Source organism: Streptomyces sp. NPDC004658 (assembly GCF_040609555.1).
In the GTDB taxonomy this organism is placed as follows: domain Bacteria; phylum Actinomycetota; class Actinomycetes; order Streptomycetales; family Streptomycetaceae; genus Streptomyces.
In genome coordinates, this window is record NZ_JBEXKG010000018.1 from 1 (window position 1) to 55,537 (window position 55,537).

Below are 55,537 nucleotides of genomic sequence, written 5' to 3' on the forward strand. Positions count from 1 at the left end.
GCGGAACAACTCCCACAACTCATCCGGCACCAACCGCTCGGCAAGACTCGTCATGCTCAACACAACGAGCCAAACCGCCAAAGGAAACGACGTCTAAGGGCCGGAGCCCGCCTACCCGCGCCACCCGGAACTCGACACGACCGGCCTGCGGGCGGACTGGCGCCTGGCGGACGGCACGTTCGTCGAGGCGCTGGGTCTCCTGACGAGGGAGGCGTACGCGGCGAAGGTCACGCGCACGGTCACGGCCGAGGACCTGCACCGCCTCCCGGAGATCTTCGCGGCCTGGATGTCACGCTGAGAGCAGGTGTTCCGGGCCGGCCGTCAGAGTCGGTAGGCGATTCTTTCGTCTCGGAGCGCTTTCAGTATCACCTGGAGCTCCTGCTTTCGCGCGAGGGAGCAGTCCGGGCTATTGATTTCCGCTTCGACCGTCGCGATGGCCTTGGCGTTCTGATTGCGAATCTCACGCTGCTCCAGCTTGGCGAATATCCAGCTCATCACGACGGTGAAGGCGATGGCGACAACCGGGGCAAGATAGAGAAACAGCTTGCCCCAGATGGTGTCGGGTCCCATGTTGTCGGCGAACGCGGCCAGGCCGATACCCGTTCCGGCCCCACCGAACGAAGCGTTCATCTGGTCGGCGTTGAAGACCCTACGGGGCTGAGAGGCCAGTACCGAGGCCCCGTTGCTTCCTGCGCCAGTCACTTGAGTCGACACAGGTTCAGCCCCCGGGAGTCCGTTCTTGGAGGTGCTTCAAGTACTCCGCGGCTTCCTTGGGGTTGGAGAGGTCCAGGTCCACTTGCACCCCTCCAACGGTCATGCGCGCTCTTCTGGGGTGCCGTGATCTCAGCCAGGCCACAGCCAGGCGGGACAAGGTGGAGAGAATTCCACCGAGCCCGGCGATAGCGCCAAGCGTTACGACGTCAAAGTCCATTTTCCCCCTAGCGACTACAGGTACCGATGTGTGCCCGGTACGTCGAGAGCGGACCTGCCATCCGCCCCTGCCACCATCGAGCCACCATCTTCCCCCCTGCGCAGCCGCCCTGACCACCGGTCAGCGACAAGTCGCCGAGGGCCGCGGTGAGGTCCGTCTTGCGGCCGGGGTGCGCGCGGGAGAACTGGGCCTGGCCCGCGGCTGATCGACACGGCTCGGGATGCGCCGGGACTCGGGCCGCGGTCCGGTGGGGCGGTGGGCGTGTGCCGTGGGGGGCGTACCGGGCCGCTCGGAAGCGACCGTGCTCCCCCCGCTTCGGCGGCCGGCTGCGGCGCGCCCCGGACGTTCCGGCGCCCGGTGCGAAATTCGCTTTCGCGTTGCCGGGCGCGGTGGTAGACACCCGGGGTGGAAAACACTTTCGAGTTCCCCGAGCTGCTGCGGCTCATCGACGAGCGGTCGACCGCGTTCCGTGCCGCGGTCGCCGCCGCGCCCAACCTCGACGCGCAGGTGCCGACCTGCCCCGAGTGGACCCTGTTCGACCTGGTGCGGCACATGGGCGAGGGGCGCCGCTCCTGGGCCGCCACCATCGCCGCGGGACCTGCCGCCCCGGGCAAGTGCGCACCGCGGGACGCCGAGCCGGCGCCCCGGGAGCGGGAGGCGCTGCTGGCCTGGTGGTCCGCGTCGACGCAGCAGCTCCAGGACGCGCTGCGGGAGGCCGGGCCGGATCGCGGGTGCTGGACGTGGTGGGCCACCTCGCAGTCGCCGCAGACCTGCGGTGCCGTCGCCCGGCACCAGCTCTACGAGATCGCGCTGCACACCTACGACGCCCAGATCACCGTCGGAGCCCCGCAGCCGCTGCCGGACGACGTGGCACTCGACGGTGTCGACGAGTTCCTGTCCACCTGCTGCACGACGACGGGCCCCTGGCCGCACAGGCCCGCCACCGTCGACTACCACGCGACCGAGGGCCGCTCCTGGCGCCAGTCGCTGTCCGCCGACGGCGCACGGGTCACCCGGATCCCCGTCACCGCTGCCGGCGAGGACCCGGACGCGGTCGACGCCTCCGCCCGGGGCACGGCCTACGAGCTGCTCCTCACCCTGTACGGCCGTGTTCCGGTGGACTCCCTGAAGCTCGAAGGCGACCGGCACCTGTTCGACCTGCTCGAGGCCTGGGAACCGGAGTAGGAGCCGACGGCGCGCCGCCCCCGGCGGATGGCCGGCCAAGGCGAACGCGCCGTCGTCGCGCGGCAGTCGGCCGCTCAGGTCCGGCCAGGCGCGGGGTCACGTCGTCCCCGAGCCGCCGCCCGGCGACGCGCGGGAGCGCGCCTCGGGCCGGTGACCGGGCCCGGCGGTCCTACAGCTTGGTCATCTTGGCGTAGGGGCTCAGGATCCGCAGTTGTTGCGGGCCGAAGTCCACGAGCGCCGCGATTCCGTCCTCGATGCCGATGACCCGCCCGAGGCCGTGCACGTCGTGCGTGACCTGGTCGCCCACGGCGAAGTGCTTGGGAGCCCGCGGGACGGGGGCCTTGAAGGGGCTGGTGGGCAGGTGACGCTTCGGCGCAGCAGGCTGTGTCATGCCTCAGTATGAGCCCACGGGGCTCCCCTTCGCTGTGGCCGTTGGCACAGATCCGGGCAGGAAAAACCGGGTCACGCCGCTGACCTGCGGTTTGAGGATCTGCGAGGCGTAAATCGGTCGCGGATCCCGTTCGCTGCCCCTGGCCGCCGGCACCTGTCGCTCCCGCGGTGGGCGCCGGGCGCGGCCGGGCCGACGAGGCCACCGCCCGCGCCGTCCTCACGGCGACGACGACGGCGACGGCGAGGTCGGCGGTGCGGGTGCCTCCACGTCGAGGGCCGCCGCGCGGAGGGCCGCTGCCACGCGGGTGACCGGGTCCGTCGGCGGCTGGGGCAGTCGGGCCAGGAGCACCCGCCGCTGTTCCTGGGGCCCGCCGCGGACCGGCAGGACGCGCACACCGGGTGGCGCGGCGGCGGCGAGGGCGGCCGGCACGGTGGTCAGCCCGCAGCCGGCGGCGACGAGGTGAAGCTTGGCGAGCCAGTCGCGCGCGGTGTGCGCGATCTCCGGCCGCTCGTCCAGGCCCGGCCACACCCCCATCAGCTGGTCCTCGCCCGAGGAGGGCCCCGCGATCCAGCGCCGGCCGCGCAGGTCGGCCACGTCGACGAAGTCACCGCGCGCCAGTGGATGGCCCGTGGGCACGGCCAGACACAGCGCGCGTTCGGTGAGGGTGCGCACGACGAGCGGGGGCGACTCGGCGTCCGGCGGCCGGAACGGCGGCGCGGACGCGAGCAGGGCCAGGTCGAGGCTGCCGGCCCGCAGGGCGCGCACCAGCGCGGGTGTGCTGCCCTCCCGGCCGACGACCCGGAGGCCGGGGTCGGTGCGGCGCAGTGCCGTCAGGGCGCGCGGCAGCAGGACGGCTCCGGCGCTCGGGAACCAGCCCAGGCGGACCGTCCCGGCCTGTCCGGGCAGGCCCGACAGTTCCCTGGCGGTCGCGTCGATCTCGTCCAGTACGACCGTCGCCCGGCGCATGACGACACGGCCGGCCGCGGTGAGCCGTACGCCGTCGCGGCGCCGTTCCAGCAGCCCGGCGCCCGCGGCCCGTTCGAGCGCGGCGATCTGCCGTGACACCGCGGACTGGGTGTAGCCGAGCGAGGCGGCGGCCGCGGTGAAGGTTCCCTGCTCGGCGACGGCGCGGAAGACGCGCAGCGCGGTGAGTGACACATCCGTGAAGTCCATGACGATTCCGCATGCTAGCTGTGCCTCGATGTCGTTGGACTCATGGATACGGCGTTCCTAGCGTGGTGTCCATGAACGCTTCGCGCATCGCCCTCGTGACGGGCGCCAACCAGGGACTGGGCCGCGCCCTCGTGGAGGGACTGGCGGCCCGCATGCGCCCGGCCGACCTGGTCCTGCTCACCGGCCGCGACCCGCGGCGGGTGGCGGACGCCGCCCGCGAGGCCGGGCGGCTGCCCGGCAGCCGCGCCCGGGTCGAGGGCCGGGTCCTGGACGTCACCGACACCGACGCCATCGCCCGCCTCGCCGAGGATCTCCGCGCCCGGCACGGAGGCGTCGACGTCGTCGTCTCCAACGCGGTGGCGCGCGTGCTGCCCGGCGAGTCACAGGCCGCGCGGGCCGACGAGTTCATCGACGTCTCGAACACCGCAACCCACGCCGTCCTGCGCTCCTTCGGTCCCGTGCTGCGCCCGGGCGGCCGGCTGCTCGTCGTGGCCAGCAGCCTGGGCACCCTCGGCCACCTCGACCCCCGGCTGCACCACCTCTTCGACGGCGCGAGCCTCGACCAGGTCGAGGACGCCGTCGAGTCATGGCGCACCGCTGTCCACCACGGGACCGCGCGGGAGGCGGGGTGGCCGCTGTGGCTGAACGTCCCGTCGAAGGTGGCGCAGGTCGCCGCCGTCCGCGCGGTCGCCGCCGAACGCCGGGAACAGGACCTCGCGACGGGCACGCTGATCGCGGCCGTGTGCCCCGGCATGGTCGACACCGCGACCTCCCGCCCCTGGTTCAGCGACTACAGCGGGGCCCAGTCACCGGCCCGGGCCGCCGAAGCCGTACTCGACCTGGTGCTCGCCGAGCATGTCGATCCCGCCCTGTACGGCGAGCTGGTCCGCTTCGGCGAGCCCTTGCCCTGGTACGGCGGCACACCCCCGGTGGAACAGGACCGGCTGCTCACGCCCTGAGGCACCGCTGCGCGTTCGGGTGGGGTCCCGGGGTGGCCCGCCGGAAGAGGTGCCGAGTCGCCCCCCGAGGTCGAGTCGCCCCACCGATATCGAGTCGCCCCCCGCTCGACGCTCCCGTAGGGTGCCCGGGTCGGCGCGGCGGAGGGGCGGGCGGGGACATGGCATCCGGGGCAGTGACGCGGGAGCGGTTGGCGGGTGCGGCTCGGGCCGCGCTGGGGGGCGGACGGCGGCTGGCGGGGGTCGAGCGGCTCGCGGGCGGCAGAAAGAAGGGCGTGTACCGGCTGGTGATGGACGACGCGTCGACGGCGGTCGCGTACGTGTGGGACGACGACGAGAACCACTGGCCGGCAACCCCCGGCGACGACGACCTCACCGACCCGTTCTCGCCCGGTCTCGGCCTGGACGTGTTCGAGGCCGCGCACGCGCGGCTGGACGGGCTGGGCGTGCGGGTTCCCGCGATCCGCCTGGTCGAGCGGGCCGGCGTCCGCGGCCCGTCCGATGTCGCGGTCGTGGAGGACGTCCGGGGGGAGAACCTGGAGGACCTGCTCGCGCGCGATCCCCTCGCCGCCGCCCCGGTCGTGGACCGGCTCGGGGAGGCACTGGAGGCGATGCGCCGTCACCGGGCCCCCCGCTACGGCAAGGTGGCCGTGATCGACGGCGGGGGGACGTCACGCGGGACGTCGTGCGAGGGGGTCGTTCTCGCCCGGGCCCTGCGGGACCTGGCGGAGGCCGCCTCGCGTGATCCGCGGATCGCCGCGGCCCGCGCCCGGCTGGAGGAGCGGCTGCGGGATCTGGCGGGCGCGGTGCGGCCCCGTGAGGAGTACGCGGTCGTCCACGGCGAGCTGGGACCCGACCACGTCCTGGTCGACGCGGACGGCCGTCCCGTCGTGATCGACATCGAGGGCACCCTGTACTTCGACGTCGAATGGGAGCACGTCTTCCTGCGGATCCGCCTGGGCGAGGGGTACGGGCCGCTGGCGGTGGCCGGCCTGGACGAGGACCGGCTCGCGCTCTACCTGCTGGCGCAGCGGCTCTCGCTGACGGCGGGGCCGCTGCGGCTGCTCGACGGGGACTTTCCCGACCGGGCGGCGATGGCGGGCATCGCCGAGCACAACCTGCGGGCGGCGCTCGGTCTCTGCTGATCCCTCGATTACCCCTCGGTTACCCTGGTCAGCAGCGGCAGCCCGGACCAGGCGCTCGCGCGGCGGTGGGACTCGCCGTACCGGAAACCGCGGCACCGACGCCGCCGACAGTCCCTGCTTGTGACCGCACGCCCCCGCATGCCGGGCGGCTGCGCGAGTAGGAGACACGCATCCATGACAGCTCCACGCGACCGGATCACGGAGCCCGCCGTTCCCGGCGTCGATCCGTCGGCTCCCACGTGGCGCCGGAGAATCGTCGACGGGCAGGCGCCCGTGATTGCGGTCGTCGCGGCCGGCGGCGCGCTGGGGGCCACGGCCCGTTACGGCGCCTCCCTGCTGTGGCCGACCGCCGCCGACGCCTTCCCCTGGACCATCCTCCTGGTGAACGCGTCGGGCTGTGCGGTGATCGGTGTCTTCATGGTCGTCATCACGGAGGTGTGGGCCGCGCACCGGCTGGTACGCCCCTTCTTCGGCACCGGCGTCCTGGGCGGATTCACGACCTTCTCCACCTACAGTGTCGACATCCAGCAGCTGGTGCAGAGCGGTCACGCCCGCACCGGCCTGGCCTACCTGGCCGCCACCCTGGTCGCCGCGCTGGCGGCCGTGTGGCTCGCGGCGGCGGCGACCCGCCGTCTGATCGCGTGGCGGACGAGGAGGACGAAGTGACCAGGCTGCACGGTTCCGCGCTCCGTCTGACCGTTTTCGTCGGCGAGGGCGACACCTTCCGTCACAAGCCGCTGTACGGCGAGATCATCCAGCGCGCCCACGAGGCCGGGCTGGCCGGCGCGAGCGCGTTCAAGGGCATCGAGGGGTACGGCGCCTCCTCCTTGATCCACACCAGCCGACTGCTGTCGCTCAGCGAGGACCTGCCCGTGGCGATCGTCATCGTGGACGACGCGGCCCGGGTGCGCGCCTTCCTGCCCCAACTGGACGACCTGGTCACGAAGGGGCTGGTGGTCCTCGACGAGTGCGAGGTCATCCGCTACGTGGGACGTGAGAGGGAGAAGCAGGCGCAGTGAACTGGCTCCTCGTCATCGCCGGCGCCGCGGTCGGGGCGCCGCTGCGGTACCTGACCGACCGCGCCGTACAGGCCCGGCACGGCACCGTCTTCCCCTGGGGCACCTTCGTCGTCAACGTGACCGGCTGCCTGATCCTGGGGCTGCTGTCCGGCGCCGTCACCTACGGCGCCGCCTCCCACTCGGTGCAACTGCTGCTCGGCACCGGGTTCTGCGGCGCCCTGACCACGTACTCGACCTTCTCCTACGAGACGCTGCGGCTGGCCGAGGCCGGCGCCCGGTTCTTCGCCGCGGCCAACGTGGTCGCCAGCGTGGTCACCGGCCTCGGCGCCGCGTTCATGGGCACCGCCGTCGCGCAGGCCATCTGGTCCTGATTCCGGACGGGCGGTCAGGTCGTCCGGGGCCAGGTGCGCAGCAGGGCGGCGATCGCCGGTGCGGTGCACAGGGGGTCCCGCAGGAGGTCGCGCAGGGCCACGGCGTCGTCACGGGTGGGCTTGACCGGGATGCCGGAGGCTTCGAGGTACATCACGCCCGTGGCAGCGGCGACGGCCATGTTGGAGCGCTCCAGCCAGCGGCAGCGGCCCAGGACGTGCACGAGTGCGGCGGCCCGGGCGTAGGGGCCGTCGTAGACGGGTCGTTCCAGCAGTTCCGCGCGGTGGCAGGCGACGGCGGCCACCGGCACGCCGTAGTCCTCGGGGGCCGGGTCCCGCGCGCCGGCCAGCTCCGCGACCTCGAGGATCCACGGGACGTCGATGTACAGCTCCATCACGCCGCGTGGGCGCCCGGGGTGCCCCGGTCCGCCTCCTCGGCCGCGTCGAAGACGGCCTGGTGCTCGTCGAGGAAGCGCCGGGCGGCGTCCATGCCGCGCTGCCGCAGTCCGCCGGTGTCGTCCCGTACCAGGGAGGCGATGTAGTCGCCGACGCTCAGGCCGCGGTCCTTGGCCCGGGCCCGGGCCAGTTCCGCGATCTCCTCGTCGACGCGCGCGCCCAGCTGTGTCTTCGCCATCCCTGGATGGTAACAGCTGTTACCAGAGCGGGGGGCGGTTTTCCGGAACCGGGAAGCGGTGCGCGCCTTCCCATTAGGAGCATATGCTCGTACTGTGGTCCGCAGACCTCGACCGCCCCGGCCCGAGGCCGGTCCGCCTCCCCCAGCGCTGCCCTCACGCCCCAAGGAGCCCCCCATGTCGTATCCGCCCCTGTCCGCAGCCGGTGGCAGCCTCGCGGTGGCGGCGCGTCCGCTGCGCGACGGCGCCGTCGTCACCGCCGCCGTCGCTCTCGCCCTGCTCGCGCTGTACGCCGTCTTCCTGGACCAGGGACACCTGCTGTCCCCCGTCCTCGGCAAGGTCGCCACCAGCGCGAACTACCTGCACGAGTTCGCCCACGACGGCCGGCACCTGCTCGGCGCCCCCTGCCACTGATGAGGTACCGCACATGAGTCCCGTCATGAGGCTGCTGGGCCGCGGCGCGGTCGCGGGGAGCGCGGCCGGCCTGCTCAGCGGAGGATTCTCCTGGCTCCTCGTCGAGCCGCTGATGGACCGCGCCGTGCGCGGGGAGACGGCCCGCGAGGCCGCCGAGCACTCCGACCACGCCGGTCATCACGCGGAGGTCTTCTCCCGGGCCATCCAGCACGCCGGGCTGCTGGTGGCGACGGCCGTCACCGGCCTGGCCCTGGGCCTGCTCCTCGCCGTCGCCCATCTGCTGCTGCACCGGCGCGACCCCGGCACCGAGGCCTGGCCGCGGGCGACGTGGCTGGCCGCCGCGGGGTTCACCGGCCTGTGGCTGCTGCCGTTCGTGCGCTACCCGTCGAACCCGCCCGGAGTCGGCGACCCCGGCACGGTCGGCCCGCGCACGCAGGCCTGGCTCGGGGCGATCGCCATCGGCCTGATCGGCGTGGCCCTGGCCTGGGCCCTGCACGGCCGTCTTGCCCGCCTCGGGCACGGCGCACCGGCCCGGCAGCTCTGTGTCGCGGGGGTCCTCGGCGCGGCGACGGCGGCACTGTTCACCCTGCCGGACAATCCGGACGCCCTGGACGTCCCGGCCGCACTGCTGTGGGACTTCAGGCTCTGGTCGGTCGCCACCGCGCTGCTGCTCTGGGCGACGCTCGGTACGGCGTTCGGGCTGCTGGGCGAGCGGGCCGCCCGCCGCTCCTCGCGGAGGGCACCCCGCAGCGGGGCCGCAGGAGCCCGCACGGCGCCGGTCGAGCCACCCGCCCGGATCTGATCGACCATGTCCCTTGGATACACATATCCCCTGGAAAGCCGTTTTTACGAAAGGTCAGTCATGGACGGTATTGCCGACATGGGGGGCACCCCGGGATGGGGCGCCCTCAGCCCGCCGAGGGCCGACGAACCCGTCTTCGCGCAACGCTGGCAGGGCCGGGCGTTCGCGCTGGCGCTCCTCTCCAGCCGCATCGCCTGCGGCGGCTACAACGCGGACGCCTTCCGGCACGCCCTGGAGCGCCTGGACCGGGCCGCCTACCTGGACGACGGCTACTTCGGGCGCTGGCTCAACGGCGCCGAGCTGATGCTCACCGAAAGCGCCACCCTGGCACCGGGCGCGATCGACGCCCGCGCCCGCAATCTGCGGGGCGAGCACGTCGAAGAGCCACCCGTCCCGGCCCCGCGACCCGACTACGCGCCGACCGCCGCACCGCTCGGCGCCGGCTCGCTGCGCTCCGTGGACACGGCCCCGGCCTTCACCGCCGGAGAGCGCGTGCGGACCAAGGGCGAGCCGGTGCCCGGACACACGCGGCTGCCGGCCTACGTGCGCGGGCACACCGGTGTCGTCGAGCGCGTCCAGCCCGCCTCCGTGCTGCCGGACACCAACGCGCACTTCCTGGGCGAGAACCCGCAGCACGTCTACTCGGTGCGGTTCGACTCCCGCGAGCTGTGGGGCGCCGACGCCGCACCCTTCGCACTCACCGTCGAGATGTACGAGAGCTACCTGGAGAAGACCTCATGACCACCACCAGCGGGACGGGCGACCGCCTTCCCCCCTCCCTGCGCACGGAAGCACTGGAGCAGCTGCTCACCGAGCGCGGACTGATCGACCCCAGGACGATGGACGGGATCATCACCACGTACGAGACCAACGTGGGTCCGCTCAACGGCGCGAAGGTCGTCGCCAAGGCGTGGACGGACCCGGAGTACCGGCGCCGGCTGCTGGAGGACGGCACGGCGGCCATCAAGGAGCTCGGCTTCTCCGGCGCGCAGGGCGAGCACATCGTCGTGGTGGAGAACACGGCGACCACCCACCACGTCGTGGTCTGCACGCTGTGCTCGTGCTACCCGTGGCCGGTGCTGGGCCTGCCGCCGAGCTGGTACAAGGACCCCGCCTACCGCTCCCGCGTGGTCCGGGAGCCGCGCACCGTGCTGTCCGAGATGGGGCTCGACCTCGACGACGACGTCCGCATCACCGTCCACGACTCCACCGCCGAGGTGCGCTGGCTCGTGCTGCCGGAGCGTCCGGCCGGAACCGAGCACCTGTCCGAGGAGGAACTCGTGCCTCTGGTGACGCGGGACGCGATGGTCGGCGTGGCGAAGGTGGCGGCACCGTGAGCGCGCCCCTGGAGATCGAGGGACCGGCCGCACCGCCGCGCTCCAACGGCGAGCTGGTGTTCGCCGAGCCGTGGGAGAGCCGCGCCTTCGGCATGGCCGTCAGCCTGTACGAGGCCGGCGCGTTCACCTGGCCCGAGTTCCAGGCCGCGCTGGTCGCCCGGATCAGGGCCTGGGAGTCCACGGCGGCCCCGGACGAACCCTACGCGTACTACCGGCTCTGGCTCGCCGCCCTGGAGGACGTCGTCGCCGGCCTGTGCGCCGTGACGCCGGAGGAGGTCACCGCCCGCGCCGAGACCCTGGCCCAGCGCCCCGCCGGCCACGACCACGACCCCTCCGACGACCACTCCCACCCGCACCCGCACCCGCACTGAGACCTCAGGAATCCTTCATGACACTCCGGAGCAAGCTGCTCCCGGCCGTGGCGGCACTGACCGCGGCCGGTGGCCTCGCGACAGCGGGAACGGTGGCCGCCGACGCGGCCACCGCCGGGTGCGGCGACCGCTGCATCCAGGTCTACAGCGCGCGGTACGGCACGGCCACGCACCCCCGTCTGGTGGAGACCGTGCACCGAGGAGTGGCGGAGGCCGGCCGGCCCACCGTCATGCGCCCCGTCAGCACCACCGACCCGGCCGGGGACATCGTCGGCCACCGAGCGGGACTGGTCTCCGACTTCCACAAGGACGGCCTGCTGTCCGCGGAGGTGAACCGGCACTACGGCACTCTGCGTGCGGTGGAGGTCGAGTACGCGCCGCACGGCGAGCCCACCGGCCTGTGCGCGGGCCTGGCCGTCACCGCGTACCAGGACGAGGGCCTCACCCTGCAGAAGTGCGGGACTTCCAGCAGGACCGTCTGGATCATCGACACCGCGGATTCGCCCGCGACCGCCTCCCAGGGGCACTTCCCCCTGGTCAACGGCTCGACCACGGACTTCGCGCACCCGTACGCGATGACCTTCACCCACGCCTCCCCGCGCCACGGCGGCTCCGGCGAGCGTGATCACCGGGCCTGTGTGCCCGGGCAGATCCGGGTCGCCAGGCTCATGGGCAACCCGTCCCACGTGCCCGCCGGTCAGCTGTGGGGCACGACCAAGCAGGCGGCCGAGTAGGCGGCCGAGTAGGCGGGCTTACGCGGTCGGTCCAGAACGCGCGGGCCCATGGCAGGGGTTCCGTCCTTGCCCTCAGCCAAATAGGAGCATATGCTCGTAAATCACGTCGCACCCTGCGCGGCCCCGCAGACACCCCCGCGACACCCCCGCGCACTCCACGCCCCACCGTCAGAAAGCCACACCATGGAAACCCCCGTCGGATCCGCGCCCGAGCACCGGCAGACACGCTCCGCGGCGGCCGAGCCCGCCCCGGGCACTCGCACCGCCGTCCACCGCCGGCCGCCGGTGAGGGTCTGGCTGCAACCGGCCCTCATCGCCCTGATCGTCGTGGCGGCCTTCGTCAGCTGCTACGTGGGGCTCCAGCGCGACCCGCAGCCGCACCACGTCCCCCTCGCCGTCGCCGGTACCGACCTGGCGGGCGGGATACACCGGGCGCTCGGCGACAGCGTCGGGGTGCGCCCCGCCGCCGACGCCGGCGCGGCCCACCGGGCCCTGGAGCACCACGACGTCGCCGCCGCGCTCAGCACCGACGGTCCGGGCCGGCTGCGCCTGGAGGTGGCGGGAGCCAACGGCACGTCCACCACAGCCGCCGTGAAGTCCCTCGTCGGCGCCTACGCCCAGGGCGCGGGCCTGCGCCTTGCCACCGAGGACGTCCGGCCACTGGCCCACTACGACGCCCGCGGGCTGGCCGGCTTCTACCTGGCCTTCGGCGTCACCCTGGCGGGCTTCGTACTGGGCTCGAACGCCGTCGGCCTGACCGGACTCCTGCGCCTGCGCCACCGGTTCTGGCTGCTGACCGGCGCCTCCGCGGCCATCGGCACCGTGGCCGCGATCATCGCGGGGCCGGTCCTCGGAGCGGTTCCGGCACCGGTCGTCCCGTTGATCGCCACCCTGGCCCTGCTGGCGGCGGCGGCCGCCTTCACCACCAAACTGCTCGGCACCTACCTCGGCCCCGTCGGGCTCCCGGTCGCCACCCTCCTGCTCCTCACGGTCGGCAACGCCACCAGCGGCGCCACCATCGGGGCGGACCTGCTGCCCGCCGCGGCCCGGGCCGTCTCCGCGCTGCTGCCCCCCGGCGCCGCCGTCCGTGCCATCGCCGACCTCAGCTACTTCCACGGCGCGCACGCGGTGGGACCCGTCGTGACGCTGGCCCTGTGGGCCGTCCTCGCCGGGCTGCTGCTCGTCCCGCGTGCCCTCCTGGAACGGCGGCGCGCGTCCGCCACCGCCTGACCCCGCCCCGCCCCGGGGCGGTCGGCCCGCTGCCGCAGACCCCCAACCAATGTCCCCCAACCAATTCCCAGAACCGATTCCCAGAACCGATTTCCCGAAGGAACAGTGATGACCACCACCTACACCGCGACGGTCGGTGTCACCGGCGAAGGCCGCAACGGCGGCCGGGTCCGCTCCGACGACGGCCTGCTGGAGACCGACCTCTCCCTCCCCAAGGAACTCGGCGGCGCCGGCACCGCGACCAACCCCGAGCAGCTCTTCGCCGCCGGGTGGGGGGCGTGCTTCCTCGGCGCCGTGCGCCGCGCCGCCGCCGACCGCAAGGTCCGGCTGGCCGGCACCGCGATCACCACCGAGATCACCCTGCTGCACGAGGACGGCGGGTACTCCCTGGCCGCCGTGCTCAACCTGGAACTCGGCGGCGTCGACCAGGCGACGGCTGACGAACTCGCCCGTGCCGCGCACCAGCTGTGCCCCTACTCCAAGGCCACCCGCGGCAACATCCCCGTGACCGTCAACGCCGTCGCGGTCTGACCCAGCGGGCCGGTCGCCTCCGGCCGGACCACGCACATCCATGAACGAAGAGAGAGCACACATGCCGGACATCACCGCGACACGCAGGGCGCGCTACCTGCTGGCCGCCGCCGGAGCGGCCGTGGCCGTCGTCGGCGGTGCGGCGCTCGCACCGTCGGCGTCGGCCGACGCGAAGCCGCCCGCGAAGACCTTCGAACTGGTCGGCAGGCAGACCTCCTCCGGGGAGGTCGATCTGGGGGAGCCGGGCATCAGCGTGGGCGATCAGCGGATCGTGCACGAGGACCTCTACCGCGACGGCGAGAAGGTGGGCGATCACAGCTCGGCCTGCACCTTCACCCAGGTCAGCCCGGCCGCCCTCCAGTGCATCGGCACCTTCGCGCTTCCCGAGGGGCAGTTCACCGCGCAGTCGCTGCTGCACCTGCCCGCCCCGTCCTCCGTCGACGTCGGCATCACCGGCGGTTCGGGCGCCTACAGCACCGCCCAGGGGTTCGTCCACACCGTTCCCGCGGGCGCCACCGAGCGGCACTTCACCGTCCACCTCCGGCACTGAGGCGTACGGGACCGGCCCGGGTGGGAGCGGCCGGCACACGGCACACCGGCACATGAGAAAGGCACACATGAGAAAGGCAAGGAGGTCATGCGCTCCTTGCCACTCTCAACGTATAGCGCACGGGGGGTCTTGCGGCAAGGCCCCGGTGATGTTGCAGAATCGCCGGCCTCGACCAGAACCTGCGGAAAACGGGGGGGCCTTGATGATCGACGTGCTCGTGGTCGGCGGCGGACCGACCGGCTTGATGCTGGCCTGCGAACTGCGGCTGCACGGCGTACACGTGGTGGTGCTGGAGAAGCTGACCGAGCCGACCGCACAGTCCCGCGGACGCGGTCTGCACGCGCGCAGCGTGGAGATGATGGACCAGCGCGGCCTGCTCGACCGGTTCCTGGCGGCCGGTGAGAAGTTCCGGGTCGGCGGGCTCTTCGGCGGCGTGATGAAGCCGTGGCCGGACCGGCTGGACACCGCTCATCCGTACGGCCTCGCCATCTCCCAGCAGGCCACCGAGCGGCTGCTGAACGAACGTGCCCTGGAGACCGGGGCCGAGATCCGGCGGGGCCGCGAGGTGGTCGGGCTGAGCCAGGACGCGGACGGGGTGACGGCCGAACTCGCGGACGGCACGCGGCTGCGCTCGCGGTACCTCGTGGGCTGCGACGGCGGCCGCAGCACGGTGCGCAAGCTGCTCGGCGTCGGTTTCCCCGGCGAGCCCTCCAAGGTTGAGACGCTGCTGGGGGACATGGAGGTGACCGAGGACCCGGAGACGATCGCCGCCGTCGTCGAGGAGGTCCGAAAGACCCAGCTGCGGTTCGGTGCCCTTCCCGACGTGGACGGGAACAAGGGCGTGTACCGCATCGGCGTGCCCGCCGACGGGGTGGCGGAGGACCGTACGGCCGCGCCGACCCTGGAGGAGTTCAAGGCGCGGCTGCGGGCCGTCGCGGGCACCGACTTCGGGGCGCACTCCCCGCGCTGGCTGTCCCGGTTCGGTGACGCCACCCGGCAGGCCGAGCGCTACCGGTCCGGCCGGGTGCTGCTGGCCGGCGACGCGGCGCACATCCACCCGCCGACCGGGGGGCAGGGGCTCAACCTCGGCGTCCAGGACGCGTTCAACCTCGGCTGGAAACTGGCCGCCGAGGTGGCCGGCTGGGCGCCGGAGGGCCTGCTGGACAGCTACCACGCCGAACGGCATCCGGCGGGCGCCGCCGTCCTGGACAACACGCGGGCCCAGATGACGCTGCTGGGGACCGATCCGGGGGCGACGGCGCTGCGGGAGCTGTTCGGCAGGCTGATGGACTTCGAGGAGGTGAACCGGTACATCACGGGGATCATCACCGCGGTCGACGTCCGCTACGACCTCGGCGAGGGGCACGACCTGCTCGGCCGGCGCCTGCGGGACGTCCAGCTGAAGCGGGGCCGCCTCTACGGTCTGATGCACGGCGGACGGGGCCTGCTGCTCGACCGGACCGGCCGGCTCTCGGTGGCGGGCTGGGCGGACCGGGTCGACCATGTCGCCGACGTCAGCGAGGAACTGGACGTGCCCGCGGTGCTGCTGCGGCCGGACGGCCATGTGGCCTGGGTCGGCGAGGACCAGGGGGATCTGTCCGGCCACCTGTCCCGGTGGTTCGGCGCGGCCGTGGAGTGAGCGGGCGGGCGGCTGCGGTCGCGGTCACCGCAGCCGCCGGCACGAGGTGCTGACGGGCGCCCCGGTGATGCCCTGCATAGCATCCTTGTGTGACAGACATTCCGGATGAATTGGTCGAGCTGGAGCGCTCCTGTGAAGCGGAGCGCGCGAAGCTGGCCGGACTGTGCGGTGAGCAGTACGACGCCCAGTGGCGGGCGTGGCGAGGGGCGGCCGAGGCGTTCCAGACCGCCCTGTCCGCGTATGCGGTGCGGGAGGGCGGATCGCGGTACGAGCTGGAGCAGGCCGTGAAGCAGGCGGTCCGGCACACGCAGGAGGACCCGGCGCCGTAACCGCGTGCCGGCCGCCCTCACCCGGTGCTGTTCTCCCGGTCGGGGGCCGTGGCGGGGCCGGCCGTGACCGGCGTGGCTTCTTCGCGGGGCGCTCCGGCCGGGCCCTCGGCGTGCCTGCGCCGGCGGGGTGCGGCGGTGAGGACGATCAGGCAGGCGATGACCAGGGCCGTCCCCGCCCAGCCCGCGGCGGGGAGGCGTTCGCCGACGACCAGGACCGCGAGTACGGCCGCGACGGCCGGCTCCAGCAGGGAGAGCGTGGTGGCGGTGCTGGCCGGTACGTGCGCGAGACCCCGGCCGAACAGGACGTAGCCGGTGAACATGGGGATCACGGCCATGTACGCGCCGACCGCCGCGTTGGGCCAGGAGGCGATGAGCGGGGCGCCGGTGGTCAGGAGGACGGGCAGCAGGAGCAGTCCGCCGAGTCCGAAGACGGCGCCCATCGCCGCGCGGGAGGGGATCCGGCGGGTGATGAGCCGGTGCGCGGCCCACGAGTAGAGGGCGTAGGTGGCGGCGGCGACCAGGCCGAGGCCCACTCCGAGGAGCGTGGCGGCCACGGACGCCCGGCCCGTGCCCTCCCCCGGGTGCGCGGCCTCGGCGACGCACAGCAGGGCGGTGCCGAGCAGGCCCAGGGCGGCGGCGCTCGACCAGCGGCGGGTGAGCCGGCGGCCGTCCACGACGCGTTCGATCAGGGCCGAGGCGAGCGGGGCGGTGCCGAGGGACACCACGGTGCCCACGGCGACTCCGGCCAGGTGCATCGAGCTGTAGAACGCCAGGGGGTACACCGCGACGGAGGCGGCGCCGAGCAGTACTGTGCCGCGCTGCCCGCGCAGCCGGGGTGCGTGGTGGGCGATCGGCCGGGCGGCGACGAGGGCCTGGAGGAGTCCGCCCAGGCCCATGGCGACGGCGCCGATGGCGAGCGGGCCGACCTGCGGGGCGAACGTGGCGGCCGTACCCGTCGTACCCCACAGGACGGAGGCCGCCAGCACGCACAGCGCGCCGGTCCCGGCGGACCGGCTCACAGCCGGTCCAGGAGGGTCGCCGCCATGGCGCGGGCGTGCCGGAGGCGGTCGCCGTCGCCCTCCAGGCCGGCGCGGGCCATCGCTCCCTCCAGGAGGAAGGCGAGGTGCTCGGCCGTCGCCCGGGCCTCCTCGGGGCGCCCGGGCAGCAGCTCCTCCAGGTGGCCGGCGATCAGCCGCTCCACCTCCTCCTTGTGGGCGCGCACCACGGCCCGGCCCTCGTCGCCGGCCGGCAGCTCGGCGGCGGCGTTGAGCAGTCCGCAGCCGCGGAAGCCGCGCTCGTAGGCGAAGGCCGCGTGGTCGGCGTAGGCGTCGAACACCGCGAGCACGCCCTCCCGCGGGTCCCGGGCGTGCTCCAGCCGGGCCCGGTACAGGCCGAGCCACTCCTCGTGCCGGGCGTCCAGGTAGGCCCTGACGAGGTCGGCCTTGGAGGAGAAGTTGTTGTACAGGCTCATCTTCGCCACGCCGGCCTCGGCGGTGATCGTGTCGATGCCCGTCGCCGCCACGCCGTCGGCGTAGAAGCGGCGGGCCGCCGCCGCGAGGAGGCGTTCGCGGGCCGGTCGCCGCCGCGCGCTGTCCGTGGTGCTCACGTCTGTCTCGCCCGTCTCTCTAGGTAGGTCGGTCTACCTAGAATAAGCGGACGGGCGAGCCCCTGGGAAGCGCGCGGCGCGGTGCGACCGGTGCGGCGGCATGGCGACCGCCGGGGACGCGCGGCCGGCCGCGGTGGTCAGGGACGGCCGGTCAGCCGCGCACCGAGAAGGTTGGGATCGGCGCCGGTGAAGTAGGCGGCGTTCGTGACGTACACCCGGTCGCCGCGCACGGCGACGGCCGTGGGGTTGCTCAGTCCGTCGGCGGCGGTGAGGACGACGCTGTGCGATCCGTCCCCGCGGACCAGCTCGACCTCGTTGCCGGGGTTGGTGGCGACGAGGGTGTCGTCGCCGTGCCCGGTGAAGTCGAAGTCGTCGGCCGGGCCCAGCCCGTCCGCCACGACGTGGGCGGGGCCGGCCGTGCCGTCGTGGCCGACCGGTATGCGCAGCAGCGTGCCCCGGTCGAAGTTGGCGACCCATACGGCGCCGCGGTGCACCTTGAGTCCGTTGGCGCCGAACTTCCCCGGCGCGGCGCCCAGTTCGGGAGCCCGCGACCAGACCGTGGCGGTGCCGCCGCCCACGGGGACCCGCCATACCGCGCCGAGCGCGGAGTCGCTCACGTACAGCCGGCCGCGGTACAGGGCGAGGCCGTTGGGGATGGCGGCGGCCGGCAGGGCGGCCACGCGGCGGGGGGCGCCGTGCCGGGGCAGCCGCCACACGCCCGTCAGGGCGTCGGTGCCGGCGGCGTAGGTGACGTACCGCGTGCCGTCCGGTGCGTGCACGATGCCGCCCACGAAGGCCCGGCCGATGAGCGGGACGTCGGTTCCCTCCGGCGGGGCGGGCAGGGTGGCCGACGTGGTCAGGTGTCCGTCGGGGGTCAGTCGCTCGACGCGCCGGGCGAAGGACATCGTCAGGTCGACGGAGCCGTCGCGTCCGACGGTCAGGTTCTCCGGCTGCTCACCGGCCGCCAGGTCCAGGTGCCTGATCGTGTGGACGTCGGTCAGCGCCGGGTCCGCGGCCAGCGCCTGGCCGCCCAGGAGCGTCAGCGAGGCGGCCAGCGCGGTGACCGTGAGCAGCGAGGTGGTGGAACTGCGTTTCACGATTGCCTTTCGTCGGAATCGGGGTGGTCGCGTGGAAGCGTCTGGTTCAGGGCCGGTGCCGGGTGGCGACGCGGGCGCCGCCGAAGATGAGGTCCTGCACCATGGGCGTGGAGACGAAGCCGTGGGGGAAGACCGGGTCGGGGCGGCTGGCTGCGTCGAGACGCGTGACGTGTTCCTCGCCGAGGACCACGTCGAGAGCCCCGAGGTTGTCCTCCAGCTGGCGTACGGTGCGTGCTCCGAGGACCGGGGAGACGACGGCCGGGTTGAGCAGGGTCCAGGCCAGCGCGACCTGGGCGGGGCCGGCGTCCACTTCCTCGGCGATCTCCTTGACCACCTCGGCGATGCTCACACCGCGCTCGGTCAGGTTGCCGGAGGCGGCGATCACGCCCTTGCGGGAACCGGACGCGGAGTTCTGGTGCTCCTGCTCGGCCAGGTCCGCGCGGCTGTACTTGCCGGTGAGCAGGCCGCCGCCGAGCGCGGACCACGGCAGTACGCCCAGACCCAGCTCGCGCGCCATCGGGATCAGCTCGTGCTCCACGGTGCGCTGGATCAGGCTGTACTCGATCTGCAGCGCGATCAGCGGTGTCCAGCCGCGCAGGTCGGCGAGCGTCTGCATGGCGGAGACGCGCCAGGCCGGGGTGTTGGAGATGCCGATGTAGCTCACCTTGCCGCTGCGCACCAGGTCGTCCAGGCCCCGCATGACCTCCTCGTGCGGGGTCGTGTCGTCCCAGCCGTGCAGGTAGAACAGGTCGATGTGATCGGTCCCGAGGTTGCGCAGGCTGGTCTCCAGCGACCGCACCATGTTGAGGCGGTGGTTGCCGCCCGAGTTGGGGTTCCCCCGCTCACGGGCCATCGTGTACTTCGTGGCGATGACGACCTGGTCCCGCTTGCCCTTGACGAATTCCCCGAGGAGGCGCTCCGCGGAGCCGTCGGTGTAGTTCACGGACGTGTCGACGAAGTTGCCGCCCCGGTCGACGTACAGGTCGAAGATGCGGCGGGCCTCCTCGGCCCCGGCGCCCCAGCCCCAGTCGTCGCCGAAGGTCATGGTGCCCAGGGACAGGGGGGAGACACGGAGTCCGGAGCGGCCCAGAAGGCGGTAGTCGGACAGGGAGTCGGTGCTCATGAAAGGCTTCTCTCTCAGGGTCGGTGCCGCTTCTCGGCGGCGTTGCGGAAGGGTGGTGCCGTTTCCCGGCGGTGGCGCCTCGCTCAGGCCGCGATGTCCTGTCTCACCGGTCGATGGCGGTCATGTTCGCCTCGCCGTAGCGCTCGCCCGCCGGGCCACCGAGGGCGTCCAGCCGGGACAGCTGCGCGCTGCTGAGACGGAGGCCGTCCGCGCCGGCGTTCTCCTCCAGGCGGTCCACCCGCTTCGTGCCGGGGATCGGGACCACGTCGTCGCCCTGCGCCAGCAGCCAGGCCAGCGCGACCTGGGCGGAGGTGGCGCCCAGCTCCTCGGCCACGGCGCCGACTTCGTCGGCGATCCGCAGGTTCGCGGCCAGGTTGGCGTCGGCGAACCGGGGGATGGTCCGCCGGAAGTCGTCCCCGTTCAGCTGGTCCACGCTGCGGACGGCGCCCGCGAGGAACCCGCGTCCCAGCGGCGCGTAGGGGACGAGCCCGATGCCCAGCTCACGCAGCACCGGCAGGATCTCCGCCTCGACGTCCCGCGTCCACAGCGAGTACTCCGTCTGTACGGCGGTGATCGGGTGGACGGCGTGAGCGCGGCGGATGGTCTGCGGCGAGGCCTCCGACAGGCCGATGTGGCGGATCTTGCCCTCTTCCACGAGTTCCTTCAGCGTGCCCACGGTCTCCTCGATCGGCACGTCCGGGTCGACGCGGTGCTGGTAGTACAGGTCGATCCGGTCCGTGGCCAGGCGGCGCAGCGATCCCTCCACCGCCAGCCGGATGTTGGCCGGTGTGCTGTCCCGTTGCTGCCGCGCGCCGTCGGCGCGATAGGAGACCAGACCGAACTTGGTGGCGAGTACGACGTCGTCCCGGCGGCCGGCGAGCGCCCGTCCCACCAGTTCCTCGTTGGTGTGCGGGCCGTACACGTCCGCCGTGTCCAGCAGCGTGACGCCGAGGTCCAGCGCGCGGTGGATGGTGCGCACGGACTCCTGGTCGTCGGTACCCGCGCCCGTGTAATAGGCGGACATGCCCATGCAGCCCAGGCCGATACGGGCGACGTCCAGTCCCGCGAGCTTGGTGTGCCTCATGTCTTCTCCCGACTTCAGTGTGCTTGTGCTGTTTCCGCTGTCATGAGTGCGCGCGTGGGCGCCCAGATGAGCAGGCCGAGCGCCGACAGGCCGGCTCCTGTCCAGCAGATCGCGCTCCAGCCGCCGGCCGCCCACAGCGCGGTGGCAGCGGTCGAACCGAGCGCCCCGCCGCAGAAGTTGCCGCAGATGTAGACGGTGTTGATGCGGCTGCGCGCGTCCGGCGACAGCGCGAGGACGCGCGCCTGGTTGAGGATGTTGCGCGACTGGGTGGCCACGTCCAGCGCCACGATCGAGACGATCAGCCAGGCGAAGCCGTGCGCGCCGAGGGTTCCGCACAGCCAGGCCGCGATCGCCACCACCCAGGACCAGCCGGTCACCGGCACGGACCGGCCCCGGTCGTGAAGGCGCCCGGACCCCTGGGCCGCCAGCGACCCCACCAGCCCGACCACCCCGAGCAGGCCGATCCCGGCCGTGGACCAGTCGTGGGCGGGACCGCTGAGCAGAAAGGTGAGGGCGGTCCAGAACAGGGTGAAGGTGGCGAACCCGATCGCTCCGAAAGCGACCGCCACGCGCAGCACGGGCTCCTTGAGCAGGGCGGCCGTGGAGCGCAGCAACTGCCGGTACGGCATCGCCGTCTTCGCCGGGAGCGAGGGTGTCACCCGGTACAGGACGACAGCCAGCACGGCCATGACCCCCGCGGCGAAGACGTACACGGCGCGCCAGCCGGCCACGTCCGCGATCAGTCCGCTGACGACGCGGGCGACGAGGATGCCGGTCACGAGACCGCTGACCACCACGCCCACCACGCGCCCCCGGTCGGCGTCGCCCGCCAGGTCGCCCGCGAACGCGACCAGCACCTGCCCGGACACGGTCGTCAGGCCCACGGCGACGAACGCCGCGGCCAGCAGCGGGGCCCCGGGCGCGACCGCGCAGAACGCGAGGGCGACCGCGCACAGCACCATGAGGAGCGGTACGAGCCGGCGCCGGTCCCGGCGATCACCGAGGGGGACCAGCAGCACGATCCCGAGGGCGTACCCGACCTGGACCGCGGTGACCAGCAGCCCGGTGGAGCTTTCACCGACGTGCAGCGAATCCGCGATGTCCCGCAGAAGGGGCTGCGCGTAGTAGAGGTTGCCGACCGCGGCGCCACCCGCCACGGCGAACAGGAGAGTCAGGACGCGGTTCATCCGGGTCCCGGCCGCGGTGCCCTGTTCCCTGCTGAGTGCCACGCTGATGACTCCTTGATGTCATGTGTGAGGAGCGCGAACCACACGCTCGCTCCCGACACCGTCGAGTCTGGTGATGCTCCGGCCCGCCAACCAGGACGTAGGTGTCCCTGGGTGCGGCACACCCTGGATCGTCCGGGGGGCGGCCCGGCTCACTCACTCGTGCGCCGCACCCGCCGCGGTCGGCTCCGAACGGGCACGCTCCGTTCCCGCAGCGGCGGCAGCGGTGGCCCGCGCGATGCGCAGCGTCTCCCTCTCCTCGCGGTCCGGTCGGTGGAGGAGCCAGCCGAGCGACAGCCAGTAGACCGCCGCGATCACGCGCAGCGGAAAGAGACCACTCCGCACCAGCCTTCGCAGGGTCTTCTCGGGCAACACATCATCGAGCCTCATGGGCCATAACTATGTCAGTTATCGTGTGTGGCACAGTCATCATTGTCACTTCAGTGAAGTCAAGATTTCCGGCTTGGAGTGCGAGCCATATCAGCGCCTGGGGGCGGCCCGACCGCGCACTGTGGGGAGCGCCCGACAGCCTCCCGGTCCGTGGGCCGCGAGACTGGGAACCCTGGCGACGCGGCGAGGGCCACGGACCGGCCGGGGCCTCCCGGCGGCGTCGTTCCCACAGGGGGGCACCCGCGGGCAAGGAGGAAGCTCGATGATGAAGTCAGTGGCACTCGGTGCGATGACCGTGTCGGCGCAGGGCCTCGGATGCATGGGCATGAGCGAGTACTACGGGCCGGCCGACTGGGACGAGTCGATCGCCACCATCCATCGTGCGATCGACCTGGGCATCACCCTGTTCGACACCGCCGACCAGTACGGCAGCGGCCACAACGAGGTTCTCCTCGGCCGCGGTGTCGTCGGCCGCCGCGAGGACGTCCGCATCGCGACGAAGTTCGGCATCGACCGCAGCTCCGGGGACGACGCACGTACGTTCCGCGGAGACCCCGCGTACGTCAAACGCTCCGCCGAGGCGTCCCTGACCCGGCTGGGCGTCGACGTCATCGACCTGTACTACCTGCACCGGCCACCGCAGAACGCCGAGATCGAGGAGACGGTGGGCGCCATGGCCGACCTCGTGAAAGCCGGCAAGGTGCGCCACCTGGGCCTGTCCGAGGTCGACGGGGAACTGCTGCGCCGGGCCCACGCCGTGCACCCCATCACCGCCGTGCAGAGCGAGTACTCGCTGTGGACGCGCGACGTCGAGGCGGTGACCCCGGTCATGGCCGAGCTGGGCGTCGGCCTGGTGCCGTACTCACCCCTCGGCCGGGGATTCCTGACCGGCACGTTCGACCCCAACGCCATCACGGCGGACGACGTCCGCGCGCGGAACGCCCGGTTCGGAGGCAGCGACTATCAGGCCAACCTCCGCATCGCCGACACCGTGCGGGCGATCGCCGCGGAACGCGGCCTGGCCCCCGCCCAGGTCGCCCTGGCCTGGGTCTCCGCCCAGTCCGAGCGACTGGGCGTGCCGATCGTGCCGATTCCCGGTACCAAGCGGGTGCGCCGGCTGGAGCAGAACGCCGCCGCGGTCGACGTGGTCCTGGACGGCGACGCCCTCGACCGCCTGGAGCCGCTCGCCCGGCTCGTGCACGGCAGCAGGCTCCTCACCCACGGCACCCGAACCGGCTGAGCGCCGCCGCGGCGGGACTCAGCTGCCGGAGGGCGGCTCGGCGGCCCTCTCCTCGGCGGCGGACCGAGGCAGTCCGGAGTCGGAGGACCGCTGTCCGCGCCGGGGGGAGGCGGTGAGACTGCCGAGAATGGCGAGCCGGTCGCCGGTGCTCGACTCCGGGCGCGCCCGGTACACCTTGAGCAGCAGGTCCGGGGACGCACTGGGCCGCAGCGTCTCGTAGGCGAGGTCGAGGTCACCGACCTGCGGGTGCCGCAGCAGCAGCGTGCCCGACGTCTTCTCGTGCACTTCCGCCTGCTGCCAGTGGCGGGTGAAGTCCCCGCTGTGCAGCGTGAGTTCGCCGACGAGGGACCTCAGTTCGGGGTCGCCGGGGCGATGGCTGGCGGCGGCGCGCAGGGCGGCCACGGTGGAGGCCGCGACGGTGTCCCAGTCACGGAAGAAGGTACGGGAGGCGTCGTCGATGAACAGCAGACGGGCGAGGTTGTCCCGGTGCGGGTGGCCGTCGTAGAGGGCGGCACCGAGCGCGTTGGCGGCGACCACGTTCATGCAGCGGTCCGTGATGATCGCCGGGTGGGCGTTCCAGTCGTCCAGCAGGGCCAGCAGATTCGGTCCGGGCTCCCGGGCGGCGGGCCCGGCGGGCCGGCCGACCGCATCGGGGGAGGCGAGCGCGAAGAGGTAGCGCTGGGCGTCGGGATTGAGCTGCAGCACCCGGGCCAGTGCCTTCAGCACGCTGGTCGAAGGGTGTCGCTCCCGGCCCTGCTCCAGCCGGGCGTAGTAGTCGGCGCTGAGGCCGGCGAGCGCGGCGACCTCCTCGCGGCGCAGGCCGGGAACCCGCCGGTAGCCGGTGCCTTCGATGAGCCCTGCCTGCGCGGGGGTGATCCGGGCCCGCCTGGCCTTGAGGTACTGCCCCAGCTCGTTGCGCTCCTTCATACCGTTCAGGTTAGACGCCGCGTCCCGGGTCAAGGGGGCTGCGTCACACCCTGGAAGCCGCACGCGCCGGCCCTCATCTTTGAACCGCGACACAGGTGACTTTCCTCTGTAAGCGAAATGTAGGAGACAAGTGATGTCAGTCTGGTTTGTCACAGGCGCTTCCCGTGGCCTCGGACGTGCCGTCGTGGAGGCCGCCGTGTCCGCCGGTGAGCAGGTGGTCGCCGCCGTACGCGCCCCTGACGCCGTCACCGGCCTCGCGTCGGACCAGGTCCTCGTGGTGCCGCTGGACGTGCGGGACGAGGCTCAGGCCGCCGCGGCGGTGGAAGCGGCCGTCGCCCGCTTCGGGCGGATCGACGTGCTCGTGAACAACGCCGGGTACGGTCTGCTCGGCCCGGTGGAGGAGACCAGCGACGAGGAGGCGCGGGCGCTCTTCGACGTGAACTTCTTCGGCCTGCTCAACGTCACGCGCCAGGTCCTCCCGGTGCTGCGGCGTCAGGGATCCGGCCGCGTCGTCAACATCAGCTCGGTGGGTGGCTTCACCGCACTGCCGGGTTCGGGCGTCTACGCCGCGACGAAGTTCGCGGTGGAGGCCGTCACCGAGTCCCTCGCGGCCGAGCTCGCGGGCAGCGGTGTGAGCGCGCACGTCGTGGAGCCCGGCGCGTTCCGCACCGATTTCCTGGACGGGTCGAGCATCCGCACCACGGCCGCCGAGCCGCTCACCGCCTACGAGGCGACGGTGCACGCCGGTCAGCCGGCGTTCCTCGCGGCCAGCGGCGCCCAGCCCGGCGACCCCGCCAAGGCGGCGCGGGCCATCCTGGCCCTCGCGGCGACGGACGAGCCACCGCTGCGCCTGCAGCTCGGCGCGGACAGCGTCCGCCGGGTGGAGGCGAAGCTGGAACTCGTCGGACGCGAGCTGGACACCTGGCGCGAGCTGAGCCTGTCCACCGCGTACGACGACTGAGCCGCCCGGTTCGAGGGGATCAGAGCATGGCCCTGCAGCGCTGGCGCGCGTTCACCCGCTCGGAAAACGGTGCCACCGCCTTGCTCGTCGCGGCGGTGCTGGCCGCGCTGGTCTGGGCGAACACGAGCCTTGACACGTATGAGGCCACCTGGTCGGCACGGCTGTCCGTCACCGTCGGGCCGTATGCGCTCGGAATGACACTGCGGGAATGGACGAACAGCGGCTTCATGGCGCTGTTCTTCTTCCTCGTCGGGCTCGACGCGCGCCGCGAGCTGGACAAGGGCGAGCTGCGGGACCGGAAATGGGTGCTGCTCTGCGCGATCGGCGGCATCGGCAGCATGGCCGTACCCGCTCTGATCTTCGTGTCCTTCAACGCCGGCCTGCCGAGTGTGCACGGCTGGGGCGTGGCCATGTCGACCGACACCGCCTTCGCCCTGGCGATCCTCACTCTCGTCGGGACCCGTCTCCCGTCCTCACTGCGTGCCTTCATGCTGTCGATCTCGGTGATGGACGACGTCGTGGCACTCGTCGTCATCGCCGTGTTCTACGGCGAGGGGTTCCGAGTGCTCCCCTTCCTGATCGCGTGCGTGGCCGCCGGAGTCATCGTGTGGATGCGGCTGGCGCGTTTCCGCAGTGGCGTGCTGTGCTGCGCGGTCTCCTCGGTGATGTGGTGCGCCCTCCTCAAGGCGGGCGTCGATCCCGTCGTGACCGGTCTGACGGTGGGCCTCCTGGTGATCACCGCACCGGCGGGACGCGACGATCTCGAACGCGCCACCGGCCTGGTCCGGGGCTTCCGGGAGCAGCCGACCGCGGAGATGCAGCAGTCGGCGGTGCGCGGACTCATCGCCGCCATCTCGCAGAACGACCACCTCCAGCGGAAGTTCACCCCCTGGGTGAACTGTGCGGTTCTCCCTCTCTTCGCCGTCGCCAACTCCGGTGTGCCGCTGAGCTTCAAGACGGTCTCCGCGGCTTTCGCCTCGCCCATCGCCTGGGGCATCGTCTGCGGATATCTCGTGGGGAAGGTCGTCGGAGTGGTCGGTTCACTGTCCCTGGTGACGGCCCTGTCCGGCGGCCGGCTGCGACCCCATGTCGGATGGGGGGCGGCGACCGTGGGAGGCGCCGTATCGGGATCGGCGTTCACCGTGTCGCTGCTCATCGCCTCGAAGGCGTTCACCGGCAACGACCTGGCGTACGCGCGGACAGCCATTCTGTCGACCGTCGTCGGAGCCACGGTCCTCGGCTGGATCACCACCGGCGCCCTACGGCTCATGTCCCCACGACGCCGCGCCCGTGCCCTGCTGGGGCGGGCCCGGCCGCTCACCGACCTGGTCACCCCGGTGGATGCCGTCCGGGACCACGTACGCGGCCCCCTGGACGCCCGGATCACCGTCGTCGAATACGGGGACTTCGAATGCCCCCACTGCGGTCGGGCCGAACCCGCTCTGCGGGAGATGCTGGCGGGTCGCGACGACGTGCGCTACGTGTGGCGCCATCTGCCGCTGCCCGATGTGCACCCGCATGCGCAGCAGGCGGCGGAGGCCGCCGAGGCCGCGGGAGAACAGGGCAAGTTCTGGGAGATGCACGACCTGCTCCTGCGGCACCAGGACCAGCTCACTGCCGCGGATCTGGTCGGATACGCCGAACGGCTCGGGCTGGACATCGACAGGTTCGACCGCCACATGAAGGCCGGGCGGGGACTGCGGCACATAGAGGAGGACGTGACCTCGGCGGAACTGAGCGGCGCCGTGGGAACGCCCACCTTCTTCGTCAACGGGCGCCGGCATTACGGAACCTTCGATGCCGACGCGCTCATCGCCGCCGTCCGGCTGGCCCGGCAACGCGTGCTCGCACACGAAGCCCGGAACACGGTGTGAGCGGCTCCCCCGCCCATCGGTGCGCACACTGAAGTGCGGCGCGTGCCGGGAACGGCCCGCACACGGCGAGGGCCCCTGGCGGGCGTCGCGCCTGCCAGGGGCCTCGTCGGGTGCGGCGTGTGTCAGCCGTCGGACTCCGCCGACGGGATGTAGGCGCCGGGCACGTCGTTCGGGGCGTAGATCTTCTTCTCACCGGGGTACGGGCGCGCCCAGTTGTGGGTCTGGTACCAGGTGAGGTGGTTCATCTGGGCCGGGTTGGCGTAGTCGGGAATGGCGTGCGGGCCCGTCAGGCGCTGCTTGGACTTCCAGGCATCCCACTCGGCGGCCAGGGACTTCTTGTCCGCCGGCACCTTCGCCGACGGCACGGCCGCGGCCTTGGGGTCCTGGGCGGCGGGGGTGTCCACGCCGCAGGACGGCGGGGTCTTCAGGCCGTCGGTCAGCGACGTGCGGTTGGGCAGGGCGGTGAACGGCGTGTAGTCGGGGCGCTTGGTGAACGCGCCCCGCATCGGGGTGGCCGCGCTGTCCTTCTGGTTCATCGGGTGGATCCCGAGGATCTGCTCGATGGTGCGGATCATCGTGATCTGCGAGTAGTAGTGGCTGTCGACGGTGCCGTGCTGGGCCCAGGGGCTGATGATCTGGACCGGGGCGCGGTGACCGTCGACGTGGTCCAGGCCGGCCTGGGAGTCGTCCTCGACGACGAAGATCGCCGAGTCCTTCCAGTACTTGCTGTGCGAGATCTTGTCGATGATCCTGCCGGTGGCGAGGTCGTTGTCGGCGACCTGGGCGGCCGGGCTCGCCGGACCACCGGTGTGGTCGCTGGAGAGCCAGAACATGTTCAGGTTCGCCGGGCCGTTCTTCTCGAAGTCCTGCTTCCAGATCTCGTACCGGTACAGGTCCGGGACGCTGGTGTCGAACTTCGGGAAGCCGGGCACCGAGACGTTGTTGAGCGACGGGATCGGCGAGGACGAGTTCAGCGGGTAGGCGGTCGCCTGGCCGGTCGCGTCCATGTTCTTGGCGTCGCAGTACAGGTTCTGCCAGCTCGCGCCGGACGGCTTGGTCAGGAACTGCTGGAACTCGCCGAAGTTCCGCACGGACTTGCCGGCCGCCTGCGCGCCCGACCACAGGAAGCCGGTTTTCTGGTGGCCGAGGGCGTCGTCCTCGGTGTCGTAACTGCGCTTGTACTCGCCGGCCGAGGACTCGGTGTACTCCGGGTTGTCGGCCTGCATGAGCCAGTTGTGGCCCTCGGCGGAGTTGGTGCCGATGTCGTAGGTGTTGTCGTACAGCCCGAACTGCTCAGCCAGCGCGTGCTGGTTCGGCGTCACGTTCTCGCCGAACTGCGTGAGCGACGGGTCGCCGTTGCCCCGGGGGACGTCACCGAGGACTTGGTCGTAGGTGCGGTTCTCCTTGACGATCAGGAAGACGTGCTTGATCGTCGACGGGTCGCCGATCCGCGCCGGGACCGGCTGCGGCTTGGCGTTGCCGTGCTTCTCGGCCAGCCGGACGGAGCCGCCGCTCCAGCCGTTCTGCTGGAAGACCTTGGCGGTCTGGGAGCGGATGACACGGTCGCTGGGCAGGGTGAACTGCGTCAGGCTGGAGGTCGTGTCGTGGGTGCCGTGCCCGGCCGCGGCGGGGCGGCGCGCGTCGATGCCGCGGGTGTTGGAGACGACGACCTTCTTGCCCACCGTGGTGATCTCGGCGGGGAAGTAGTCCGTCGGGAGCAGACCGACGTAGCCGACCGGCTCCTGCGCGGAGGTGTAGCGGTAGACGGCGACGGCGTTGGCGCGGCCGAGCGTCACCAGCAGCCGGCCGTCGTCGGTGAGGGTCACCGCGTCGGGCTCGTAGCCGACCGAGGCCTCGGGCCACGGCTGGGTGGCGATGGTCTGGACGACCTTGTCCTTGGCGGTGTCGATGACCGACACGTTGTTGTCGGCGGTGTTGGTGACGAACACCGCGCCGCGGGCGGCGTACACGGCGGTCGGGTGCAGGCCGACGTCGATGGTGCCGACGGCGGCGGACGGGTGGGCCAGGTCGATGACGCTGACCGTGCCGGTGGTGGTGGCGCCGGTGTCGGGGTCGGCCGGGACCTGGGTTCCGTAGGAGTTGAGCGTGGAGTCGCCGGCCTTGGTGGGCCGGCCGCCCTCGTTGCTGACGTAGAGCTTGTCGCCGACCCGGGCCATGCCGCGCGGGGCGTTGCCCACCGCCCAGCTCTGCTTGACGGTTCCGGTCGCCGCGTCGATCGCGACCACGCGGTTCTGGCCGTTGACCGCCGCGTACACGGTGGAGCCGTCGGCGGAGAACACGGCCGCGGCGGAAAGGGCCTGCTTGCTGCCGTCGGCCGGGATCTTGACGGTCACCGGGTTGGCGAGGGTGCCGTCCTCGTTCACGGTGAACTTGGTGTACCCGTCGAGCTGGCCCAGCCACAGCTGCTTGCCGTCAGGCGAGTACGTCGGGCCTTCCTGGCCGACGGCGTTGCTGCTGATGCGCAGGTCGTCGGCGGCGTTGGTGCCGACGCGCTGCTTGATCCGGCCGGTCGCGAGGTCCACGACGACCAGCGAGGCGTCGCCGTCGGTGACCGAGGCGGCGAGGTGGCTGCCGTCGGGGCTGACCGTCGACGACATGATCTTGCCGTCGTCGATGACGAGGCGGTCACCGTACGGGTCGATGTACTGGTCGGCGGAGACGACCTGGCCCTTGTCGGTGACCTGGCCGACCTGCTCGGTGCCGAACTGGCGGGTCTCGGCGACGGCGGTGCCGGTGGCCAGGGCGGCCGTGGTGATGCATGCCGTGACCAGCGTGGCCCGGCGGCTGACACGTCTGCCCAGCAGGTCGTAGTACTTCTTCTCGGCCTGCCGGCGGCGGCGTGTTATCTGCATGCGTGATTCCTCGGGATTCGGTGGAGAGTCGGGGGGTGGCCGGAGAGGAAGGGTTCAGGGGGTCCGGGAGTCCGGGGAAGCGGCGAGCAGGTCGACGTTGCCGTCGAACTGCCACAGCGGGTTGGGTGCGTCTCCGGTCGAGGTCCGCACCAGGAAGTAGCCGTTCACTTCCTTCGGTCCGTCGCCGTCGGCGACGAACCGCCCGTCCGCCGTGATGTCGAGCTGGTAGACGGCCGACCCGGTGGCCGCGACGCCCGGCAGGTGCCAGGAGACGACGCACCGCCAGTCGTTGCCCGGGCCCTGGGCGCCGTCCTGGACACCGGCCTTGGTGCACGCCGCCAAGGTCCTCAACTGCGCCTCGGTGACGGCGGGCCGGTGGAGCTGCTCGGTCTGCAGGCGGTACAGGTGGGCGAACTCCGTGGCGAGCGAGCGCTGCACCTTCGCCTGCTCGATGCCGGAGCCGGTGGCCGTGGTCGTCGCCGCCACGACCGCCACCGTCGCGCCGAGCAGCCCCGCGAGCGGCAGGGCGGCCGTGGTGACCGCGCGGCGCGCCGAGCCGTCGTCGACGGGGTTGGTGAAGTCGCGCCGCAGGAACAGGACGTAGGCCAGCGCCGTCGCCGTCGCGGCCCACAGGAGGCTGACAACGATGCCTATGAGGAGCGGGGTGAGCTGCGCCGGGCTGGTGAACAGGCCGTTCCAGGTGAGGAAGGCGTCGCCGGGCAGGGCGAGGCGTACGGCGACGGGGAGCGGCAGCATCTGGGCGAGCTGCATCGCCAGCGCGACGAGCGCGGGCAGCAGCAGGCCCATCGGGGAGCGCCCGAGGACGACCGACCCGAGCAGTCCGATCCCGGCGAGGGCCAGGGTGGGGGCGAGCACAGCGGCCCAGGCGACCAGGACCGTGCCGGCGGCGTCCCCGGGGGCGAGCAGGTGGCCGTCGAGGCCGACCAGCGGCTGGTCGCCGACGGCCACCAGCCCGCCGGCCGTGCCGGAGACGGCCAGCCCGGCCACGAGCAGCAGGATGACGGTGAGGCCGGCCAGTGCCTTCGCCGCGAAGATCCGCCGGGGCGAGCGGACGGCGACGAGGAGGTGGCGCCAGGTGCCGAGCCGGTCCTCGGAGGCGAACACGTCGCCGGCGACGACGGAGGTGAGCAGCGGAAGCGCCCAGGTGCCGGCGAAACCGAGCGTCACCAGCGGCCCGGCCCACCCGGTCGCGTGCATCCAGCGGCCGAAGAGGGTGTCCGTGGGCAGCGTGCTCTGCGCGCTCACCCCGGCCACGAAGAGCGCGGGCGCGATCCAGCAGGCGAGGAGCAGCAGGCGGATCCGCCACTGGGAGAGGAGCTTGACGACTTCGAAGCGGTAGCCCCGGGCAACCGTGACGCGCCCTGACGCGGGGCTCCGCGCAGGGGGTACGGCGGTGGGGGCCGGGGGTGTGGTCGCGGTCGGGTGTGCGGCTGCGGTCATCGACCGGTCTCCTGCGGCTGGGCGTAGGTCTTCTGCGGGGCGTGGGCGGGGTTCTGCGGCTGGGTGTCGGCGGGGCCCAGCGGGGCGTGGGCGGGGTTCTGCGGCTGGACGTCCGACCTGTGCGGGGCGTAGGCGGCGCCCCGCGGCTGGGCGCCGGCGGGGTCCTGCGGCGAGGTGTCCGACCCCTGCGGGGCATCGGCGGCTTCCGACTGCGAGGCGTTCTGCCTCCCCGTCGCATCCAGCCTCCGCGGCGCGTCCGGCTTCTGCTGCTCGGTCAGGGCCAGGAACGCCGCCTCCAACGGGGAGACCAGCGGAGCGAGTTCGCGCAGGGCGATGCCCTCGTGGACGAGCCGCACGACCAGGTCGTCGAGGGCGGGCACCAGCGCGCGCAGCACGAGCGCCCCCGTGCCCTGGCGTCCCGCGGTGTCGTCGGCCAGGCGGATTCCCGGCGCGTCGGCGGCCAGCCGGCGTGCGCGCGCCGGGTCGGACGTGACCAGCCGGTAGTCGAGTTCGCGGTTCTCGGCGGCCAGCTTGTCCAGCGGCCCGGAGAAGACGATCCGACCGGTGGCGAGGATGGTGACCTCGGAGCACAGGGCCTCCAGGTCGTCCATCCGGTGGCTGGAGAGCACGACGCTCGTGCCCTCCCGGGCGAGCCGGGTCAGGACACCGTGGACGTGTTTCTTCCCGGCCGGGTCCAGGCCGTTGGAGGGCTCGTCCAGGACGAGCAGCCGCGGCCTGGTGAGCAGGGCCGCGGCGAGGCCCAGCCGTTGGCGCATGCCCAGGGAGAAACCGCGGGTGCGTTCGTCGGCGACGTCCGTGAGCCCGACCTGGTCGAGGGCGTCGTCGATCCCCGCCGACCGCGTGTCGTCCCCGCGCAGAGCGGCGAGCGCGGCGAGGTTCTGCCGGGCGGTGAGCGAGGGGTACAGCCCCGGCCCGTCCACGAACCCGGAGACACCGCCGGGTGCCTCGAACGCGCGGCCCACCGGCGTGCCGAGGATCTCCAGGCTGCCGCCGTCGGCCACGGCGAGGCCGAGAAGGAGGCCGAGCAGCGTCGTCTTGCCGGCGCCGTTGGGACCGACCAGGCCGTGGATCTGCCCCTGTGCCACGTCCAGGTCGACGCCGTCGAGTGCGACGACGTCGCCGAAGCACTTGGTGATGCCGCGAGCCCGGATCGCGAGCTGTGAGTCCATGAGCCCCTTCTTTCGGAAAGCCTCATGGACCCTAGGAAGCTCACACGACACCGACGGCGATCCCCGGTTGAACGCTCAGAGAACGGAAAACCAAACGCGAGTCAACTGGCGTCCGGAGCGCCTGCGGTCGTCACATTTGGGCCGTCTGGCCGGACGTCAGCGCGGAAGGAACCGTTCTGTTCCCCAAGTGCACGGATCGTGCGGTCGCGGAACCGCCCGGACGGGCCTTCGCTCTTGCCGGGCGCAGGCAACTGGCGGCCACCGAACCCGAGGTAGACCCAATGTTGAGCAAGATGCGTGTATACGGAGCGATATGCGCGTTCGTCGCCTTCTTCCTGGCGATGGCGGAACCCGCCTCGGCCATTCAGGGAGGCACGGTCAGCAAGCACGGCCCGTGGGCGGTGCGTGTGTACATCGACGGCGAGCCGTCCTGCACGGGCACCGTCGTCGCCCCCGAGTGGGTGATCACCGCCGGCCACTGCGTCCGCTACGACAACTGGGACGTCACGTTCCGCGTCGGCAGCCTCGACCAGCGGCACGGGAAGGTCGTGCGTCGCGCGGAGAACGGCACGGTGTTCGCACCCGGAGCCGATGTGGCCCTGGTGCGGGTGCCCCGCCTGGACGTCCAGCCCATCGAGATGGGAACCAGCGACAGTGTCAAGGTGGGGCGCAGCGTCCGGTCCTACGGCTGGGGTGCCACCTGCGCGCCGCCCAAGAGCGAGGCCTCGTGCCAGTCGGACGTCCTCAAGCAGGCGCAGGTCAGGATCGTGGCGCACGCGGACCGGCGGTGCGATCTGCTGGTGGGGACCGGGGACTTCTGCGCGCAGCGCGGCACCGGCCTGCCGGCGGGCGGTGACTCGGGGGGCCCGGCGACGGCGTTCGACACGGCGGGCCATGAGGTGCTCGTGGGTGTCCTGTCCGCGTCGGACCGGACGCAGGTCGCTTCGTTCGGGGACGTCACGCGTCTGCGACACTGGATCAGGTGCGTCATCCGCACGGGGGCCGGCGGCCGGCCGCCGGTGTCATGATGCGAACGCCGACGGGCGCCGCGCACTTGCGGACTCGGCCGCGCCCTGAACTCCGCCAGGTCAGTGGGCGAGGAACACGAGCGCGAGGCCCACGGCCGCCGGCACCGTCTGGACGTACAGGATCCGCCGGCTGGAGGTGGCGGCCCCGTACAGGCCCGCCACCGCCACGCACACCAGGAAGAACACCTTCACCTGGAAGCCCACCGGGTCGGAGGCCACCGCGCCCCACACCAGGCCGGCGGCGAGAAAGCCGTTGTACAGGCCCTGGTTGGCCGCGAGCGCCTTCGTCAGGGTGGCGAACTCGGCACTGGTCCCGAAGGCCGCCCGCGCTCTCGGGCCGGTCCAGAAGAACATCTCCAGCGCGAGGATGCAGGCGTGCAGGCAGGCGATGGCCACGACCACGACGGATGCTATGAGTGACATGCCGACCATGATCGGGCATGGTCGCGGGTGCGGCGCCCCGTCCCGGAGATCACGGCAGCCACCCGCGGCGGGCGGCCTGTGCCGCGGCCTGGAAGCGGGTGGCCGCGCCCAGTTCGGTCATCAGCCCCTGGATGCGGCGCTGGGTGGTGCGCCGGCTCCAGCCCTGGGTGCGGGCGATCGCCGTGTCCGAGCACCCCGAGGCCAGCAGTCTGACGAGCGCGAGGGTGTCGGGGTCGGGCCGGTCGGGCCGCCCGCCGCGCGGCCCGGTGTCCTCCAGTGGTGCCGCGCGCTGCCACTCGGCCTCGAAGAGTGCTTCCAGCGCGGTGAGCATCGGGGAGCGGTGGATCAGGTAGGCGGCCAGGTGCCCGCCCGGCGCGAGGCTGAAGGGTATGACCGCCAGCGCGTCGTCGGCGATGACCAGTTTCATCGGCAACCGCGCCAGCACACGCGCCTGTTCGCCGGAGCGCACGCTGGGCAGGATGTCGTCGCGCAGGCGCCCCGGCCAGTCCACCGCGGCCCGGTCGTAGACGACGCGGTGGGTGACGCCGGTGCGCTGCCGGCCGCGCTGGTTCTCCAGGTTGCTGCCGGGGCGGTCCACGTAGGGCGGACGGTCGAAGGCGCGGATCTGGCGGCGGGCACCGGCGGTGATCCGGTGGACGGCGGCGCTGATGTCCTCGTACCCGCTGAGCAGTTCGACCGCCATGCCGGGATCGCCGACCCGGAGGGCTTCCCGGTGGGTCACGGCCAGCCGGCGCACCAGCGAGCGGGCCGCGTCGAGCTGCCGCTCACGTTCCTGGATCAGTTCGGTGACCGCCACGTCGGGAGCCGCGGCGGTGAAGCGCGGCGGCCTGGTCGCCGACCTGGTCGCCAGTCCGGACTTCACCAGGACGGACAGCAGCCGCGCCGCCGCGCTGGTGCTGGTCCCGCATGCCTTCGCCACCTCCGATGCGGTACTTCTGGGCAGACCGACCAGCGTCGTGTAGACGCGTTGTGTTTCATCGCCGAGTCCGAGGACGTCAAGTTCCATTTCCACTCCGGTCGTTCTGGCCGCCGACCGCCACCTGGCGGCATCCGGCCACACCGGCATCCTTGCGCCACACCGGCCCCCTTGGCATCTTCGCCGCAGAAAGGGGCGTCGTCCCGCCATGACGTGCGGGCCCACGTCCCTGTCGTGCGTTCTGCGCGGCGTCACCGCCGTGCGCGCATCGGACATCAGCAGAAGGTGCCCCTATGCCACACGCAAGTCCCCCCGCCCGCCGGGTCGTCAGAGCCTGTGCCGTCCTCCTCCTGACCGCGACGAGCGCGCTGGCGGCGCTTCCCGCGCGCGCGGCGCAGCCCGGCGCCCCCTCCGCGCCGGCCCCGACGCCCGTCACACCGTCCTCCGTGCACCCCGCCACCCAGCGGGAGGGAGTGGTGCCCGGGCAGGTCCTGGTGACCCTGGACGAGAAGACGTCGGTCACCGGCGCGCCCGTGCCCGGGACCCGCGTCGCCGCGCGACTGCCGCGGACCGGTGTCGCCGCGCTCGATGCCGACTTCCGGTCCGTCGGGGCGCGTTCGCTGCGCCCGGTGGCCCGGGGAGCCGGGTCCGGCGCGGTGTCCCGTACGTACGTCCTGAGCACCGGTGAGCGGGATTCCGTCGCGGTCGCCCGGGCCCTGCGGGGTGCGCCCGGCATCGCGGACGCCGAACCGAACCGCTACGTCAACACGATGAGCACCGGGGCGCGTGCGCTGGACCCGGCGGCCGTGCGTGCCTTCCCGGCGGCGTCCGGCGCGACGGCGGCGCGGCCGGGCGGGCGCACCGGTACGGGGGCAGCGGGCGCGGTGCCGTCCAACGACACCCTCACCACCTCCGCGCAGGCCTTCCTCAACGCCGGCGGGGTGGACGCGACCGGCGCCTTCTCCCTGCTCGGGAAGCGGTACGGACAGCAGCCGGGGGCCGGGGAGACCATCACCAACGTCTCCATCGGCGACCTCACCGACCAGTCGATGGCCGACGCCGGCGACGCCTACGTACGCTCCCACGGCCCGACCACCGTCCTGAAGGACGGCCGGCGCTACCTCGACCTGCCCTCGATGCCGCTGATCCCCGCCTATGTCGCCAAGGACGGCGGTGGCCTGGACGGCGCCGCCTCCACGGAGAACCAGGACCCGGCTCTGGACGAGGTCCTGCTGGACTTCAGCGTGATGGCACCGCTCCCCCACGACCGGCAGCGTCCCGGGGCCACCGGCAGCGGCTACACCGACCTCCTGGGCATCGCGCCGGGCGCCGACTACCGGCTCGTCGTACCCGAGCAGCCCACCACCGACCGCATCGCGGGCGCCCTGCTCGCCGCCGCCCACCAGTCGCCGAGGCCCGACGTCATCACGGCCAGCCTCGGCTTCGGCACCGACGCCGAGGGCTTTCCCGGCCGTTACCTGGAGGACGACCCGGTCATCCGCTCGGTCGTGACCTCCCTCGTCCACGACGACGGCATCGTGGTGTGCATCTCCTCCAACGACGGCACCCGTCTGTACACGCCCGCCGCCGTCGGCCCCGACGGCGGCAGCACCGCCACCGACCTGGCGGCGGACGGCCGTTCGGCGACCACGATCGACGACGACGCCGAGTCCACCACCCCCACCCGGGTCCCCGACAGCGGAGCGATAGCCGCCGGCGGCACCACCCTGGACGACACCCTGGCCGCGGGGCCGCGGGGCGACGCCACCACCGCCGAGACCCGGATCAGCGGCTTCGGCACCTTCTCGTCCGGCTTCGGCAGCCGGGTCGACCTGTCGGCGCCCAGCGACAACGTCCTCGCCTTCTCGCACCCGGCCGGCGGCTCGCCGCGCGACGTCACCGTGGGCCTCAACGGCGGGACCTCCGCCTCGGCCCCCGAGACAGCCGCCGCGGCGGCGGTCGTCCTCCAGGCGGGACGGCTCTCCGGGCACCGTCTGACGCCCGCCCAGGTGCGGGACGTCCTGGCGAGGACGGGACGCGCGGTCCCCACCCCGCCCCAGATCGACCGGAGCCTGCACGTCGGCCCCCAGATCGACGTGACGGCCGCGGTCGAGAAGACGCTGGGCGGGCCGGCCGGACCGCCCTCGCTGGTCCGTCTGTCCGTCGCGCACCGCGTCACCGTCGGCGGTCTCGGCGGTGCCTTCACGGAGACGACCGACCCCGGCCGCATCGACCTCGGTGACCGTTCCTCGGGCGGCGACGGCGAGGGCCTGACCGGCCCGGTCACCTTCGCCGGGGACGTCACCGGCCGGACCGGCCACACCGAGTACACCCTCACGGTCGGCTCGACGGTCTTCCGCTCCGCCGGCCCGGCGATACGCGTGACGCCGGCCCGGCTCCTGGCCGCCGCGGGCCTGCCGGTGGTCTCCCCCAAGGACCGCGAGATCACGGTGACGTACCGGGTGCTGGCCGGCGGCCGTACCCGCGCGAGCGCCACGCGCACCCTCGTCGTCGGCCCCAGCGACGGCACCTACGCGCAGGCCACCGCCCCCGAGGCGCCCGCGACGGCCGGCGTCGGCCGTCCGGTGACCGTCTCCTACGACCTGACCGGCGTCGCCGCCCTCTCCGACCCCACCCTGGTCGTCTCCACGGTCGGCCACTGGAACCCGCAGCTCGCCCCCCTGTTCACGGCCGGCTGGCACCAGGCGCTGACCTCGCCCAAGGGGACGGTCACCGTACCCGCGAGCGCGTTCGCGGCCGGCGGCGGCATCTACGGCATCGGGATCGCCCAGCAGGGCTTCGGCGGCAACCCGCAGCGCGTCACCTACGGCGAGTTCGCCCCGGTGCGCGTCGTCGGGGGCGGCGCCGCGGACCGTCCGCCGGCTCCGGTCCTGACCGGTGGCGGCGGGAAGGCCGGGCACACGGCGGAGGTCTCCCGCGCCGCCTCCTCCTTCACGCTCCGCTACGACGTACGGGCCGTGCGCGGAGCGCGGGCCGCCGAGGTGGAGTTCTCCGCCCCGGCCCCCACCCTCCACGGCACGTTCAACACGTTCAGCAACGCCAACGGCACCCGCCTCGACCACGACGGTGTGAACGGCCCGTCGGTGCTCCACCGCACCCTGCCCGGCGTCTCGGGTTCGGTCCGGCTCGACGCGGCGGCGCTCGGCCTGCTCGGCTCGGACGACTACACCGTCCGGGTGCTCGCCCTGGGCCGGGACGGGCAGGTGCTCGGGCAGGCGTCGCCGGTGTCGTCGCTGGCCTTCGACGACGGACTCGCCCCCGGCGGGGCCACGGTGACGGGCTTCGCCGCGGCGGGCGCCCGCTCCGTGGTGGCCCTGGCCCTGCCCTCGGGCGGCACGGAGGTCCGCCACTACACGACGGCGACCGGACGCTACGGCGACGTCATCACCTCGGACGCGGGCTCCGGCTCCTCCTACGAGGTCGCCGGGGCGACCGCGGACCGGGTCCTGCTGGTCCACCGTGCCACGGACGACGGGGATGTGCGGGTGGAGACGTGGAACACCCGCACCGGCTCCCTGACGGGCAGCGTCACGCTGCCGGCGGCCGAGTACACCTACGTCACGGGCCGGGTGGACGCCGTGCGGGCCCGGGGCGCGCTGCTCCTGCACCGGGCCGGTGACCCCGCCGACCTGGTCCTGCCCGTCGACCTCGCCACGGGGACCGCGGCCGGCCCCGTCCAGGCCGATCCGCCCGGCGCGGCCCCCGGCGCCTACGGCCTGCTGACCGTCGACTCCGCCACCGGGGACGTCTTCCTCGCCAAGGCGGCGGGCCCGTTCAACTGCCTGGGCGGGGCCGTACCCGCCCGCGTCGACCTCGCGGCGCGGACGGTGACCGGCCTCGACAGCGTCTCCGGATGCGGCCACGGCATCGCCTCGGACGGGGCGGGGACGCTGTTCGACCTCTCGGCCACCGTGGGCAGCGTCAACATCGTGCCCACGGCCGTCCTCGGCGCGTCGGACGAGAGGACCGGTACGGCCGCCGCCCCCGCCGCCGTCCGGCTGGGCAAGCCCTCCGCGCTCGCGGTGGACGGCGTCCACCGGGTCGCCGTGGTCTCGTTCCCGTCGCCGGCCGGCACGCCGTACTTCGGGGCCGGCATGTGGGTGCCGGACAACAACGCCACCGGTCAGCTCGCGGTCGTCGACCTGCGGACCGGCACGCTGATCCGCACGCTGACCGGCTTCGCCGTCGGAGCCCACGGCGGCGCGGAGAACGCCCTCCAGCTGGATCCGGCGACCAGGACGGGCTGGACGTTCGGCCCGGACGACCGGCAGATCCAGCGGTTCGCCTACTGAGCGCGCCCGGGCCCCGGCGTCACGGCCGGGGCCCGGGCGGTGCACCGCCGGGGACCGCGGCGGCGGATAGGGCCGGGCCTCAGGTGTCCCCGTGCACGTAGAGCGTCTTCTGTTCGGTGAAGAAGTGCCAGGCCTCGTGGCCGCCGAGCCTGCCGAATCCGGAGAGGGCGACTCCGCCGAAGGGCACGTGGGGTTCGTCCCCGACCGAGGGCCCGTTGACGTGGACGGCGCCGACACGCAGCCGGCGGGCGAGACGGACGGCACGGGCGGTGTCGTCGGAGAGGACCGAGGCGATGAGGCCGTAGGGCGTGTTGTTCGCCTGGTCGGCCAGTTCCTCCTCGGAGGCGCACGGCTGCACGGTCACGAGGGGGGAGAACGCCTCCTCCTGGTGCAGCCGGGCCGCGGGGTCCACGGGGCCGAGCACCGTCGGGCGTGCCAGCAGCCCGTCGGGGTCGTCTCCTCCGGCGAGGACCCGGGCGCCGTGCGCGCGGGCGTCGGTGACGAGATCACGGAAGCGGTCCGCGGCGCGCCGGTCGATGAGGGGGCCGATGTCGGTCCCGGGTGACCGGGGGTCGCCCGCCGTCAGGGCCTCCGCACGGGCCGCCAGCCGTTCGGCGAGGTCCGTGTGGAGGCTTTCGGCGACCAGGACCCGGTCCGTGCTCATGCAGACCTGCCCCGCGTTGGCGAACGCCGACACGGCGATGAGGTCGGCGGCCCGGTCCGGATCCGTGTCGTCCAGGACGACGGTGACGTTCTTGCCGCCCAGTTCCATCACCGCCGGTGTCAGGTGGGAGGCCGCCAGCCGGGCGATGGAGCGGCCGACGGGTGTGGAGCCGATGAAGACGACCCGGCGCAGCTCGGGCCGCTGGACGAGTGCCGTGACGAGGGCCGGGCTGTCGGCGGGGGCGCAGGTGAGGACGTTGACCACCCCGTCGGGCAGGCCGGCCTCGGTGAGCGTGTCGGCCAGCAGGTGGCCGGCGGCGTAGGGCGCCGCCTCGCTGGGGCGCAGGATGACGGTGTTGCCGGCGGCGAGTGCGACGGCGGTGGCGCGCGCGGCGAGGACCACGGGCGCGTTCCAGGGCACCATGGCGAGGACGGGTCCGGCGGGGCCGCGCAGGTCGACGTTGGTGGTGGCCGGATCGTGGGAGGGCAGGAGGGTGCCCGTCGGGGTGCTGGTCAGTGCGGCCGCCTCACGAAGGTTGGCCGCCGCCTCGGCGATGTTCATCTCGCCCCACCGGCGTACCGCGCCGGTCTCCAGGGCGAGCGCCGCACAGTGCTCGGACATCCGGGCTTCGAGCAGGTCCGCAGCGCGCAGCAGGACGCGTCGGCGCTCGGTGTAGGACGTGCGTGACCAGCTGTGGAAGGCGGTCCAGGCTGCGTCCACGGCGGCGTCGGCGTCGGCGGGGCCCGCGCAGGCCACCTGGGCCAGCAGGCGGCCCGTGACGGGCGAGACGGAGGCGAACGTGCGGGCGTCCCTGGCCGGCACCCGCTTGCCGTCGATGAGGAGACCGAGGTGGTCGGGCATGGCTGTTCCTGCCTTGGTTCGGAGGACCGGTTCGGAGGTCCGGTCGAGGGGTCCGGTTCGGCGGTCTGGTCGAGAGGTCCGGTCAAGAGGTCCGGTCCGGCGTTCAGAAGACGAGGACGGGTTTGACGGCGATGCCCGCGGCCGCGTCCCGCGCCGCGCGGTTGATCTCCTCGAAGGGATACGTCCGCACGAGTCTGTCCAGCGGGAAGGCTCCGCGCCGGTGCGCGGCGAGCAGCGCCGGGATGAAGGTCTCCGGTTCGCTGTCCCCCAGGGTCACGCCGTGCACGGTGCGGCCCAGCAGCAGCCGGTTGACGTCGAACGACGCCCTGGACCCGGCCTTCGGCGCGCCGATCACGGCGATCCGGCCGGCCACTCCCAGGCCGTCGATGAGGGTTTCGAGCAGCGCGGTGTTCCCGGTCGTCTCGACGACGGCGTCGACGCCCGCGCCTCGGGTGAGGTCGAGCAGGGCCTCACCGAGCGGTTGGGCGGAGGTGTCGACGGTGTGGGTGGCGCCGAGTTCCCGTGCCAGCTCCAGCCGGGAGGGGACGCGGTCGACGGCGATCACGGCACCGGCCGGGGACATGCGGGCGGCCATGACGGCGGACAGGCCCACGGCGCCCGCTCCCGTGACGGCGATGGTCTCTCCCGGACGCGGGCGGAGGATGTTGAGGATGGCTCCGGCGCCCGTCTGCGCCCCGCAGCCGAGCGGGGCCAGGACCGGCAGGTCGGCTTCCGTCAGGTCGTCGGGCAGGACGACGACGGAGCGCTCGTCGGCGATCGCCCGGTCGGCGAAGGACGACTGGCCGAAGAAGTGCCCGTTCAGGTCCGTTCCCTTGTGGCGCAGGGTGGCGCTGCCGTCCGCGCGGCGGCCTCCGAAGAGGTTGAGTTCCATCTGCCGGTCGCAGTGCGCCGGGTGGCCGCCGCGGCAGCCCCGGCAGCGGCCGCAGGAGGTGAAGGTCAGCAGGACGCGGTCGCCGGGGCGGGTGCGCCGCACGGTGGCGCCGACCTCCTCGACGACGCCGACGCCCTCGTGGCCGAGGACTCCCGGCAGGGGGTAGGGCAGCGATCCGTGGACCGCGTTCAGGTCGGTGTGGCACATCCCCGCCGCCACCATGCGGACCCGGACCTCATCGGGCCGCAGCTCGTCCAGTTCGACTTCCTCGAGGCTGAAGGGCCCTCCGCGGGTCCACACCACTGCGGCTCTCGGCACGGCTCTCGTTCCCTTCCCGTCTTCGGCGGTTAACGCGGTGGCAACAGCGTAGACCCAGGTCGTCCTGATTAACAGGTATTGACTCCTGAAAAATGAAACCTATGCTCTGGTTGTCAAAGGACCGACCGACCTCGACGGAGCGTGACGTGTCCACACCTTTGACCACATCCCTCACCGCACAGGACACCGCGCCCCGGCGCACGGTGCGCCCCGCGGTGGCGATCCTCATCTGCACGACCGTGACGGTGATGGAGGGTTACAGCCTCATCGTCTACGGCTCGGTCATCCCTCTCCTGCTCACCGACCGGGGGCTCGGACTCGACACCGGCACGGTCGGTCTCGTGGGCAGCGTCATCTACGTCGGCATGCTGGCGGGCGCCCTGGTCGCGGGCGTGATCGGCGACCGGTTCGGGCACCAGCCCGTGCTGCTGGCCGGCATCGGCCTGTTCATCGCCGGGTTCGTCGTGACCGGCGTGGCCGGCGACGTGCCGGTCCTCGCCCTGGCCCGCCTGCTGTCAGGCCTGGGCGTCGGCGGGGCCATCACCACCGCCCTGACACTCGCCCGCGCCCACGCCCCGCGCAACCGGGCGAGCCTCGTCGTGAACATCACCATGGCGGGCATCCCGCTGGGCGGTGCGCTGACGGCCCTGATCGGCCTGGCGGTGCTGCCGCATCTCGGCTGGAGACCGATGTTCTTCATCGGCGCCGCGCTGACGCTCGTCATCTTCGCCGTCGTGTTCCTCACCCCTCTGGAACTGCGCGCCCCGTCCGCCCCCGGCCGGGAACCGCCGGCCACCGGCTCCACGGGGCCGCTGGCGCGGATGTTCCGCACCCGCGGAGTGCTGGTCGCGGCCCTCGTCGCCGCGGTCGCCGTGCCCAACATGTTCACCTGGTTCGGGCTGAACGTGTGGCTCACCGCGGCCATGACCGCCCTGGACTACCCCCTCACCTCCGCCCTGCTGTTCTCCTTCACGCTGACCGCGGGGGCCGTGTGCGGCTCCCTGATCGCGGCACCGCTGGCCGACCGGTTCGGCGCCCTGCGGACGGCCGTCGTCACGTCCCTGCTCACGGTGGCCGGTCTCGCGGGCGTCGTGGCCGGCTCCCGGTCCCTCCCCCTGCTGCTGGTCTGCGTCGCGCTGATGGGAGCGGGCGGGCACACCACGGAGAACCTGCTCAACGCGGCGGCCGGCGATCTGTATCCGGCGCCCATCCGCGGCACGGTGATGGGCTGGTCCAACGGCCTGTCCTACATCGGCGCGGTCGGCCCGGTCGTCGGCGGCCTGGTCATCGGAAGCGGTCTCGGAGCGTACGGCGTGTTCGTGCTCTTCGGCTGCTCGGCGTGCATCGTGGTGGTGACCCTGCTGGCCCTCGCCCGCGCCGTCCGGTCACGTCCGGCCGCCCCGGCGGACGGCCTGTGATCCGTTCCCGCCGCTCACTTCCCCCAAGCCCCCTGTCCGAGAGGCACACCATGGACGACTCCTACGACATCGACCTGCACGACGGCTGGGCCCGGTTCACGCACGGCGCCTTCACCTGCACGGTCGTCTCCGACGGCATCCTGGAGATGGGACCCGCCCACGCCAACTTCCCGACCGCCGACCCCGCCGACATCGACGCCCTGCTGCACCGGCACTACCTGCCCACCGACCGGGTCCGGCTCAACCAGAACCTGCTCGTGGTCGACACCGGCAGCCGGCTCGTCCTGTTCGACACCGGGGTGGGCACCATGCCGGACCTCGGCGTCAAGACCTTCGGCGCGCACACCGGGAGGGCGGTGTCCAGCCTGCGGGCGGCCGGGATCGAACCCGGCGACATCGACGTCGTCGCCCTCACCCACGCCCACCCCGATCACTGCTGGGGCCTCGTCGACGCCGGGGGAGCGCCGCTGTACCCCAACGCCACGGTCATGGTGAGCAAGGCGGACTTCACGCACTGGACGGACCTGGGCCGGATCGCCGGCGCGCCCAACGAGCACATGGCCGACCACTACCGGGGCGCGCACCTCAACCTGATGCCGTACGCGGAGGCCGGCCGCCTCGTCACCGTCGAGGACCGCTCCGAGATCGTCCCCGGCATCACCGCGATCGCCACCCCGGGGCACAGCCCCGGACACCTCGTGTACGACATCACGAGCGAGGACAGGACCATCATCTGCTGGGGCGATCTCTGCCACCACCACGTCCTGCTGCTCCAGCGTCCGGACTGGCGCTTCCAGTTCGACCACGACGGCCCCGCCGCCACCGAACAGCGCCGCCGCGTCTACGACCTGGTGGACAAGCGGCGCTACGCCGTCTTCGCGTACCACTTCCCCTTCCCGGGCCTCGGCCATCTGCGGCCCGACGGCGACGGCTACGCCTGGCTGCCCGTCCCCGTGGAACCGGGCCGTCCCGCCACCCCGCCCGCGGCCCCGTCCTCCGGCGGCTGACCCGCCCGTGCGGGGGCGGCAGGCCCCCGTCACCGACCCTCTGAACCCCGTCACAAAAGGAAGCGCCGATGAGCCACGACCGGATCCACGACCGGATCGACGTGCACGCCCACTACGTGCCCGACTTCTACCGCAGCGCCCTGGAAGCCGCCGGACACTCCCGGCCCGACGGCATCAAGGCCATCCCGGAGTGGAGCGAGGATCTCGCCCTGCGGGCCATGGACGAACTCGGTGTGCGGACGGCCCTGCTGTCCATCTCCTCACCGGGCGTGTACTTCGGTGACGCCGACGCCGCCGTCGCACTGGCCCGGCAGGTGAACGAGGAGGGGGCGCGGCTGGTCCGTGCCCATCCGGGCCGGTTCGGGTTCTTCGCGAGCCTGCCCCTGCCCGACGTCGCCGCCGCGGAGGACGAGCTGCGGTACGCCCTGGACGTGCTGCACGCCGACGGGATCGTCCTGGAGACGAACCACGCGGGCGTCTACCTGGGCGACGAGCGTCTCGAACCCCTCTACGCCGAAGCGGCCCGGCGCGGCGCGGTCGTCTTCGTCCATCCCACGACCCCGGCGGGAGGGGAGCACCTGGCGCTGGGCTATCCGCGCCCCATGCTGGAGTTCATGTTCGAGACCACGCGGTCGGTCACCGATCTCATCCTCTCCGGGGTCCTCGACCGCCACCCCGACCTGAAGGTGATCGTCCCGCACGCCGGGGCGGCACTGCCCGTCCTCGCCGGCCGGGTCGAACTGCTGCTGCCGCTGCTCGCGCCCGCGGGCGGGCCCGGACTGCCGAGTGTGCGCAAGGCGCTCAGGCGGCTGCACTTCGACCTGGCCGGCGCCCCGGTCCCCGAACTCCTGGACGCCCTGCTGAAGGTGGCCGACCCCGGGCATCTGCACTACGGCAGCGACTTCCCGTTCACTCCGCTGGCTCCCGCGGTGGAGCTGGCCGATACGCTGTCGCACACGCCGTCGCTGGAGTCCTCGGCCCGCGCGGCCATGTTCCGCTGCAACGCCCTGGACCTGCTGCCCCGCCTCCGGGACGGCTCCTGACCGGCCCGCGGAGACACCGCCGTAGACCAGTCCTGCAAAAGCAGTATGCTGTTTCGCATGGCAGGACCTGTGAATCGATCTTCTTATCGTGAGCGCAACACGACGGCCGATCGCGCGCTCGACATCCTGGGGATGTTCACCGACGATCGGCCGGTGGTGTCCGGCATCGAGGTGGCGACGGCCCTCGGAGTGGCCAAGTCCACCGCGTACCGGTATCTGCAGAGCCTGGTGACCAACCGCTTCCTCGAAGAGGCGCCGGGCGGTGGTTTCCGCCTCGGGCTGCGGGTGCTGGAGCTGGCGCGGGTCGCCCGCCGGAGCTACGGACTCACCGAAGTCGCCCTGCCGGCCCTCAACCGGCTCGCCGACAGCGTGCACGAGACCGTCCTGCTCACGCGCCGGGTGGGCGATCTGGTCGTCTGCCTGGACCGCGCCGAGTCGCAGACCCACCGGGTCCGCATCTCCTACGAGCGCGGCATGACCCTGCCCATCAACGCCGGCGCCTCCGCGCTGGTCCTGCTCGCCTGGAGCCCGCCCGAAGAGGCCGAGGCACTGCTGCGGGCCACGGAACTGCGCAGGTTCACCCCCGCCACCCTGACCGACGTCGACGCCATCCTCGCCCGGCTGAGGCAGATCCGGGCCGACGGCTACTCCGTGACGCGGTCCGAACTCGACCACGACGTGCTCGGTGTGGCGGCGCCGGTCTTCGGCGACGGGCAGAGCGTCGTCGCCGCCGTGAGCGTGGCCGCGGTGAGTTCGCGCACCTCTCAGGTGGCGGAGCGGACGATCGTCCAGCAGGTGCGGGCCACGGCCGCCGAGATCGGCGACCTCGTGCGGACCGTGCAGTCCTGAGCCCCGGCCCGGACGGCACGCTCACGGCGTACCGAGTTCGAACCACACCGTCTTGCCCCGGCCGCTCGGGGAGTTGCCCCAGGCCGCGGCCAGCGCCGCGACGATGACCAGCCCTCGCCCGCTCTCGGCCTGGTCCTCCTCGCGCAGGACGGTGACGGGCACGGCCGGGCGCGGGGCGCAGTCCCGCACCTCCACCCGGACCTTCCGCGGGTACCTGCGCAGGCGTACATCGACCTCGCTGTCGCCGTGCACGAGGGCGTTGGTGACCACCTCGCAGGCCAGCAGTTCGGCGTCGTCGGCCAGCGCCCCCAGGTCCCATCCGTCCAGGGACTCCCGCAGGAACCGCCGCGCGCGCCGCACGCCTGCCAGGTCGTGGCGGGGTATCTCCAGCCCGCGGACGTCGCCGCGGACATCGGCGGGGGCGCCCTCGTAGCGGAGGAGCAGCAGGGCCCTGTCATCCTCGTGGGAGGGGTGCGGGGAGGACTCCCCGACCAGGAGGTCGCCCAGGTCCTCCATCTCACCGCCGGCGGTGCGGAAGGCGGACTCGAACGCCGCGGGGGTCATCCCCGAGCCGTCCCCGGACAGCCCGTCGGAGTGGAGCACCACCAGGGTCCCGGGCCGTACGACCTGCTCGGCGGCCCGGTAGACGGGGTCCGCCTCCACACCGAGCGGGACGCCGATGTCGACGTCCAGGACGGGGTAGTGCCCGTTCTCCTCGCGGATCAGCGGCGGCACGTGCCCGGCCGTGGCCACGCGCACCTCACCGGTGCCGGGATCGAGCCAGACGCAGCAGCACGTGGCCAGCAGGTCGCCCGCCAGGTCGTTCAGCAGCCGGTTGGTCCGGGTCAGCACGGTCGCCGGGTCGTGGCCCTCGCCCGCGAACGCGCGTACCGCGCTGCGCAGTTGCCCCATCACCACGGCCGCCGCGATGTTGTGCCCCTCGACGTCGCCCACGACGGCGGCCACCTCACCGCCGGGCAGTTCGATCACGTCGTACCAGTCGCCGCCCAGGTCGAACGCACCGCCGGCCGGCGCGTAACGGCAGGTGGTGAGAACGCCCGCGACCTGCGGGAGCATCCGCGGCAGCAGCGTCTCCTGGAGTTGCTGGGCCAGGGCCCGGCGGGCGTCCAGCACGCGGGTCCGCTCGAACGTCTGGCCCAGCAGGGTGGCCAGTGACGTCAGCGCGCCCTGCACCCCGGCGGTCCCGCCGGGGCGGGCGGGGTAGCCGACCGAGCAGGTTCCCGTGGCACGGCCGCCCGCCAGCAGCGGCAGCACGAACCAGACGTGGTCCCGGTCCTCGGCCTCCTCCCGGGCGAACCGCCCGGAGGCTCGGCCGCCGGCCGGTTCGGTGATCTGCTCGCGGGCCGCGACGGCGAGCGTCTCCAGCGAGGGCCTGCTCAGCGGCATCCCGTTCAGCCTCCGCAGCCAGGCGGAGGAGCAGCCGGACGCGCCGACCACGTGGAGCCTGCCGGACTCGACGAGGCTGAGTGCCACCGCCTCGGCGCCGAAGCCCTGCGTGATCCGCTCGACGGCCTCCTCGGCGGCCTCACCGGTTTCCGTGACCGTGGCCAGCCGCACCGCCAGCTTGTGCACGTGATACGCGGTGGGCACGTCCACGCCGCCCGGCGGGGGATCCGTGGACGCGGGTCCCGGCTCGTGGTCCCCCGGTACGACCAGGGGCACCGCGGCGGGTTCGGCGGGGACCCCGAGCGCGGCGAAGCGCTCGACGACCGCCGACATCCGGCCGGCGGCCCGGACCAGGGCTTCCCGGCCGGCGACCGGTCCGGCGCCCGCGGCCTCGGGCCAGGTGGCCGTCACCGCCCCCGTGGCACCCGCCGGCCCGCGCAGCTCGGTGGCCATGACGACGTAGGGGAAGGGCGTGAGCACGGCCAGCTCCGGATGGCGTTCCAGGATCTCCGTGGAGTGCGCCGTCGCGACCCGGCCGGTCCGGTAGGCCGTCGCCGAGGCGTACCGTTGATCGTCCAGGGACACGCGTTCGAGGGGGGAGTAGACGCCCATCGGCGTCACCGCGACCACGGCCGCGGCCAGCGCGCGCTCCCCGGGGACGCGCAGGTAGACGATGACCGCAGCGGCGTCCAGCTCACGCAGGCACCGGGCCGCCTCACGGGCGAGCAGGCGGTCACGGCGCACGTCGCCGCGGCGGTCGACGGGACCTCCGTTCACTCGCATCGCGGCCACCTGCCCTCGCGACTCGCGGCAGTGCGTGCTTCTCGCTACTGGCATCATGACGCCCTCCACGGTGCGGCACCACGCGGCGACGATGCGTCGCCCGCGCGGTCCGGCGGCACCGGAAGACCCGGCGGGTGCCGGGCACGCGCGCGGGCGTGCGGCGGCTCCGCCGACCGAGGTGCCGGGGACCGGGGCACCGCGCACGGCGTGCCGCGTCCGACGGAGCTGTGCCGGCGCCCGTCCCGTCAGCCGGCCAGCGGGAGCCCGGCCGGGACCGCCCGGTCCAGTGCGAGGGTCTCCGCGAGGTCGGGCGGGGCGTCCGGCGGCCAGCACGCCGCCACGAACCGGTCGGGTCGGAGCAGCACGTACCGGCCGCGGTAGGCCGCGGTCTCGGCTTCCAGGCCGCCGTCGACGTCCACCAGGACGCGCGGCGCGGCGGGTGAGGCGGGCAGGACGTCGCCCACCGCGACGTGCGCGACGACCGGGTCCAGCGGCCGGAGCGCGTCGAGGGCCCTGCCGTAGCCCGACTCGGGCACGCCGACCCCGAGCAGCGCCCAACCGTGGCCGACGACCTCGTCGAGCAGCCGGGTCCGCCCGTGGTCGACGTCGAACACCCTGGGCTGGCCGAGCATGACTCCGGTGGGCGCCCCGCCGGGGGCCACCAGCCCGTCCCGGTAGCGCTGAGGGGGCCGGTACCGCATGTGTTCCAGGTAGGCGCGCTTGTCCGGTGACCGCATCATCGCGCGCACGACGGCGTCCCGGCGCCGGGCGAGGCGCGGGTTCGTGGTCATCACGATCCGGCCCAGCTTCGCCGACAGGGCCACGGTGGCCTCCGCGTGCGGTCTGCGCTCGGTCTCGTAGGTGTCGAGGGCCGCGTCGGTCAGCGTGCCGCGCAGCACGCCGGCGATCTTCCAGCAGAGATTGGCCGCGTCTCGGATGCCGGAGTTCAGTCCCTGGCCGGCGAAGGGCGGCATCATGTGGGCCGCGTCGCCGAGCAGGAAGCAGCGTCCGACGCGCCAGGAGTCCGCCACGAGAGCGTGGAACCGGTACGCCACCGCGCGCTGCACCTGGTCCGGGGTGAGCGTACGGAACGGTTCGAGGAGCCGGCGGACCAGTTCGAACGGTGGCTGCTGCCCGGCCGCGCACTCGCCCGGGTGGAGGTGGAACTCGTAGCGGCAGCGGCCCTCCCGGCCGGGGACGATGACGTGGGGGCGGCGCGGATCGCCGTGGTGCATGCCGTAGCGCTCGGTGTGCGGGTCCCCGAGGACGTCGGCCACCAGCCACACGTCGTCGAAGCCGCGTCCGCTCATACCGACGCCCAGGCGGTCCCGCACCGTCGAACGCCCGCCGTCGCAGCCGAGGGCGTACGCGGCGCGGATCGTGCGGACGCCGCCGGCGGTCCGGCACACCAGCTCCACCCCCGTCGCGTCCTGGCGCAGCCCGGCGAGTTCGGTGCGCATGAGCACCGAGACCCGGGGGTCGGCCCTCAGGTGGGCCAGCAGTTCCCGCTCCAGGTCCGGCTGGGCGAACGGGTTCTTGAAGGGGTGCCCGAAGCGGTACGGCACCTCGGCCCGCGCCTGGAACAGCGGTTCGCCGTCGGCGCCGTAGTACCTGGTGCCGGTGCCGGGGACGATGATGCGCAGCACCCGCTCGGCGCATCCGGCCGCCTGGTACACGCGCAGGGCCTCGTCGTCGATGCTGATCGCCTTCGGGGCGTCACTCGTCACCGGGTTGCGTTCCACCACCACGACGCTCAGACCGTCGGCGGCCAGCAGCGCGGCGGCCGTCATGCCCACGGGGCCCGCCCCGACCACCGCCACGTCGGCCGTCAGGACCCCGCTGTCGCCGGGGTCGACGACTGTGCCGTCCACGGATTCTCCCCTCAGCACGGCGGCTTCCTACTGGACGGGCTGGTAGGCCGGTCCGCCGTCGTGCAGCAGGCGCTCGGCCTCCGCCTCGATCTGCGCCAGCGGCTGGTCGAGGTTGAGCGTCTTGCGGAACGGCTGCCGCACATCGCGGTCGACCCGCACGTACACCTCGTTGCGGTTGCCTTCCGGGTCGAAGAAGTAGATCCCGTAGGCGTTCCCGTGGGTGACCTCCTGCTGCACGGGGATGCCCTCGGACCGGAACCGCTCGTGGAACGCGACGAGGGTTTCCAGCGAGTCGATCCGCCAGGAGATCTGGTGGGTGAGCCGCGCCCCGGACTCGGCGGTGCGCCCGCGCTGGATGACGAATTCGTGGTGCTCCTCGCCGGGGCGGGAGCTGAGGAAGACGATCCCGCGCTCGGCGTCCTCGTCGGTGACGGTCAGGCCGAGGACCCGGGTGTAGAAGTCGCGCATGCGGTCGAGGTCGTTGACCCACAGACCGGTGTGGCCGAGTTCGACGATGGCCATGGGTGTGCTCGCTTTCTGTCGTGATGCTCTCGTGGACGTGGTGGTGCCGGCCTCGGTCAGGCGTCCTCGGCCGTCACGGTGTTCTCCAGGCGTCCGATGCCCTCGATGCTCACGGCGACCTTGTCGCCGGGCCGGAGGAAGACCTGGGGGTCCCTGCGGAAGCCCACCCCTCCCGGGGTTCCGGTGAGGAGGACGTCACCGGGCAGCAGGGTGGTGAACTCCGACACGGTGGCGATGAGGGTCGGGATGTCGAAGATGAGCTTCGACGTGTTCGACGACTGGAGGACCTCTCCGTTGAGGGTGAGGCTGATGTCGAGCGACCCGACACGGTCGCCGATCTCGTCGTGGGTGACCAGCTCCGGCCCGAGGGGCGTGGACGCGTCCCAGGCCTTGCCCTGGAGCCACTGGTGGGTCTTGTACTGGTAGTCACGCATCGTCACGTCGTTGGCCACGGTGTACCCGGCGATCACCTCGTGTGCCCGGTCCCGCGGGACCCGGCGGGCGGGGGCTCCGATCACCACGGCCAGTTCGGCCTCGTAGTCGACCTGCTCCGACTCCGGCGGCACCGTGACGGCGTCCCCGTGCGCGATCAGGCTGGAGGGGAACTTGGTGAACAGCACGGGGTAGACGGGCAGTTCCCGGCGGGTCTCGCCCACGTGCGACTGGTAGTTCAGACCCACGCAGACGATCTTCCGCGGCTCCGGTACGACCGGGAGCAGGCGGGCGCGCGCCAGCGGGATGGCCTCGTGCTCGCGCAGCCGGGGCGCCCGCAGGACCTCCAGGGGCGTCTGCCTGCCCAGCTCGCTGACGCCCTCCAACGGCACGGCCCACTCGCCCCGCACCGTCGCCGCGTACCGCACACCCTCGTACTCAAGGGACACGAACCGCATCGGCTCCCTCACCTCACTCGCGTGGCCTTCCTGTAGACGCACGCTAGCAGTGGTCCTGCAAAGAAGGAAGCAAGTCCTGCGAAATAGGACGCCGTGAAGAAAAGGGGGGCCGCTCACTCGTTCTAGCGATGTCATCTCTCCCCGGACAGGCCAGGCTGTCCCCGGCCGACGTCACGCCGGCCCGCGTACCAGGTGTCCGACCATCCAGAGGTGACGTCATGCCCCTCCCCCTATCCGACGCCCTGGCCGACCAGGGCCAGACCGCCGCCGACAAGGTCCTCGGCCTGCGCAGCCCGGCCGGGTACCTCATCAGCTCCATGCTGGCCGGTGCGTACATCGGCGTCGCCGCGGTGCTGCTGCTGACCGTGGCGGGCCCCCTCCAGGCCGCCGGGTCGCCCTACACCAAGCTGGTCGAGGGCGCGGTCTTCGGCATCGCGCTCACCCTCGTGATCTTCGCCGGTGCCGAGCTGACCACCGGGAACATGATGACGTCGGTCCACGGCATCGCCGCCCGGCGCATCACGGTCGTCAACGCCGTGACGCTCATCGTCGGGTCGTACATCGGCAATCTGCTCGGCTCCGCCCTGTTCTCCTGGCTGGTGTACGAGAGCGGGGTGCTCGACACGGGCGCCTCACCCGGTCATCCCGCGCCGGCGATGGCGCTGCTGGCGGGCCTGATGAAGACGAAGGCGGCCGAGTCCGGCACGGCACTGTTCTTCCGTGGCGTGCTGTGCAACTTCCTGGTCTGCCTCGCGGTGTGGACGTCCGCGCGGACCAGGTCCGACGGCGCCAAGCTGGCGCTGGTCTTCTGGTGCCTGCTGGCCTTCGTCGGCTCCGGCTTCGAGCACGTGGTGGCCAACATGACGTACTACTGGCTGGGCCTGATGGAACACCTCCCGGGCGCCACCGCGGGCCACTTCGCCCGTAACCTGCTGCTCGTGGGGCTGGGCAACCTGGTCGGCGGCGCGCTGCTGGCCGGAGCGACCTACGGCTTCCTCGGCAGGGCCAGGCCCCGGCAGGACGACGAGCTGCCCGGCGACCTGGCCAAGCCGCCGGCGGTCTCCGTCTGAGCCGGACCCACGCCACCGCCGCCCCCGCCCACGCGGGAAGAGGCCGGCCACCGACGGCCGGCCCCGCGTCGTCACCTACGGCGTCCGTGGCGCCCCGGACGCCGGTCGGGAAGGTGCCGCACGGCAAACCCGCCGCGGCGGTCAGCGGTTGACGTAGGTGAGGCTGGTCGCGTCGTAGCGGCTGCCCGCGACGTGCTCGGGCGGGGCGGCGGCCTCGATCGCGGCGATGTCCTCGGCGGACAGCTCGACGTCCAGCGCCGCCAGGTTCTCCTCCAGGTAGCGCTGCCTGCGGGTGCCGGGGATCGGCACCACGTCGTCACCCCGGTGCTGCAACCAGGCCAGGGCGAGCTGGCCGGCCGTGACAGACCTGGCGGCGGCCAGCTCCTCCAGCCTGGCCACGATCGCCAGGTTCCGTTCGAGGTTGCCGTCGGCGAAGCGCGGCTGGCCGCGCCGTACGTCGGTCTCCGCCAGCCCGTCGACCGAGCTGTAGCGGCCGGTCAGGAAGCCGCGCCCGAGCGGCGAGAAGGGGACCAGGCCGATGCCGAGTTCACGGCAGACCGGGACGGTCTCCGCCTCCAGGTCCCGGGTCCACAGCGACCACTCGCTCTGCAACGCGGAGATCGGGTGGACCGCGTGCGCCCGCCGGATGGTCTGCGCGCCGGCCTCGGACAGCCCCAGGTACCGCACCTTGCCGGCCCGCACCAGCTCGGCCATCGCGCCGACGGTCTCCTCGATCGGCACGCGGGGGTCGACCCGGTGCTGGTAGTAGAGGTCGATGTGGTCGACCCCGAGCCGGCGCAGGGAGGCCTCGCACGCCTGGCGCACATAGGCGGCGTCGCCGCGGATCAGGGTGGGCTCGCCCAGGCGGTTGGCGAAGCCGAACTTGGTCGCGAGCACCACCTCGTCGCGCCGCCCGGCGACGGCCCGCCCGATCAACTCCTCGTTGTGCCCGGCGCCGTAGAAGTCGGCGGTGTCGAGGAGGGTCACCCCGAGGTCCAGGGCGTGGTGCAGCGTCGCGATCGACTGCGCGTCGTCCGAGGCGCCGTACCCGTGGCTCATGCCCATGCAGCCGAGTCCCTGCGCGGAGACCGCCAGTTCGCCCAGATGCCGGGTGGGGACGTCGGTCATGCTGCTGCCTCCTGGACTCGTCGGACCGTTCACCCAGGACGCTAGGTATTGGAGTGCGCTCCATGTCAAACGGTGGTCGGCCGCGGCGGCGTTCCCGCGCGACAGTAGGGTTGCCCGATGTTCGAAGGAAAGCTCGTGAGGCTGCGCGCGCTGCGCCCCGAAGACGCCGAGCACCATGTCCGCTGGCGCAATGACCCGGAGGTGGTGCACTGGGCCGCGGCGGGCGACCCGTGCTTCGGCCCGGTCACGGCGGAGGCGGTCGGGCTCGGCTTCGAGACCATGCTGCGGCTGAGCCCGAGGGAGTCGGCCGTGTTCACCGTCGAGGACCTGGCAGCCGGCGAGGTGATAGGCATGGCGGACTACCGGGACCTCGATCCCTACGCCGGTGTGGCCACGCTCGGGGTCACGATCGGCGAGCGGGAGTTCTGGGGCCGCGGCCACGGCAGCGACGCCGTGCGGCTCCTGGTGGGCCACCTGTTCGGGGCGTACGGCCTGAGCCGGCTGGAGCTGGACACCTGGAGCGGCAACGAGCGTGCGGTGCGCGCCTTCACCCGGCTGGGGTTCCGCGAGGAAGGCCGGCGCCGGTCGGCCGTGCTGGTGCGGGGCGAGCGCTACGACCGCGTGCTCTTCGGGATGCTGCGCGAGGAGTGGGCGGCACCGGCGTGACGCACGCTCGTCCCGGCTTCGCCGGCCGGCCCCTGGTCGGAGCCGCGCGGCGCGGGCGGTTCGGGCAGCCAGTCGCGGGCCGGGTCGTACTCCAGCCACCGGCTGCGCCCCGCCCGCGCGGCGCAGGCGGCGATGAGGACGTGCAACCCCGGGTGCGCGGTGCCGGTGCGCCACAGCAGTGACCAGGCGTACAGGGGCGTGGGCCGGACGAGCGGTACGGAGCGCACCCCGGGGACGTCCGGCAGGGGCACGTCGGCGGGGAGCAGCGAGAAGCGGCGCGGTCCGGCCGCCACCTCGGCGAGGAAGTGGGCGAGGCCCAGGTTGACGCTCGTGGCCCGGTCCCGGATCGCGAACCGGTCGGCGAACTGGTGGAGGAAGTCCAGGCGGTCCAGCGGGCCGGGCGCCCACAGCACACTGTCGCGCAACTGGTCCGGCCGCAGGGCCGGTTCGGCCGCGAGGGGGTGGTCCGCGCCCAGGACGGCGTCCACCGGTTCGAGGCGGACCAGGCGGTGTGCCAGTCCGGTGTGCAGCGGGGGGTGGACCCGGCCGAAGGCCGCGTCGATGTCGCCGTGCAGCAGCGCCGCCGTCACCGACGGAAGATCACGCCCGTGGCCGAGCACCAACGCGCCGACGGGCCCGGCCGGTTCGGGGCGCCCGG

Annotated in this window: 54 protein-coding genes and 1 pseudogene (1 of these 55 cut by a window edge); 28 read left to right on the top strand and 27 right to left on the bottom strand. The window is 73.0% G+C overall.

All coding sequences use genetic code 11. The features are described 5' to 3' along the window. Window positions 1–321: 321 nt before the first annotated feature. Entirely contained in the window at window positions 322–630 is a 309-nt protein-coding gene (locus tag ABZV94_RS09690; protein ID WP_356339031.1) for a hypothetical protein, read from the bottom strand. A gap of 88 nt (window positions 631–718) precedes the next feature. Next, window positions 719–1,048 carry a hypothetical protein gene (locus ABZV94_RS09695; RefSeq protein ID WP_356339033.1) on the bottom strand — a complete coding sequence of 110 codons (330 nt, stop codon included), beginning with the start codon at window positions 1,046–1,048 and terminating at the stop codon, window positions 719–721. Window positions 1,049–1,336: 288 nt separating this feature from the next. Here ABZV94_RS09695 and ABZV94_RS09700 point away from each other — a divergent pair, with 288 nt between their 5' ends. Continuing rightward, window positions 1,337–2,116 carry a maleylpyruvate isomerase family mycothiol-dependent enzyme gene (locus ABZV94_RS09700; RefSeq protein ID WP_356339035.1) on the top strand — a complete coding sequence of 260 codons (780 nt, stop codon included), beginning with the start codon at window positions 1,337–1,339 and terminating at the stop codon, window positions 2,114–2,116. A gap of 169 nt (window positions 2,117–2,285) precedes the next feature. Here ABZV94_RS09700 and ABZV94_RS09705 read toward each other — a convergent pair whose 3' ends face one another. Next, on the bottom strand, window positions 2,286–2,507 hold the full coding sequence (locus tag ABZV94_RS09705) for a hypothetical protein (protein WP_356339038.1): 222 nt from the start codon (window positions 2,505–2,507) through the stop codon (window positions 2,286–2,288). A gap of 216 nt (window positions 2,508–2,723) precedes the next feature. Further along, a complete protein-coding gene (locus ABZV94_RS09710; protein WP_356339040.1) occupies window positions 2,724–3,680 on the bottom strand; it encodes a LysR family transcriptional regulator in 957 nt (318 codons plus the stop codon). A 71-nt stretch (window positions 3,681–3,751) separates the two neighbouring features. On the opposite strand from ABZV94_RS09710, the gene ABZV94_RS09715 reads away from it, so the two are divergent. The 5 genes from ABZV94_RS09715 to crcB (ABZV94_RS09735) all read left to right on the top strand — a co-directional run bounded on the left by ABZV94_RS09715 (window position 3,752) and on the right by crcB (ABZV94_RS09735) (window position 7,171). Continuing rightward, the gene (locus ABZV94_RS09715; protein WP_356339042.1) at window positions 3,752–4,639 is read left to right on the top strand and encodes an SDR family NAD(P)-dependent oxidoreductase; all 888 of its coding nucleotides are present in this window, start codon (window positions 3,752–3,754) and stop codon (window positions 4,637–4,639) included. A gap of 158 nt (window positions 4,640–4,797) precedes the next feature. Further along, window positions 4,798–5,781: a phosphotransferase gene (locus ABZV94_RS09720; protein ID WP_356339044.1), complete on the top strand. Its 984-nt coding sequence runs from the start codon at window positions 4,798–4,800 to the stop codon at window positions 5,779–5,781. Between the two features lie 174 nt (window positions 5,782–5,955). Next, window positions 5,956–6,447, top strand: a complete 492-nt coding sequence (crcB, locus tag ABZV94_RS09725) for a fluoride efflux transporter CrcB (RefSeq protein WP_356339047.1) — start codon at window positions 5,956–5,958, stop codon at window positions 6,445–6,447. Beyond that, on the top strand, window positions 6,444–6,800 hold the full coding sequence (locus tag ABZV94_RS09730) for a DUF190 domain-containing protein (RefSeq protein WP_356339049.1): 357 nt from the start codon (window positions 6,444–6,446) through the stop codon (window positions 6,798–6,800). The genes crcB (ABZV94_RS09725) and ABZV94_RS09730 overlap by 4 nt, the downstream gene beginning before the upstream one ends. Then, a complete protein-coding gene (crcB, locus tag ABZV94_RS09735; protein ID WP_356339052.1) occupies window positions 6,797–7,171 on the top strand; it encodes a fluoride efflux transporter CrcB in 375 nt (124 codons plus the stop codon). The genes ABZV94_RS09730 and crcB (ABZV94_RS09735) overlap by 4 nt, the downstream gene beginning before the upstream one ends. 14 nt (window positions 7,172–7,185) lie before the next feature. Here the strand turns inward: crcB (ABZV94_RS09735) and ABZV94_RS09740 are convergent, their stop codons facing one another. Both ABZV94_RS09740 and ABZV94_RS09745 read right to left on the bottom strand, forming a co-directional pair. Next, window positions 7,186–7,563, bottom strand: coding sequence for a fic family toxin-antitoxin system, toxin component (locus tag ABZV94_RS09740; RefSeq protein ID WP_356339055.1), 378 nt, complete (start codon window positions 7,561–7,563; stop codon window positions 7,186–7,188). Further along, window positions 7,563–7,802, bottom strand: coding sequence for a hypothetical protein (locus tag ABZV94_RS09745; RefSeq protein ID WP_356339057.1), 240 nt, complete (start codon window positions 7,800–7,802; stop codon window positions 7,563–7,565). Before ABZV94_RS09745 ends, ABZV94_RS09740 begins: the two co-directional genes overlap by 1 nt. A gap of 175 nt (window positions 7,803–7,977) precedes the next feature. On the opposite strand from ABZV94_RS09745, the gene ABZV94_RS09750 reads away from it, so the two are divergent. From ABZV94_RS09750 to ABZV94_RS09800, 11 genes are all read left to right on the top strand, one after another. Further along, window positions 7,978–8,214 (top strand): CbtB-domain containing protein, encoded by a 237-nt coding sequence (locus ABZV94_RS09750; RefSeq protein WP_356339059.1) that lies wholly within the window; start codon window positions 7,978–7,980, stop codon window positions 8,212–8,214. A 13-nt stretch (window positions 8,215–8,227) separates the two neighbouring features. After that, entirely contained in the window at window positions 8,228–9,016 is a 789-nt protein-coding gene (locus tag ABZV94_RS09755; RefSeq protein WP_356339061.1) for a CbtA family protein, read from the top strand. Between the two features lie 60 nt (window positions 9,017–9,076). Then, window positions 9,077–9,757: a nitrile hydratase subunit beta gene (gene nthB, locus ABZV94_RS09760; RefSeq protein ID WP_356339064.1), complete on the top strand. Its 681-nt coding sequence runs from the start codon at window positions 9,077–9,079 to the stop codon at window positions 9,755–9,757. Further along, on the top strand, window positions 9,754–10,353 hold the full coding sequence (gene nthA, locus ABZV94_RS09765) for a nitrile hydratase subunit alpha (RefSeq protein WP_356339066.1): 600 nt from the start codon (window positions 9,754–9,756) through the stop codon (window positions 10,351–10,353). Before nthB ends, nthA begins: the two co-directional genes overlap by 4 nt. Continuing rightward, window positions 10,350–10,724, top strand: coding sequence for a nitrile hydratase accessory protein (locus tag ABZV94_RS09770; protein WP_356339069.1), 375 nt, complete (start codon window positions 10,350–10,352; stop codon window positions 10,722–10,724). The genes nthA and ABZV94_RS09770 overlap by 4 nt, the downstream gene beginning before the upstream one ends. Window positions 10,725–10,741: 17 nt before the next feature. Then, complete coding sequence (locus ABZV94_RS09775; protein WP_356339071.1) at window positions 10,742–11,458, top strand: hypothetical protein; 717 nt, start codon at window positions 10,742–10,744, stop codon at window positions 11,456–11,458. Window positions 11,459–11,641: 183 nt separating this feature from the next. Continuing rightward, entirely contained in the window at window positions 11,642–12,688 is a 1,047-nt protein-coding gene (locus tag ABZV94_RS09780; RefSeq protein ID WP_356339073.1) for a hypothetical protein, read from the top strand. A gap of 108 nt (window positions 12,689–12,796) precedes the next feature. Further along, window positions 12,797–13,219 carry an organic hydroperoxide resistance protein gene (locus ABZV94_RS09785; RefSeq protein ID WP_356339076.1) on the top strand — a complete coding sequence of 141 codons (423 nt, stop codon included), beginning with the start codon at window positions 12,797–12,799 and terminating at the stop codon, window positions 13,217–13,219. Window positions 13,220–13,280: 61 nt separating this feature from the next. Next, window positions 13,281–13,769, top strand: a complete 489-nt coding sequence (locus ABZV94_RS09790; RefSeq protein WP_356339078.1) for a hypothetical protein — start codon at window positions 13,281–13,283, stop codon at window positions 13,767–13,769. Window positions 13,770–13,971: 202 nt separating this feature from the next. Then, window positions 13,972–15,408: a rifampin monooxygenase gene (gene rox / locus ABZV94_RS09795; protein ID WP_356339080.1), complete on the top strand. Its 1,437-nt coding sequence runs from the start codon at window positions 13,972–13,974 to the stop codon at window positions 15,406–15,408. A gap of 89 nt (window positions 15,409–15,497) precedes the next feature. Next, entirely contained in the window at window positions 15,498–15,737 is a 240-nt protein-coding gene (locus tag ABZV94_RS09800) for a hypothetical protein (protein WP_356339082.1), read from the top strand. Window positions 15,738–15,754: 17 nt separating this feature from the next. On the opposite strand, the gene ABZV94_RS09805 is transcribed toward ABZV94_RS09800, so the two are convergent. The 7 genes from ABZV94_RS09805 to ABZV94_RS09835 all read right to left on the bottom strand — a co-directional run bounded on the left by ABZV94_RS09805 (window position 15,755) and on the right by ABZV94_RS09835 (window position 22,263). Continuing rightward, entirely contained in the window at window positions 15,755–16,723 is a 969-nt protein-coding gene (locus ABZV94_RS09805; RefSeq protein WP_356339177.1) for a DMT family transporter, read from the bottom strand. Between the two features lie 29 nt (window positions 16,724–16,752). After that, complete coding sequence (locus tag ABZV94_RS09810; protein ID WP_356339084.1) at window positions 16,753–17,343, bottom strand: TetR/AcrR family transcriptional regulator; 591 nt, start codon at window positions 17,341–17,343, stop codon at window positions 16,753–16,755. 137 nt (window positions 17,344–17,480) lie between these two features. Further along, window positions 17,481–18,440 (bottom strand): hypothetical protein, encoded by a 960-nt coding sequence (locus ABZV94_RS09815; RefSeq protein WP_356339086.1) that lies wholly within the window; start codon window positions 18,438–18,440, stop codon window positions 17,481–17,483. Window positions 18,441–18,486: 46 nt separating this feature from the next. Further along, window positions 18,487–19,563 carry an aldo/keto reductase gene (locus ABZV94_RS09820; protein WP_356339088.1) on the bottom strand — a complete coding sequence of 359 codons (1,077 nt, stop codon included), beginning with the start codon at window positions 19,561–19,563 and terminating at the stop codon, window positions 18,487–18,489. A gap of 103 nt (window positions 19,564–19,666) precedes the next feature. Then, window positions 19,667–20,647, bottom strand: coding sequence for an aldo/keto reductase (locus ABZV94_RS09825; protein ID WP_356339091.1), 981 nt, complete (start codon window positions 20,645–20,647; stop codon window positions 19,667–19,669). Between the two features lie 14 nt (window positions 20,648–20,661). Beyond that, on the bottom strand, window positions 20,662–21,876 hold the full coding sequence (locus ABZV94_RS09830; RefSeq protein ID WP_356339093.1) for an MFS transporter: 1,215 nt from the start codon (window positions 21,874–21,876) through the stop codon (window positions 20,662–20,664). A 153-nt stretch (window positions 21,877–22,029) separates the two neighbouring features. Further along, entirely contained in the window at window positions 22,030–22,263 is a 234-nt protein-coding gene (locus ABZV94_RS09835; protein WP_356339095.1) for a hypothetical protein, read from the bottom strand. 262 nt (window positions 22,264–22,525) lie between these two features. Here ABZV94_RS09835 and ABZV94_RS09840 point away from each other — a divergent pair, with 262 nt between their 5' ends. Beyond that, window positions 22,526–23,503 carry an aldo/keto reductase gene (locus tag ABZV94_RS09840; protein WP_356339097.1) on the top strand — a complete coding sequence of 326 codons (978 nt, stop codon included), beginning with the start codon at window positions 22,526–22,528 and terminating at the stop codon, window positions 23,501–23,503. 18 nt (window positions 23,504–23,521) lie between these two features. Here ABZV94_RS09840 and ABZV94_RS09845 read toward each other — a convergent pair whose 3' ends face one another. Next, window positions 23,522–24,430, bottom strand: a complete 909-nt coding sequence (locus ABZV94_RS09845; RefSeq protein ID WP_356339099.1) for a helix-turn-helix transcriptional regulator — start codon at window positions 24,428–24,430, stop codon at window positions 23,522–23,524. Between the two features lie 133 nt (window positions 24,431–24,563). Between ABZV94_RS09845 and ABZV94_RS09850 the strand changes: the two genes are divergently transcribed. Beyond that, window positions 24,564–25,391 carry an oxidoreductase gene (locus ABZV94_RS09850; RefSeq protein ID WP_356339101.1) on the top strand — a complete coding sequence of 276 codons (828 nt, stop codon included), beginning with the start codon at window positions 24,564–24,566 and terminating at the stop codon, window positions 25,389–25,391. Between the two features lie 26 nt (window positions 25,392–25,417). Continuing rightward, window positions 25,418–27,265, top strand: coding sequence for a Na+/H+ antiporter NhaA (locus tag ABZV94_RS09855; protein ID WP_356339103.1), 1,848 nt, complete (start codon window positions 25,418–25,420; stop codon window positions 27,263–27,265). Between the two features lie 122 nt (window positions 27,266–27,387). Here the strand turns inward: ABZV94_RS09855 and ABZV94_RS09860 are convergent, their stop codons facing one another. From ABZV94_RS09860 to ABZV94_RS09870, 3 genes and pseudogenes are all read right to left on the bottom strand, one after another. After that, window positions 27,388–30,138: an alkaline phosphatase family protein gene (locus ABZV94_RS09860; RefSeq protein WP_356339106.1), complete on the bottom strand. Its 2,751-nt coding sequence runs from the start codon at window positions 30,136–30,138 to the stop codon at window positions 27,388–27,390. A gap of 54 nt (window positions 30,139–30,192) precedes the next feature. Further along, complete coding sequence (locus tag ABZV94_RS09865; RefSeq protein ID WP_356339107.1) at window positions 30,193–31,599, bottom strand: ABC transporter permease; 1,407 nt, start codon at window positions 31,597–31,599, stop codon at window positions 30,193–30,195. A 260-nt stretch (window positions 31,600–31,859) separates the two neighbouring features. Next, window positions 31,860–32,789, bottom strand: a pseudogene (locus ABZV94_RS09870) (ABC transporter ATP-binding protein); the annotation flags it as partial. A gap of 293 nt (window positions 32,790–33,082) precedes the next feature. Between ABZV94_RS09870 and ABZV94_RS09875 the strand changes: the two are divergent. Then, window positions 33,083–33,817 carry a trypsin-like serine protease gene (locus ABZV94_RS09875; protein ID WP_356339109.1) on the top strand — a complete coding sequence of 245 codons (735 nt, stop codon included), beginning with the start codon at window positions 33,083–33,085 and terminating at the stop codon, window positions 33,815–33,817. Window positions 33,818–33,877: 60 nt separating this feature from the next. Here ABZV94_RS09875 and ABZV94_RS09880 read toward each other — a convergent pair whose 3' ends face one another. After that, complete coding sequence (locus tag ABZV94_RS09880; protein WP_356339111.1) at window positions 33,878–34,240, bottom strand: DUF1304 domain-containing protein; 363 nt, start codon at window positions 34,238–34,240, stop codon at window positions 33,878–33,880. Window positions 34,241–34,289: 49 nt separating this feature from the next. Further along, complete coding sequence (locus ABZV94_RS09885; RefSeq protein WP_356339113.1) at window positions 34,290–35,267, bottom strand: helix-turn-helix domain-containing protein; 978 nt, start codon at window positions 35,265–35,267, stop codon at window positions 34,290–34,292. A 203-nt stretch (window positions 35,268–35,470) separates the two neighbouring features. On the opposite strand from ABZV94_RS09885, the gene ABZV94_RS09890 reads away from it, so the two are divergent. Then, window positions 35,471–39,490: a S8 family serine peptidase gene (locus tag ABZV94_RS09890; RefSeq protein ID WP_356339116.1), complete on the top strand. Its 4,020-nt coding sequence runs from the start codon at window positions 35,471–35,473 to the stop codon at window positions 39,488–39,490. A 79-nt stretch (window positions 39,491–39,569) separates the two neighbouring features. Here ABZV94_RS09890 and ABZV94_RS09895 read toward each other — a convergent pair whose 3' ends face one another. Both ABZV94_RS09895 and ABZV94_RS09900 read right to left on the bottom strand, forming a co-directional pair. Further along, a complete protein-coding gene (locus ABZV94_RS09895; RefSeq protein ID WP_356339117.1) occupies window positions 39,570–41,015 on the bottom strand; it encodes an aldehyde dehydrogenase family protein in 1,446 nt (481 codons plus the stop codon). 103 nt (window positions 41,016–41,118) lie between these two features. After that, window positions 41,119–42,225 carry an NAD(P)-dependent alcohol dehydrogenase gene (locus ABZV94_RS09900; protein WP_356339119.1) on the bottom strand — a complete coding sequence of 369 codons (1,107 nt, stop codon included), beginning with the start codon at window positions 42,223–42,225 and terminating at the stop codon, window positions 41,119–41,121. A gap of 146 nt (window positions 42,226–42,371) precedes the next feature. Here ABZV94_RS09900 and ABZV94_RS09905 point away from each other — a divergent pair, with 146 nt between their 5' ends. The 4 genes from ABZV94_RS09905 (at window position 42,372) to ABZV94_RS09920 (ending at window position 46,542) form a co-directional block, all read left to right on the top strand. Then, window positions 42,372–43,643 (top strand): MFS transporter, encoded by a 1,272-nt coding sequence (locus ABZV94_RS09905; protein WP_356339121.1) that lies wholly within the window; start codon window positions 42,372–42,374, stop codon window positions 43,641–43,643. A gap of 50 nt (window positions 43,644–43,693) precedes the next feature. After that, on the top strand, window positions 43,694–44,650 hold the full coding sequence (locus tag ABZV94_RS09910; RefSeq protein WP_356339122.1) for an MBL fold metallo-hydrolase: 957 nt from the start codon (window positions 43,694–43,696) through the stop codon (window positions 44,648–44,650). 68 nt (window positions 44,651–44,718) lie between these two features. Continuing rightward, a complete protein-coding gene (locus tag ABZV94_RS09915) occupies window positions 44,719–45,693 on the top strand; it encodes an amidohydrolase family protein (protein ID WP_356339125.1) in 975 nt (324 codons plus the stop codon). A gap of 57 nt (window positions 45,694–45,750) precedes the next feature. Next, complete coding sequence (locus ABZV94_RS09920; protein ID WP_356339127.1) at window positions 45,751–46,542, top strand: IclR family transcriptional regulator; 792 nt, start codon at window positions 45,751–45,753, stop codon at window positions 46,540–46,542. Window positions 46,543–46,563: 21 nt separating this feature from the next. Here ABZV94_RS09920 and ABZV94_RS09925 read toward each other — a convergent pair whose 3' ends face one another. The 4 genes from ABZV94_RS09925 to ABZV94_RS09940 form a co-directional block, all read right to left on the bottom strand. Further along, the gene (locus ABZV94_RS09925) at window positions 46,564–48,732 is read right to left on the bottom strand and encodes an ATP-binding SpoIIE family protein phosphatase (RefSeq protein WP_356339129.1); all 2,169 of its coding nucleotides are present in this window, start codon (window positions 48,730–48,732) and stop codon (window positions 46,564–46,566) included. Between the two features lie 245 nt (window positions 48,733–48,977). Continuing rightward, the gene (locus ABZV94_RS09930; protein ID WP_356339131.1) at window positions 48,978–50,603 is read right to left on the bottom strand and encodes a bifunctional 3-(3-hydroxy-phenyl)propionate/3-hydroxycinnamic acid hydroxylase; all 1,626 of its coding nucleotides are present in this window, start codon (window positions 50,601–50,603) and stop codon (window positions 48,978–48,980) included. A gap of 27 nt (window positions 50,604–50,630) precedes the next feature. Beyond that, the gene (locus ABZV94_RS09935; protein WP_356339134.1) at window positions 50,631–51,125 is read right to left on the bottom strand and encodes a VOC family protein; all 495 of its coding nucleotides are present in this window, start codon (window positions 51,123–51,125) and stop codon (window positions 50,631–50,633) included. A gap of 56 nt (window positions 51,126–51,181) precedes the next feature. Continuing rightward, window positions 51,182–52,015 carry a fumarylacetoacetate hydrolase family protein gene (locus ABZV94_RS09940; protein ID WP_356339136.1) on the bottom strand — a complete coding sequence of 278 codons (834 nt, stop codon included), beginning with the start codon at window positions 52,013–52,015 and terminating at the stop codon, window positions 51,182–51,184. Between the two features lie 218 nt (window positions 52,016–52,233). Here ABZV94_RS09940 and ABZV94_RS09945 point away from each other — a divergent pair, with 218 nt between their 5' ends. Beyond that, complete coding sequence (locus ABZV94_RS09945) at window positions 52,234–53,085, top strand: formate/nitrite transporter family protein (RefSeq protein ID WP_356339138.1); 852 nt, start codon at window positions 52,234–52,236, stop codon at window positions 53,083–53,085. A gap of 141 nt (window positions 53,086–53,226) precedes the next feature. On the opposite strand, the gene ABZV94_RS09950 is transcribed toward ABZV94_RS09945, so the two are convergent. Next, on the bottom strand, window positions 53,227–54,213 hold the full coding sequence (locus tag ABZV94_RS09950) for an aldo/keto reductase (RefSeq protein ID WP_356339141.1): 987 nt from the start codon (window positions 54,211–54,213) through the stop codon (window positions 53,227–53,229). A 117-nt stretch (window positions 54,214–54,330) separates the two neighbouring features. Between ABZV94_RS09950 and ABZV94_RS09955 the strand changes: the two genes are divergently transcribed. Further along, on the top strand, window positions 54,331–54,879 hold the full coding sequence (locus ABZV94_RS09955; protein WP_356339143.1) for a GNAT family protein: 549 nt from the start codon (window positions 54,331–54,333) through the stop codon (window positions 54,877–54,879). Here ABZV94_RS09955 and ABZV94_RS09960 read toward each other — a convergent pair. Continuing rightward, window positions 54,825–55,537 carry the 3' portion of a LysR family transcriptional regulator gene (locus ABZV94_RS09960; RefSeq protein WP_356339145.1) on the bottom strand. Its footprint extends 409 nt past the window's final position, so the window shows 713 of its 1,122 coding nt (coding positions 410–1,122); the start codon falls outside the window, past its right edge — the gene reads right to left on this strand; the stop codon is at window positions 54,825–54,827. The two genes, ABZV94_RS09955 and ABZV94_RS09960, sit on opposite strands and share 55 nt — an antisense overlap.

Bases quoted from the DNA above. Each gene is read 5' to 3' on its own strand.
- ABZV94_RS09940 (WP_356339136.1), bottom strand. From the start codon at position 52,015: ATGCGGTTCGTGTCCCTTGAGTACGAGGGTGTGCGGTACGCGGCGACG.
- ABZV94_RS09775 (WP_356339071.1), top strand. From the start codon at position 10,742: ATGACACTCCGGAGCAAGCTGCTCCCGGCCGTGGCGGCACTGACCGCG.
- ABZV94_RS09855 (WP_356339103.1), top strand. From the start codon at position 25,418: ATGGCCCTGCAGCGCTGGCGCGCGTTCACCCGCTCGGAAAACGGTGCC.
- ABZV94_RS09715 (WP_356339042.1), top strand. From the start codon at position 3,752: ATGAACGCTTCGCGCATCGCCCTCGTGACGGGCGCCAACCAGGGACTG.
- ABZV94_RS09885 (WP_356339113.1), bottom strand. From the start codon at position 35,267: ATGGAACTTGACGTCCTCGGACTCGGCGATGAAACACAACGCGTCTAC.
- ABZV94_RS09920 (WP_356339127.1), top strand. From the start codon at position 45,751: ATGGCAGGACCTGTGAATCGATCTTCTTATCGTGAGCGCAACACGACG.
- ABZV94_RS09835 (WP_356339095.1), bottom strand. From the start codon at position 22,263: ATGAGGCTCGATGATGTGTTGCCCGAGAAGACCCTGCGAAGGCTGGTG.
- ABZV94_RS09780 (WP_356339073.1), top strand. From the start codon at position 11,642: ATGGAAACCCCCGTCGGATCCGCGCCCGAGCACCGGCAGACACGCTCC.
- ABZV94_RS09925 (WP_356339129.1), bottom strand. From the start codon at position 48,732: ATGCGAGTGAACGGAGGTCCCGTCGACCGCCGCGGCGACGTGCGCCGT.
- ABZV94_RS09860 (WP_356339106.1), bottom strand. From the start codon at position 30,138: ATGCAGATAACACGCCGCCGCCGGCAGGCCGAGAAGAAGTACTACGAC.
- ABZV94_RS09710 (WP_356339040.1), bottom strand. From the start codon at position 3,680: ATGGACTTCACGGATGTGTCACTCACCGCGCTGCGCGTCTTCCGCGCC.
- nthA (WP_356339066.1), top strand. From the start codon at position 9,754: ATGACCACCACCAGCGGGACGGGCGACCGCCTTCCCCCCTCCCTGCGC.
- ABZV94_RS09950 (WP_356339141.1), bottom strand. From the start codon at position 54,213: ATGACCGACGTCCCCACCCGGCATCTGGGCGAACTGGCGGTCTCCGCG.
- ABZV94_RS09935 (WP_356339134.1), bottom strand. From the start codon at position 51,125: ATGGCCATCGTCGAACTCGGCCACACCGGTCTGTGGGTCAACGACCTC.
- ABZV94_RS09755 (WP_356339061.1), top strand. From the start codon at position 8,228: ATGAGTCCCGTCATGAGGCTGCTGGGCCGCGGCGCGGTCGCGGGGAGC.
- ABZV94_RS09875 (WP_356339109.1), top strand. From the start codon at position 33,083: ATGCGTGTATACGGAGCGATATGCGCGTTCGTCGCCTTCTTCCTGGCG.
- ABZV94_RS09820 (WP_356339088.1), bottom strand. From the start codon at position 19,563: ATGAGCACCGACTCCCTGTCCGACTACCGCCTTCTGGGCCGCTCCGGA.
- ABZV94_RS09720 (WP_356339044.1), top strand. From the start codon at position 4,798: ATGGCATCCGGGGCAGTGACGCGGGAGCGGTTGGCGGGTGCGGCTCGG.
- ABZV94_RS09910 (WP_356339122.1), top strand. From the start codon at position 43,694: ATGGACGACTCCTACGACATCGACCTGCACGACGGCTGGGCCCGGTTC.
- rox (WP_356339080.1), top strand. From the start codon at position 13,972: ATGATCGACGTGCTCGTGGTCGGCGGCGGACCGACCGGCTTGATGCTG.
- ABZV94_RS09890 (WP_356339116.1), top strand. From the start codon at position 35,471: ATGCCACACGCAAGTCCCCCCGCCCGCCGGGTCGTCAGAGCCTGTGCC.
- ABZV94_RS09790 (WP_356339078.1), top strand. From the start codon at position 13,281: ATGCCGGACATCACCGCGACACGCAGGGCGCGCTACCTGCTGGCCGCC.
- ABZV94_RS09865 (WP_356339107.1), bottom strand. From the start codon at position 31,599: ATGACCGCAGCCGCACACCCGACCGCGACCACACCCCCGGCCCCCACC.
- ABZV94_RS09915 (WP_356339125.1), top strand. From the start codon at position 44,719: ATGAGCCACGACCGGATCCACGACCGGATCGACGTGCACGCCCACTAC.
- ABZV94_RS09745 (WP_356339057.1), bottom strand. From the start codon at position 7,802: ATGGCGAAGACACAGCTGGGCGCGCGCGTCGACGAGGAGATCGCGGAA.
- ABZV94_RS09850 (WP_356339101.1), top strand. From the start codon at position 24,564: ATGTCAGTCTGGTTTGTCACAGGCGCTTCCCGTGGCCTCGGACGTGCC.
- ABZV94_RS09785 (WP_356339076.1), top strand. From the start codon at position 12,797: ATGACCACCACCTACACCGCGACGGTCGGTGTCACCGGCGAAGGCCGC.
- ABZV94_RS09690 (WP_356339031.1), bottom strand. From the start codon at position 630: ATGAACGCTTCGTTCGGTGGGGCCGGAACGGGTATCGGCCTGGCCGCG.
- ABZV94_RS09705 (WP_356339038.1), bottom strand. From the start codon at position 2,507: ATGACACAGCCTGCTGCGCCGAAGCGTCACCTGCCCACCAGCCCCTTC.
- ABZV94_RS09825 (WP_356339091.1), bottom strand. From the start codon at position 20,647: ATGAGGCACACCAAGCTCGCGGGACTGGACGTCGCCCGTATCGGCCTG.
- ABZV94_RS09895 (WP_356339117.1), bottom strand. From the start codon at position 41,015: ATGCCCGACCACCTCGGTCTCCTCATCGACGGCAAGCGGGTGCCGGCC.
- crcB (WP_356339047.1), top strand. From the start codon at position 5,956: ATGACAGCTCCACGCGACCGGATCACGGAGCCCGCCGTTCCCGGCGTC.
- ABZV94_RS09750 (WP_356339059.1), top strand. From the start codon at position 7,978: ATGTCGTATCCGCCCCTGTCCGCAGCCGGTGGCAGCCTCGCGGTGGCG.
- ABZV94_RS09740 (WP_356339055.1), bottom strand. From the start codon at position 7,563: ATGGAGCTGTACATCGACGTCCCGTGGATCCTCGAGGTCGCGGAGCTG.
- nthB (WP_356339064.1), top strand. From the start codon at position 9,077: ATGGACGGTATTGCCGACATGGGGGGCACCCCGGGATGGGGCGCCCTC.
- ABZV94_RS09945 (WP_356339138.1), top strand. From the start codon at position 52,234: ATGCCCCTCCCCCTATCCGACGCCCTGGCCGACCAGGGCCAGACCGCC.
- ABZV94_RS09845 (WP_356339099.1), bottom strand. From the start codon at position 24,430: ATGAAGGAGCGCAACGAGCTGGGGCAGTACCTCAAGGCCAGGCGGGCC.
- ABZV94_RS09880 (WP_356339111.1), bottom strand. From the start codon at position 34,240: ATGTCACTCATAGCATCCGTCGTGGTCGTGGCCATCGCCTGCCTGCAC.
- ABZV94_RS09840 (WP_356339097.1), top strand. From the start codon at position 22,526: ATGATGAAGTCAGTGGCACTCGGTGCGATGACCGTGTCGGCGCAGGGC.
- ABZV94_RS09955 (WP_356339143.1), top strand. From the start codon at position 54,331: ATGTTCGAAGGAAAGCTCGTGAGGCTGCGCGCGCTGCGCCCCGAAGAC.